The sequence below is a fragment of the Bradyrhizobium sp. genome (genome assembly GCF_030654605.1).
Lineage (GTDB): Bacteria > Pseudomonadota > Alphaproteobacteria > Rhizobiales > Xanthobacteraceae > Bradyrhizobium.
The window spans coordinates 1-53,889 of sequence record NZ_JAURXB010000051.1 but is presented as its reverse complement, the minus strand read 5'-3'; the positions used below and the strand labels follow the sequence as shown (position 1 = coordinate 53,889).

Genomic DNA, 53,889 nt, shown 5'->3' with positions numbered 1-53,889 from the left:
GCCAGGAACGTGGCCGGTATCGCCGAACTCGGCGTGGTGTTCCTGTTGTTCATTATCGGCATGGAGCTGTCCTTTGAACGCCTGAAGACCATGCGCCGGCTGGTGTTCGGGCTGGGAAGCCTGCAAATCATCCTTTCCGCTGCCGTGATCGGCGGCATCGCCAGCCTGTACGGCAGCCCGCCCACGGTATCGGTCATCCTCGGTGCGTGCCTTGCGTTGTCCTCGACCGCGATCGTCATCGAGGTGCTTTCCAACCATGGCCGGCTTGCCACCACCGCCGGCCGAGCCAGTTTCGCCGTCCTGCTGGCGCAAGACCTCGCGGTCATACCGATGCTGCTCCTGGTCTCCATCATGGGCAGCCGTTCCGGCGACTCGGTCATGACCCATCTCGGCTTTGCGCTGGTGAATGCGACGCTGGCCGTTGCCGCGATCGTGATCGTCGGCCGCCTGCTGTTGCGACCGTTGTTTCGGCTGGTGGCTTCCACCGCCTCGCATGAGTTGTTTGTGGCGGCGGCGCTGTTCGTGATCATCGGCGCCGGTGTCGCTGCAGCCGCGGCCGGACTTTCGATGGCACTGGGAGCGTTCATCGCGGGGCTGCTGCTTTCCGAAACCGAGTTCCGCAAGGCAATCGAAACCACCATCGGTCCCTTCAAGGGACTGCTGCTGGGCGTGTTCTTCTTTACCGTCGGCATGAACATCGACGTGCGCGAGCTCGCCCGCGAGCCGCTGCTGCTCTTGGCATCCGTCGCCGGACTCATCGTCATCAAGTCCGTCCTGCTGACCGGCCTCGCCCGGATCTTTCGCCTGTCCTGGTCTGCCGCGATCGAAACCGGTCTTCTGCTCGGCCCCGGCGGCGAGTTCGCCTTCGTCGGCATCGGCCTCGCCACCTCGCTCGGGCTCATCGGCGCCAACGTATCGAGCTTCACCTTGACGGTTACATCGGTCACCATGGCGCTGATCCCGGCGCTGTCGCTGGTCGCGCGGCGGCTGGCGCCGAGATTCCGGGAGCCGAGGGTGCTCGCTCCGGAACTCACCGTGGCGCCGGCCGGCGGCACCGGCCATGCCATCGTCGTCGGCCATGGCCGGGTCGGACAGGTCGTCTGCACCATGCTGGACCGGCACGGCTGTCCCTATCTTGCGGTCGACAATGACGCTGCCGCCGTGCCCGAACAGCGGCGAAGCGGCCGAGAGGTCTACTACGGCGACGCCACGCTGCCGGAATTCCTCAGGACGTGCGGGGTGATGGATGCCAAGGCCGTGATCGTTACGGTTGCCGCGGCGGACGCAATCGACGAAGTCGTGCGACAGGTGCGCGCGCTGCGAAGCGACATCGTGATCGTTTCGCGCGCCCGCGATGCCGACCACGCGCGCCACCTCTATCGAATCGGCGTCACCGACGCCGTGCCTGAAACCATCGAGGCCAGCCTGCAATTGTCGGAAGCGGCATTGATCGGCCTGGGACAGGCCACCGGACTGGTCATCGCCTCGATCCACGAGCGGCGCGACGAGTTCCGGCATGAGTTGCAGCAGGCGGCCGCGCTGACCGGGGATGAACCGACGAATGCGGTTCGGCGGAAGACACTTCGACGGCCTTAGCGCGTGACGACGGCGCCGCCCGTCACGCCGCCGCGATCAGCGAGCCCAGCGGCACGTCCAGCGCGTAGACAAAGCCGGTGGGAGCGTAGCTGAGCTGCACCTGGCCGTTCAATTGCTGGCCGAGCGACTCCATCATCCTTGTACCGAAGCTGCGGCGTTCCGGCGGCTGGACCGGCGGGCCGGCTTTTTCGGTCCAGGTCAGGCGGAGCCGCTGCTTGTCTTCGTCGATGGTCCAGGCGATTTCGACGCGGCCGGCCGGAATCGACAGTGCGCCGAATTTCGTGGTGTTGGTGCAGAGCTCGTTGAACGTCATCGCCAGCGCAATGACGGCGCCCGAGGTGATCCGGATATCCGGCCCGTTGAAATGAAAGCGCCGGGCGCCCTGGCTTTCGAACGGCTCGGTCGCGCCGCTGAACGTATGGGTCAGGCTGGCATTGGACCAGCTGATCTGCATCAGCAGATCATGGGCGCGGCCGAGCGCGGCCAGCCGGCCTTCCATGGCCTGCTGCCCGTGCTCGATGGTGGGCGCGGCGCGAAAGCTTTGCGATGCAATGGCGCTGACGGTGGCGAGCGTATTCTTGATGCGATGATGCAGTTCGCCCAGGATCAGCTTCTGCAGCTTGTCGGCGGCCTCGCGCTCCTTGGCGTCGATGCCGGCCTGCGCCAGCAGTACTTTGGCGTCGATGCCTGCCTGTTCGAGCAGCACCCGAAGGCTGTCGTTCTCGGCCGACAACACTGCCTCGTGCGCCGAGAGCGGCGGCTCGAGCGGCGCTGCCTTGTGAACTGGCGCCACCGTGTGAACGATCTCCTCCGCCGGCAGAACGACCGGTCTTGGAACGATCTTGAGCGCACCAACACCCACCATGGTCTGCAATTCGGTGATCATTTGCTGCATACCCAGCGGCTTGCCGAAGAAGCGGCTGTCTGTCGGCCTTTCCGCCTCGGATGGTTTCACCTGGCCGGAGACCAGGATGATCTTGATGCCGGGCCAGCGGTTGTGCACGGTGTGGGCCAGCTTGAGGCCGTCCATGGTTCCGGGCATCTGGATGTCGGTGAACAACAGAGAAATGTCCGAGCGGGATTCGAGGATCGACATCGCCTCGTCGGCATTGACGGCCTCGACCGAGTGGAAGCCGGCATCCTCCACGATATCGACCGCGCGCATCCGCAGCATCATTTCGTCCTCGACGATGAGGACGTTCGGCACGTCGGTTGAGTTCGCGGACATGGACAGCTTCACTCTTGCTCGATGTGCCGATGAAAGATCGACATGGGAAAGTCGATTACTGCGCGCATCGCGCGCCAATAGCGAGCTAAATCAAAGCAGGGCGTGCCTGCGCACGGAACCATAGCCGTCCCAGAAGATTATGGTCTTGGCGATAATGTTACGCCCGGCGTGACGCCGCCGGGGAACGGCGGGCAACAAGGTTTGCTTGCGCAGTTGCATTGCGGGCAGGCGCGTGAAATCCGGCTGACGGCTTGTATTCGACGGATGCGGTAGCCATTTCGTGAAGATGGCCGTATTGGGCGGACGCGATTGATCGCGCCGCCGGCTTCAAGCGACAGAGCGTGTCGGGCAAATTTCAGAAAACCATAGCATCGGGGTAATCAGTTTGAAGATCCGCGTCGGTTACGAGATAATTTACGAGTTTCCGCAACCCACGCCTGTCATCATGGTGCTGGGTGCGCATTTCACGCGGGCGTCCGACGTCATCATTCCCGATTTTCTGACCGTCAGCCCGTCGGTCGAGATCACGCCCTATCGCGACGGCTTCGGTAACTGGTGCAGCCGCATCGTCGCACCGGCTGGCCGCGTGCGGCTGGCTGCCGACGGCATGGTTCGCGACAGCGGCCAGCCCGACCCGATCGTGCGTTTGGCCCTTCAGCATGCGGTGGAAGACCTGCCGGCGGAGACCCTGGTCTATCTGCTCGGCAGCCGCTATTGCGAAACCGACCGGTTGTCCGACGTAGCCTGGCGGATGTTCGAAAAGACGCCACCGGGCTGGGCGCGGGTTCAGGCGATCTGCGATTTCGTTCACAACCACATCAAGTTCGGCTATGAGCACGCCCGCGCCACCAAGACCGCGGCGGAAGCGTTCGATGAAGGCAAGGGCGTCTGCCGCGACTATGCCCACCTCGCCATCACCTTCTGCCGCTGCATGAATATTCCGGCGCGCTATTGCACCGGCTATCTCGGCGACATCGGCACGCCAAAGCCCTGGGCAGCCGGCGATTTCGCCGGCTGGTTCGAGGCCTATCTCGGCGGCCACTGGCACACCTTCGACCCCCGGAACAACATTCCGCGGATCGGCAGGATCCTGATCGCGCAGGGCCGCGATGCCTCCGACGTGCCGATCACCCAGACGTTCGGGCCGAACACGCTGGTGAGTTTCAAGGTCTGGACCGACGAGGTCGAAGAGACTTGATGCTGCTGACGGTTGCTCGTTTGCGAGCCACAAATGATACTGTCATCGCCCGGCTTGACCGGGCGACCCGGTATCCCAGAGACCGCAGATGGGAGCACGTAGTTTCTAGGTCCATATCCTGGCCAGCCGCATCGGCGGCACGCTTTATATCGGCGTAACCAACGATCTCGTTCGCCGCGTGTACGAACACAAGTCAGGCACTGCCGAAAGCTTCACCAAAGATTACGATGTGGATCGGCTGGTCTACTTCGAGTGCTTCGAAGACATTGAAGCTGCCATTCATCGTGAGAAGCGGCTGAAGAAATGGAGGCGGGCTTGGAAGATTGCGTTGATCGAGAAGGACGATCCAAACTGGATTGATCTTTATCCTGAGGTCGCCGGAGGATGAAGACGCGTCGGCTTTAGTTCTTTAGTCTAGCCGAGAGGCCTCTGGAATACTGGGTCGCCCGGTCAAGCCGGGCGATGACAATATCATCTTGTGCGGCATCGCCGCTCTAAACCTTCCTGGTCGCGAACCAGATCAGATGGCGCGCGCCGCCGCGCCTGGTGGTGGCGCGCACCGCGACTTCATTCACCTCGAAGCCGGCACCACGCAGCCGTTTGGAAAAAGCCGGGTGCGGCCCCGACGACCAGACCGCGAGCACGCCGCCTGGCTTCAACGCCCGATGGATCGCCGTCAGCCCCTTCGCGTCGTACAGAGCGTCATTGGCCTTGCGGATCAGCCCTTCCGGGCCGTTGTCGACATCGAGCAGGATGGCGTCAAACGCCCCAGGTTTCGACGCGATCACCTCGATCACATCGGCGCTCAGGATTTTCGCTCTGGGATCGTCGAGGCTGTCGCCGAAGATCCCGGCCATCGGCCCGCGCGCCCAGGCGATCACGGCCGGCAGCAGTTCGGCCACCGTGATCCGCGCTTTCGGCCCCAGCACCGCGAGTGCTGCGCGCAGCGTAAAGCCCATGCCCAGCCCGCCGATCAACAGATGCGGCGCCCTGACCGCCTCCAGCCTCCGGCAGGCCAGCGTGGCGAGCGCCTCCTCCGATCCGGAGAGGCGGCTGCTCATCAGCTCGTTCTGGCCGAGCTTCATGGAGAATTCGTTGCCGCGCTGCATCAGACGCAGTTCGACGTCCGAGCCCGGCACGCTTGTCGTATCGATTTGCTTCCACGGAATCATCCCAAGGCTTTTACGCCGCTTTGGCTGCCCTGTGCAAAGCCGCGGGAAGCAAGCGAGGCTCAGGCGCCTCTGCTACGGACCGATCGGACAAGTGCCGGGCTTTTGGCAAGGTACAGGAGCAACCCGGGTGGTCGCAGTCGCCTCTCCGGAGGCCGGACCTTCGGTTCCATTGACGATGGTCGAGACGCGCCAGCGGTACGCGGTTTGCGGCGTCAGCCCCGAATCGGCGAAACTCGGACCAGTCGCATCGCCCACCGCCGCAAAGGGGCCGTCGGCACCGGCGCGAAAGACGCGATAGCCGGCGGTTCCCGCTTGCGGTGTCCACGCCAGGGCCGCGCTGGTGTCTGTGATGTCGACCACCGCGAGCCGGTCCGGCGCCACGGTCGGTGCCGGTGCAGCGACGATCGCGGGCGCGGCGCTTGCCGTCAGCGCGTCGAGCATCGCCTTGATCGTCCTGATTTGCGCGCCGGATTTGGTCACGTAGCTGTCGTCGTAGTCGACGTAACCCCACAGATCCCAGCACCCCTGCGGATTGTACGGCCAGGGTCCGCTCGCGGCGACCGTCTGCGGATAAAGCACGATCAGGCGATTGGTATCTGCCCAGGCATTGTACCCGGCATGATCGATGAAACGCTTCTGGATATCGTCGACCGTCTGCCTGCAACCGTGCAAGGCGATATGGACCCCGCATGCCTCGCCATCCGCACATGATTTTGGCACGAACACATAGCCGGTCTCGCCCAGGCTGATCCGGCTGAGGCTCGCGGGTTTGGCGTAGACCGACTGATCGAAGGACTTGATCGTGCCGGTCAATGGGCCCTGTCGGGGAGGATTCAACGCGCCGTAAATATGCTGCAGGATGATTCCGGCCTGATCATAGCCGCATTGGCCGATGAACGGGCCGACGTTGGCCTGGCATGCGCCAAGATCGATTCGCGGCGGATCCTGGGCGACGACCAGCGAATGACCGGCGCCGATCGTCGTCTGGTAGAACAGATTGCCGCGGTTGGCCTCTCCGAGATAGTGGCGGTAAAAGCCGGCCGCAGCGTCGGTGACGGGCCGCGCCACCTTGTCATCGTTATAGCCGTGGAACAGGTAGATCTTCTGCCGACCCAGCAACTGCAGCGAGTCGATCGCGCCGGAAGCCGATTTGGAGTCGGCCTTGGCGAAGAACTCGCTGAGATCGGACAGCGGTCCGGACAGGCAGACGCCGGTCGCGTTCGAAAGCGCCGACCAGTAGCTGAGCCAGCTTTTGGCCTTCGCGCACCAATAAGGGCCGCCGGCGACGACGCCCACGCCCCTGATCACCGACGACCAGGCAGTTCCGAACTGGACCGCCATGAACGCGCCGGACGAGACGCCCGATATCGAGCTTTCGCGGATGTCGGCGTTGTAGCCTGACAGTTTTGCGGGTTGAGCCAGCGCCGGGCCGGCCATCCACGCCACGCAGCCAAGCACGATAGCTGTCCGGCGCAACCTTGCAACGTTCACGAAACCCTCCTGGGCGTGCGAACAATCATGTGTCGATTATCCCAGCATCCCGCTGTCGCCATCAAGCGTGATCTTGAATGCCGTCATTCTCGTCGCGTGCCCGACTCGATTTCATCCAGGGGCCGGCGGAGTCAACCTCACACCCGCCGCTCGGAAATCGCCTTTCGCAGTGTCCGCGATAGCGATTCCACCGAATATGGCTTCTGGATCAGCTCAAACCCGCGATGGGCATTGTCGGCGAGAACGCTGCTGTATCCGCTGGTCAGCACCACCGGCAGGCCCGGATAGCGATCGCGAATGATGTTGGCGAGTTCGACGCCGTTCATGCCGGGCATGATGACATCCGAGAACACCAGATCGAAGGTGAGCTCATCCTCGGCCAGCGCGGCGAGAGCGTCGCCGGCATTGGCGGCCCATTTGATGGCGTAGCCGAGATCCCTCAGCAATTCGGTGGAAAAACGTCCGACCTCTTCATCGTCTTCCACCACCAGAACGCAATGCCCGCGCCCGCTCATCGCGGCTTCCGCACCGACCGCGGCGATCTCCGCGCCCTTCGCCAGACGTTCGGCCTGAGGCAGATAGATGGTGAAAGTGGCGCCCTTGCCGGGCGTACTCGTGACATTGATTTCGCCACCCGACTGCTTGGCAAAGCCGAGCGCCTGACTGAGGCCGAGGCCGGTGCCCTTGCCGACATCCTTGGTCGTGAAGAACGGCTCGAAGATGACTTCCAGCATGTCGGCCGGGATCCCGGATCCGCTATCGGTGACGGAAACGGCGACGAACCGGCCGTCGCGGCGCGCCTGACCGCGCAGCGCCGGAATGGCATCGACCACATCGGCGTGGATGACGAGACTGCCCTCTCCCGCCATGGCATCGCGGGCATTGACCGCGAGATTGACCAGCGCGGTTTCGAACTGCGCGACGTCGGCGGTGGCAAGACACGGAGGATCGCAAAGCTCGACATCGATCTGGATACGGCCGCCCATCAGCGGGCGGATCAGCTGCGCGATGGTTTCGACCTGCGAGCCGACGTCGAACACCTGTGGCGACAGCGGCTGCCGCCGGGCAAAGGCCAAAAGCTGGCCGGTCAGCTTGGACGCGCGATCGACCGTGTCCGAAATCGCATCGACGTAACGGCGGCGCCGGTCCTCGCCGAGATCGCGGCGGCGCAGGAAGTCGGTCGCCGAGCGAATGATGGTGAGCAGGTTGTTGAAATCATGGGCGACGCCGCCGGTCAGCTGGCCGATCGCATCCATCTTCTGGGAGTGGCGCAGCGCCTCCTCGGCCTGCCGCCGCTCGGTGATGTCGACGGCCTCGGGCAGGACCGCGGAGACGACGCCGTGCTGATCGAACACCGGGCGCATGGTGAAATCGAAGAAGCGTTCGCCGGCGGGAAGATCGAGCTGCATTTCCCTCCGCACGCTCTCGCCTCGCAGCACCGTTGCAAAGGCCTCCATCACGATGTCGCGCATTCCCTCCGTCGCTGCAAACCAGGGTGAATCCCAAAACGGTTTTCCGGCAACGTCCCATATGCTGGCCCGGATACCGGCCAGCGACGTCGCATTGGCGTAGAGAACGTTTCCCTGCAGGTCCAGCAGTCCCTGGTACTGATTGCTGGTTTCGAATATCGTGCGCATCTGCGCTTCGTTTGACTGAAGCTGCGAGGTGCGTTCCGCGATCCGCTGCTCCAGCGTTTCGTTGAGATTTCGAAGCTCGAATTCGGCTTCCTTGGCGACCGTCACATCGTGGGCGACGCCGATGAAGCCGATATGTTTTCCGGTCGGATCCCAGCGCGGCTGCGATTCCGATCGCATCCAGCGCCATTGCCCGTCGGCCCGGCGATACCGCCCTTCCAGCACGAATGGCTTGAGCGTTGCTTCCCCGGCAACACTCTCCTTCACAATGCGTTGCACATCGTCCGGATGCAGGATGGTCCGCCAATCGAACGCCAGCCCCTGCTCGTAAGGCACGCCGAGAAATTCGAGGTAAGCCTGGTTGGCAAAGGCACGGGTGCGATTGATCTTGGTGACCCACATCGGCACCGGCGCGCTGTTGGCGATCAGGCGGAACCTTTCCTCGCTCTCGCGCAGTGTCTCCTTGGCAATGGCCAGATCGGTGATGTCGATGTGAGCGCCCACCAGCCGCAGGGCAGCGCCGTCGGGATCGCGCTCGATCCGGGCCTCGGTGGCGATCCAGCGCACCTGTCCATCGTTAGGCCTGATGATTCGATACTGCGACGAAAACTGCTCGCCGGTGCCCTTCACCGCATCGATGAATTTCCGCACCGTTCGATCGCGGTCATCAGGATGCAGTCGCGCAATCCAGTCCTGGTGGGTGTCATCCGCGTCCGCCGACAGGCCGTGGATGGCGCGGTATTCGGGGGTCCGGCGCTCGTTTCGAAAGCCGTCCCGCAGGTCGACGGTGACGGCAGCCACCTTGACGACCGGCTCAGAACCGGCCGTTGCGGGTTCCGAAAACGAATTGCTTTCGGTCGCCCGATCCTCATTCCCTGCGCCTGCCATGCTCGCTTCGCCTCGCGACCGGTTTCGGGCACCCTACATTAGGGCTGCCCGGAATTTAAGGCGATGCGGGCTTGCCCGGGTAGTTAACCTCGCGTGACGGGAAAGATGGATTCCGTCAGTTCCTGCAAGGCAATCGCAAGGTTTTCATCCCTGCTCAAGCGGTGCTTCCAACGCGGCCCGTTCGCCGGAAAATGCAAAACTGGAAATGCTGGGTCGAGTTCCATGGCGTGGCATGATCCTGCCTGAGGGAGTCCACCAGCTCAAAACCTTCGCCCAATTCCCCAGCAAGGCTTGCCGCATCGTACCGGTTGACAGGCAGCCCGCTGCATTTTTCCGGACCGTCGAGGGCAAAGGTCCCGATGACGACATGGCCGCCGGGCCTGACCGCCTGTCGCAGACGCGCCACGTAGGCGGAGCGGTCCGCTGGATCGATCAGGAAATGAAAGGCGGCCCGGTCATGCCAGATGTCGAAGCCGTGGGTCGGCTGCCAATTGGTGACGTCGGCGGCGACCCATTCCACTTCGCCCGCGCGGTCGCCGAGTCGCGCCCGGGCGGCGTCAAGCGCGGCTTGCGAAATGTCCAGCACCGTCACGCGCTCGAACCCGCGCGCCAGAAGGCTGTCGACCAGCCGTGACGCGCCGCCGCCGATATCGATGATGGCAGACTCCGGCGCCGGCCGGGCAAGGTCAATCAGTTCCAGCGACGGCGCCGGATTTTCCTGAAACCAGCTGACTTGGTCCTCGCCCTTGGTCGTGTAGACTGTTTCCCAATGGGATTTCCGGTTCGCATCGGTCATGAGCGAATCTCCGCTGGCCGCGTCAAGGGTGAAGATGGCAGATGCTTATACCTCCCATATTGGACAACAAACACACATCTTCGCCATCCGTGTTTGCGCCTTCGGCCCTGCTGCGCGAGGCGCGACGGCAGAAGAAACTTGAAGTTGCCGACGTGCCGAGCGTCTGCATCCTGGACCCCGACGGCGATCTTGTCCGGACGCTCCGCGCCGCAGGAAAAACCCGGCGGTTTCAAAACTGGCCCTGCTACCATACCGAACTTGATTGCTTCTCGCTCGGTGGGCGGGAAGTCGGAATCGTCGGCCGTGTGGTGGGATCGTCGTTCGCCGTACTGGTGGCGGAGGAACTGTTTGCGAGCGGCTGTCGTCTGCTGGTGAGCCTTACTTCGGCCGGGCAAATCGTGCCGTCGGGACCGCCGCCCTATTTCGTGATCATTGACCGCGCATTGCGGGACGAAGGAACCAGTTATCACTATGCGCCGCCCGCCGAATTCGCTGACGCGGACCCGCGACTGGTGGCGGCGGCATGGAAGGCAATATCGGCGCACAAGCCGCGCTGCGTCGTCGGCTCCAGTTGGACCACGGACGCCCCGTTCCGAGAGACCGCGGAAGCCATCGACGCTGCAAGGAACAAGGGTGTCCTCGCGGTCGAGATGGAAGCGGCCGCGCTTTATGCCTTTGCGAGCGCGGCGGGAGCGAGGGTGCTTTGTCTGGCCCATGTGACGAATACGATGGGACAATCCGGCGACGATTTTGAGAAGGGCGAGGCCGACGGTACCAGAGACGCGCTTGCGGTGCTGGACGAGATTGTCGGCGCCATTTGCGCTGAAGCATCCGAACTGCCTGCCGCGAGGTAAGCTCCTTGGGCGCCCGCTTGACCTAAATCAAAAGGAAGAACCCATCACGGCCTAATTTTCAACCTGTCGCGCGCGGCGAAATTGATAGCGCCGATCATGAAGCAGGGATCTGCTATCCGGTTCGGGAACGGCACGTCGATGAAAGGCCTGTTTATCGTCAACGACCCGCCCTACGGCACGGAGCGCGTCTATAATGCGCTGAGGCTCGCGCACGCCCTCGTGAAGAAGGACCCGTCGATGCAGGTAACCGTATTCTTGATGGCGGATGCCGTATTGGCGGGCAAGGCTAATCAAAAGACGCCCGACGGCTACTACAATGTGGAGCGGATGTTGAAACGCGTTCTCAGCAGCCACGGAGCAGTGCTCTTGTGCGGCACCTGCATGGACGCGCGCGGCATTGGTGACGCCGAACTGATACAGGGGGCACGTCGCAGCACGATGGACGAACTCGCCGGCGCAACCATCGAGGCCGACAAGGTGCTGATATTCTAGCGAACGCCGGCTTCCCGGCGGCTGCGCTGTCATCACATCATTCCAGCGGGGCGCGTCCTACCGCAGAGGCTGGGGCAATTCCACGAACGCCAGCCGAATCTGGAAGACCTTGGCCGCCGAGCTGTGCGGAAGCGCCTCTCACTCCGGCCTCATGTTGGGGCACGGGCTGTTTGCCACTCAAGCGGGACCGGTAGCCTCGCGGGCCGTCAATCTTCTTCGATCCCCGCCTATCCCAGCATCTGGGTATCGCCGCACACCGAAATAGCCTGGCCGGAAATCGTCTTGCCGCGCGGGCTGCACATGAACAGGATCTGGTCGGCGATCTGCTCCGGCGTCACATAGTCCTTGATCGAGGTGTAGGAGAACGCCGTGCGCTCCATCTCGGCGTAGGAAATCCCGCGCTGCTGCGCTTTGGCTTCCAGCACCCGGCGCTGCCGGTCGCCGGCGACGAGGCCAGGCAGGATTGCGTTGACGCGGATGTTGTCCGGCCCGAGTTCGATCGACAGCGATTTGGTGAAGCCGATCACGCCCCATTTCGCCGCCGCATAGGGCGTGCGCATGGCAAAGCCGAGCCGGCCGGCCGCCGAGGAAATATTGACGATCGAGGCGTTCGGGCTCTTGCGCAGATGCGGCACGGCAAGGCGGGTGCAGTTGAACTGCCCGGTCAGGCAGATTTCCAGGCAGCGGTCCCAGTCTTCCGGATTCATCTCCTCGACCTTGGCCGTCGGTCCGGCGACGCCGGCATTGTTGACCAGCACGTCGAGGCCACCGAGTTTTGCCACAGCTTCCGCGAACAGTTTTTGCACGGCCGCGCGGTTGGAAACATCGCAGGGCGTCGATGTGATGGCGGGATCGCTGGAGGCCAGTTCGGACAGCGCGATTTCATCGACATCGCAGGTATGAACTCTGGCGCCTTCGGCTGCAAAACGCCGGGCAATGGCGCGCCCGATGCCGTTGGCACCGGCGGTTACCAGCACGCGCAAGCCCTTGAGTTCGAGATCCATGGTCACTCCGCGATGTCGTTGGAAGATATCAGCCGGCAAGTCCGCCGCGCGAAAGAATGAAATCCGCGGCACCGTTGCCGGCCCTGGATTTTCGAGAGGGGACTCGACAACGGTCCGGACTTTTGCGAGCCTAATTGTGATCACAGATCACGGCAAGCGAGACAACGCGCTTTTCGAGCGAACAACAGCGCGCTCGCCCGTCGCTCGGGCGATGTGCGGGTGCTGTTGCTCGACGAACCCTCCGAGGGCCCTCGGGCCTGCAATTGTTGGCGCAAGGTGCTCTGGCTGTGAGACCAAGGTTTGTGAGAGCAGAAAATGGCCAATACTGAACGCAATGTCGCCATCGTCGGCTGCGGCCTGATCGGGCGCGCCTGGGCCACGATCTTCGCCCGCGCCGGATGGAACGCGCGGCTGACCGACCCGCATGTTCCGACCCTGAAGGCGGCGCCCCGCCTGATCCGCGACGAACTGCACGCGCTGGCGCGTCACGGTCTTTGCGACGATCCCGACGGCGCGGTGGCGCGGGTCTCGATCGCGGCCAGCCTGCAGGAAGCCCTGCTCGACGTCGAATTCGTCCAGGAGAACGGGCCGGAGATCGTCGAGGACAAGAAGACCATCTTCGCCCAGCTCGACAAGCTCGCCCCGCCGAACGCGCTGCTGGTGTCATCGACCTCGGCCATCACGGCATCGCGCTTCACCGAAGCGCTGCCGGGCCGGGCGCGTTGCCTGGTCGGCCATCCCGTCAACCCGCCGCATCTGGTGCCGCTGGTCGAACTGTGCGGCGCGCCGTGGACCTCGCCCGACGCGATCGACCGTGCCCGCACCATCTATCGCGAGATCGGACAAGTACCCGTCACCATCAATCGCGAGATCAACGGCTTTGTCCTGAACCGGTTGCAGGGCGCACTGCTCGCCGAAGCATTTCGCCTGGTCGGCGAAGGCTATATCTCGGCCGAGGATCTCGATCACACCGTGAAGGATGGCCTCGGGTTGCGCTGGTCGTTTCTCGGACCGTTCGAAACCATCGAGCTCAACGCGCCCGGCGGCATCCCCGATTATTGCGCGCGCTATACCGGCTTTTATAAGGAGCTGGCTTCCGCTGCCGCCGGACCCGAAGTCTACCAAAGCCCGAACGTGGATCGGGTGATCGCGGCCTGGCCGCATCAGCCGACGCCGGAACGCATCGCCGAACTGACGCAGCGGCGCAACGAGCGCCTGGCGGCATTGGCCGCGCACAAAGCCAAACAACAAAACGTCGCTCCGGGGCGTCGCGACAGCGACGAACCCGGAGCCTAGAGAGATTCCGGGTTCGCGCTGGCGCGCGCCCCGGAATGACGATTTAGAATCTACCCACTCTAACAAAGTGAGCATCCCATGAGCCGCAAAGTCATCATCACCTGTGCCGTGACCGGCGCGATCCACACCCCCTCGATGTCGAAGGCGCTGCCGGTGACGCCGCAGGAAATCGCCGACGCCGCAGTCGATGCCGCCGAAGCCGGTGCGGCCATCGTGCATCTGCACGCCCGCAATCCGAAGACCGGCCAGCCGGACCAGAGCCCTGAAGCCTTTGCGCCGTTCCTGAAAATCATCAAGCAGCGCTCCAACTGCGTGATCAACCTCACCACCGGCGGCGCGCCGACCATGACGGTGGACGAGCGCGTCCGCCCGGCGGCGGTCTACAAGCCGGAGGTCGCCTCGCTCAACATGGGCTCGATGAACTTTGCGTTTTTCGGCATGCTGAACCGCTTCAAGAAATTCGAGCATGACTGGGAGCTCAAGCACCTGCAGAACAAGGATATCGTATTCCGCAACACCTTCCAGGACATCGAATACGTCCTGAAGACGCTGTCGGAGACCGGCACCCGTTTCGAATTCGAATGCTACGACACCGCGCATCTCTACAACCTCAACTACTTCCTCGAGCAGGGCATGGTGAAGCCGCCGCTGTTCGTGCAGACGGTGTTCGGACTGCAGGGCGGTACCGGTGCACATCCGGAGGATGTGCTGCACATGAAGCGCACCGCCGACCGGCTGTTCGGCGACAAAATGGTGTGGTCGGTGCTCGGCGCCGGGCGCAACCAACTGCCGATCGCGGCGATGGCCGCCGCCATGGGCGGCAACATTCGCGTCGGCCTCGAAGACTCGCTGTGGGCGGCGCCCGGCCGGATGGCGGCCTCGAACGCCGAGCAGGTCACGCTGGCCCGCAAAATCATCGAAGGCCTCGGCCTGCAGGTGGCGACGTCGGACGAGGCCCGCGAAATTCTCGATCTGAAGGGCGGCGACAAGCTGGAAGTCTGACGAGTTCCGGCTAGCGCATCCCGCGCTCTGTCGTCCAGGCCAAGCGAGCAACACGAGCGCAGAGCCGGGACCCATACGCCGCGTTCCAGCTGTAAGGACGCAGGCGGTAGAGACCTTTTGAAGTAACAACCGCCGCGGCGTATGGGTCCCCGCGTCCGCGGGGACGACATCGGGGTGAGGCTGGACCTTTCTCTCCCGCACCCGGCCTTGCCGGTTGCGTCGCCGCGCCGTCATGGCTAACCTCCGCGACAATCGGTCCGCTGAGACTGAATGATCGAGGGAGGGGAATATGTCGGGCGTGCGTACACTTGCGGCGGTGGCGTTGTCTTTATTTGCAGCTTCCAATGTGGCCGTGCTGGCTGCCGAACCCAAGAAGGGCGGTATCCTGAAGGTTCATCACCGCGACAGTCCAGCCAGCGCCTCGATCCATGAGGAGGCTACCTTCTCGGTCAACATTCCCTTCATGGGGATTTTCAACAATCTCGTCATGTACAAACAGGACGTGGCGCAAAACTCCCTCGATTCGATCGTGCCGGATCTCGCGGAAAGCTGGGCCTGGAGCGGTGACGGGAAAAAGCTCAGCTTCAAGCTCAGGCAAGGCGTCAAGTGGCATGACGGCAAACCGTTCACGTCCGCCGACGTCAAATGCACCTTCGACATGGTGATGGGCAAGTCGCAGCAGAAATTCCGCAAGAACCCGCGCAAATCCTGGTACAATGAGGTCGTTGACGTCACGCCGAGCGGCGATTTCGAGGTCGCGTTCAACCTGAAGCGGCCGCAGCCTTCGCTGCTGGCGCTACTCGCTTCCGGCTATACGCCGGTTTATCCCTGCCATGTTTCGCCCGGCGACATGCGCACCAAGCCGGTCGGCACCGGCCCGTTCAAGTTCGTCGAGTTCAAGGCCAACGAATCGATCAAGATCACCCGCAATCCGGACTACTGGAAAAAGGGCCTGCCGCATCTCGACGGCATCGAGTACAATATCGTTCCCAACCTGTCGACCGCCATTCTCGGCTTCATTTCCGGCCAGTTCGACATGACGTTCCCGACCGGGGTGACGATTCCGCTGCTCAAGGATGTCAAGGCGCAGGCGCCGAAGGCGGTGTGTGTCGTCGCACCCAACAACGTCAGCACCAATATCATCGTCAACTCGTCTTCGCCGCCGTTCGACAATCTGGATATTCGTCAGGCGATGGCGCTGACGCTCGACCGCAAGGCCTTTGTCTCGATCCTGTTTGAAGGTCAGGCGGATATCGGCGGTACCATGCTTCCAGCCCCGGGCGGATTGTGGTCCATGCCGAAGGAGATGCTGGAGAAGATTCCGGGTTACGGCCCTGACATCAACGCCAGTCGGGAGGAAGCCCGCAAGCTGATGGCGAAGGCGGGCTATGGACCGGACAAGCGCCTCGCGGTCAAGGTCGCAACCCGCAATATTCCGATTTACCGCGACCCCGCCATCATCCTGATCGACCAGCTCAAGGGTATCTATATCGACGGTGAACTTGAAGTGGTCGAAACCGCCAACTGGTTCTCGAAAGTCGCGCGCAAGGACTACGCGCTCGGCCTCAACCTCACCGGCAATGCCGTCGATGATCCCGACCAGTCGTTCTTCGAGAACTATTCCTGCGGCTCGGAGCGGAACTACACCAACTACTGCAACAAGGAAATCGAGAAGCTGTTCGGCGAGCAGTCGATCGAAGCCGACGTCGCCAAACGCAAAAAGCTGGTCTGGGAAATCGACAAGAAGCTTCAGGAGGACGTCGCCCGCCCGATCATCTACCATGGCCGCTCGGGCTCGTGCTGGCAGCCTCATGTCAAGGGCATCACCATCATGGTGAACAGCTCCTACAACGGCTATCGCTACGAGGATTTGTGGATGGACAAGTAGCGTCTTGAGCCGCACCTCGCGGCAGGACCCGACCGCCAGCCTCTAATATTTGCGCGTATTCCGATCGCAGGCTTGCTATCCACGCTCGCGGAATACGCGCTGACAGGAGCAGCCCGTTGTTTGCCTATATCGTGCGGCGTCTCGTGTTGATGCTCGTGACCCTGTTCGGGATCTCGGTCATCATCTTTGTGCTGCTGCGCATCGTACCCGGCAACATCGTCGACATCCTGTTCGACGCGGCCGGATTCGTCGACCAGGCCGACAAGGCCAACCTGGAGAAGGAGCTCGGGCTCGACCAGTCGATCGTCGTGCAATACATGCAATGGATCGGCGGGCTGCTGCACGGCGACCTCGGCTATTCCTACGTGTCCGAGAAGCCCGCGCTGCAGGAGATCCTGCCGCGGATTCCGATCACCGCAAAGCTGGCCGCCCTCGCATTGTTGTTTTCCGCCTCGATCGGCATTCCACTTGGAGTCATCAGCGCGGTAAAGCAAGGCACCCGGCTCGACTATGCATTGCGGGTCGTCAGCCTGAGCGGCCTGTCGCTGCCCTCGTTCTGGCTCGGCCTCTTGATCCTGATGGCGTCGGTCTCGATGTTCGGGACCATGCCGATCTTCAACCCGAACCCGGCGACCTGGACCGAGGCGTTCGCGATCTACGCCGTCCCGGCGATGGCGGTCGGCTTTCGCAGCGCCGCGCTGACCATGCGGATCACCCGCTCCTCGATGCTGGAAATATTGCGGCAGGATTATATCCGCACCGCCCGCGCCAAGGGGGCGTCCGAGGCCTCCGTCAATTATCACCATGCACTGAAGAACGCCGTGCTGCCCGTTATCACCGTGATCGGCATCGAGGCCGCGTTCCTGATCGGCGGCCTGATCGTCACCGAGACCGTGTTCAACATTCCCGGCGTCGCCCGCTTCCTGGTCGAGGCGATCCGCTGGCGCGACTATCCGATCGTCCAGAACCTGGTGATGCTGATCGCCGTGGTTGTCGTGGTCACGAACTTCACGGTCGACATGCTCTACGCCGCGATCGATCCACGCATTCGCTATACGGATTAGGAGCCAAAGCTTGGCCGTCATCAACTACGATAGCGAACTGCGACGCGCCGGCGCCCATTCGACGCATGGCTGGCGAAAGCTGACGTTCCTGGCGCGGCGCCATATGCTCGGCGCGATCGGCCTCGTCATCATGGTGCTGTTCGTGCTGGCCGCGTTGCTGGCCGATCTCATCGGCCGTTACGATCCGCTCTCCGTCGATTCCCTGCAGCGCCTGGCGCCCCCCAGTGCGCAGCATTGGCTAGGGACCGACGCGTTCGGGCGGGACGTCTGGAGCCGGATCGTCCATGGCGCCCGCATCTCGCTCGCCGTCGGCGTCGGCTCCACCCTGCTCGGCTCCTCGATCGGCGTGATGGTCGGCCTCGCCTCGGGTTATTTGTCCGGCTGGGTCGATCTGGTGTTCCAGCGCATTACCGATATCTTGCAGGCCCTGCCGCTGTTGGTGCTGGCGCTGGTCATGACCGCGGCGCTGGGGCCGTCGCTGCCGAACGTGATCATCGCGATCGCGATCCCGCTGATCCCCACGGTCGCCCGCGTGATCCGCGCCAATACGCTGGCGCTGCGCGAGCTGCCGTTCATCGAGGCCGCAAAATCGATCGGCATGAGCGAAACCCGCATCGCGCTGCGCCACGTGCTGCCCAACACGCTGGCGCCGCTGATCGTGCTGGCGACGGCGCAGCTCGGTTCGACGATTCTCACCGAGGCCTCGCTGTCGTTTCTCGGCCTCGGCATTCCCGAACCCTATCCGTCATGGGGCCGCATGCTGTCGGAATCGGCCGCGGAATATGTCCGTGTCGCGCCGTGGCTGGTGATCTTCCCCGGGATTGCGATCAGCCTTGCGGTATTCGGCACCAATTTGTTCGGCGACGCGCTGCGCGACATCCTCGACCCGAGGCAGCGCGGCTGATGAACGAGGTTCTGGCAGACGATATGGTTCTCGACGTGAAGAACCTGCAAACGGTGTTCTTCACCAATTCCGGGCTGTTCAAGGCGGTCGACGACATCTCGTTCAGCATTCGCCGCGGCGAGACGCTGGCGATCGTCGGCGAATCCGGCTGCGGCAAGAGCGTCACCGCATTGTCGATCATGCGGCTGGTGCCGGATCCGCCGGGCCGGATCGTCGGCGGCTCGGTGGCGCTCGAAGGCACCGACCTGCTCGGCCTCGACGAGGCCGAGATGCGCGCGATCCGCGGCAACCGCATCTCGATGATTTTTCAGGAACCGATGACCTCGCTCAACCCGGTGATCCGGATCGGCGACCAGATTACCGAAGCGGTTCGCTTGCATCGCTCCATCACCCGTAAGGAAGCCTGGGCAAAGGCCGTCGAAATGCTGCGCCTCGTCCGCATCCCGGAACCGGAGCGAAGGGCCACCGAATATCCGCATCAGCTCTCCGGCGGCATGCGCCAGCGCGCCATGATCGCGATGGCGCTGGCGTGCCGGCCGGCGCTACTGATCGCGGACGAGCCGACCACCGCGCTCGATGTTACCATCCAGGCCCAGATCCTGGCGCTGATCGTCGAGTTGCAGAAGGAACTCGGCACCGGGCTGATCCTGATCACCCACGATCTCGGCGTCGTCGCGCAGACCGCGCAGCGCGTCATCGTGATGTATGCCGGCAAGAAGGTCGAGGAAGCCGGCGTCGAGGCGCTGTTCGAAAATCCGAGGCATCCCTACACCCGCGGCCTGATGGCATCGATGCCCGCGGTGGCGACGTTCGGCTCCAACTCCGATGCGCGGCTGGTCGAAATTCCCGGCATGGTCCCGTCGCTGACCAACCTGCCGCCGGGCTGCGCGTTCGCGCCGCGCTGCGCGCTCGCGATCGAACGCTGCCATGCCGAATATCCGCCGTTGCAGGACTGGGGCGACCATCACTTGGCGGCGTGCTGGCGCGCCGCAGAAACGGCGGTGACGCCATGACCGACGCAACGCCGCTGCTCGAGGTCACCGACCTCGTCAAGCATTATGCGGTGCGGGGCGGCGTGCTGCGCCGCCGCGTCGGCACGGTGCATGCCGTGGATGGCATCAGCTTCACGGTCGGCGTCGGCGAAACGCTCGGGATGGTCGGGGAATCCGGCTGCGGCAAATCGACGGTGGCGCGCGCCATCCTGCGGCTGGTCGAGCCGACCAGCGGCAGCATCCGGATCAACGGCCTCGACATCACCCATCTCGGCAAGGCGGATCTGCGCGAGCACCGGCGCTCGATGCAGATCATCTTCCAGGACCCGTTCGCCTCGCTGAATCCGCGCATGACGGCGGGCGATATCGTCGGCGAACCGCTCAGCGTCCATGACCTGGCCAAGGGAGAAAAAAGGCGCGAACGGGTCGCGGAACTGTTCGATCAGGTCGGGCTGCGGGCCGATCAAATGCAGAACTATCCGCACCAGTTCTCCGGCGGCCAGCGCCAGCGCATCTGCATCGCTCGCGCGCTGTCGCTCGGCCCCGATTTGATCGTGTGCGACGAGCCGGTCTCGGCGCTCGACGTCTCGATCCAGGCCCAGGTGATCAACCTCCTGATCGACCTGCAGCGCCGGCACGGCTTTTCCTATCTGTTCATCGCCCACGACCTCGCCGTCGTCGCCCATATCAGCCACCGCGTCGCCGTGATGTATCTCGGCCGCATCGTCGAGATCGCGGAGAAGGCCGAACTGTTCGCCAACCCGAGGCATCCCTATACGCAGGCCCTCCTGGCCTCGGTGCCGGTGGCGGATCCGAAAAAGAAGACGCTGAAGCCGATGATCGACGGCGACGTGCCGAGCCCGATCAATCCGCCCTCCGGCTGCGCATTCCACACTCGCTGCCGCTATGTGATGGACAGGTGCAAGGTGGATACGCCGGTGCTGGCGGAAGCGGGCACAAAACATCAGGTGGCGTGCTGGCTCAATGAGGGAACGGGGCGGAGCCTCTAACTACGTCGTCGTCCCTGCGAACGCAGGGACCCATAACCACAGGTGGTTGTGGTTGTGATTGGTCGTCGAACAGTTTGCTGCATTCGATGGATCACGCGGTATGGGTCCCGGCTCGGCGCTCGCTGGGCCGGGACGACGGGGATTTCTATTTTGCCGCCTCGATCTCCACCACGATCTTCCCCGTCGTCACCTGCTCGCCTTCCGCGACATTGATCGCCGAAATCGTGCCCGCGATCCCTGCCGTATGCACATGCTCCATCTTCATCGCTTCCAGCGTCATCACGGGCTGGCCCGCTTCGACCTTGTCGCCAGGCTTGACCAGCAACGCCACGACGCGGCCGTTCATCGCGGCGCGGACCTTGCCGTCGCCGCCGTTTGCCGCTGCCGTGGCAGGCGCTGCCCGGGTCAGGTCGCGGACTGCGATCGTTATGCCGCGGTGCAGGACAAACAGCCGGTCGCCGTCGCGCAGGAATCTGGCGGATTCCATCAGGCCATTGCTGCTGAAACGAATGCTGTCGCCGTCGAGCGCGTGGATTTCGATCCGGTAGGCCGTATTTTCGACGGTGGCGAGATAGCCGCCGTCGCGCTCGCGGCCGACTTCGAGCTCATGGATGCCGTGATCGAGTTCGACGCGGGCCGGCACCGGAAAGGTCGACGCCAGCGTCCGGCCACTGCGCCACGGCGGCGCAAAGGGATCGGTGACATAGAGCAGCACCGCCGCCAGCGCCGCCTCCGAAGCCGCATCCGCGCGCGGCGCCAGCAGCGCATCGCGGTGCTGGCCGATGAACGCCGTGGTCGCTTCGCCCGCTGCAAAGGCCGGATGCGCCAGACAGGCGGCGAGGAACGCCTGATTGGTGGTGACGCCGAATGCGGCGGTCTGTTCGAGGCCGTGAATGAGCTGGCGTCGCGCCGCATCGCGGCTTTCGCCATGGCTGATCAGTTTGGCAATCATCGAATCGTAGAATGGCGGAATCCCGGAGCCCGATTGCAGCGCGTGCTCGACGCGGATCTCGCCGGGCATCTGCCACAGCGCCATCCGGCCGGACTGCGGCATGAAGTCCTGGCCGGCATCTTCCGAACATAGCCGCACCTCGATGGCATGGCCGGAGAATTCTATCGCGTCCTGCTTCAGCCCGAGCGGCTCGCCGCCGGCCACCCGCAGCTGCAGTTCGACCAGATCGAGCCCGGTGATCGCCTCGGTGACGGGATGCTCGACCTGCAGCCGCGTGTTCATCTCCATGAAGTAGAATTCGCCGCTACGATCGAGCAGGAACTCGAGCGTGCCGGCGCCCTCGTACCCGATCGATTTGACGGCAGCGACCGCGACCGCGCCCATCCGCGCCCGCAACTCCGGCGACACCGCCGGTGACGGCGCTTCCTCGATCAGTTTCTGGTGCCGGCGCTGCACCGAGCAGTCGCGCTCGCCGAGATGGATGGCGTTGCCGTGGCGGTCGCCGAACACCTGGATTTCGAGGTGGCGGGGATCGGCAATGGCGCGCTCCAGGATCACCGTGGGATCGCCGAACGCGCCCTGCGCCTCGGATCGCGCGCTGCGCAGCGCATCCGGAAACGCCGCCGCATCCACGACCAGCCGCATGCCGCGTCCGCCGCCGCCGGCGACCGCCTTGATCATCACGGGAAAGCCTGTTCTGCCGGCCTCGGCCAGCATGACGGCATCGCTCTGGTCGGCGCCCTGATAGCCGGGCACGCAGGGCACGCCGGCCGCCAGCATGATTTCCTTGGCACCGGCCTTGTTGCCCATCGCCTTGATGGATTCGGGCGACGGCCCGATGAACACCAGGCCGGCATCGCGGCACGCCTGCGCGAAATCCTCGTTCTCGGCGAGAAAGCCGTAGCCGGGATGCACGGCATCGGCGCCACTGGCCTCGGCCGCCGCGATGATGGCTTCGATATTCAGGTAGGATTGCGAGGGCAGCGCCTCGCCGAGGCGGATGGCTTCGTCGGCTTCCCGCACATGCAAGGCATCGCGGTCGGCGTCGGAATAGACCGCGACCACGCCGTAGCCGAGGCGGCGCGCGGTGCGCATGATCCGCAATGCGATCTCGCCGCGATTGGCGATCAGGATTTTCGAGAACGGCGTCGGCTTCATCTGCACCTTCATGGCCGCGCCACCGAGAACTGCATGGCTTGCGGACTGCGCGCCTCGGCCTCCCGGCAGATCGCCAGCACTTCCGCCAGCACGCTGCGGGTATCGCGCGGGTCGATCACGCCGTCGTCGAGCACGCGCGCACTGGTCGAGAACACGTCCATCTGGCCGTCGAACACGCCGGTGATCTGCGCCTTCATGGCGTCGATCTTTTCTTTCTCGATCGGCTTGCCGCGTCTGGCGGCGGCGGCTTCGGTAACGATGGCCATGGTTTCGGCGGCCTGCTCGCCGCCCATCACGGCGGTCCTGGCATTGGGCCAGGAGAAGCAGAAGCGCGGATGGAAGCCGCGGCCGCACATGCCGTAATTGCCGGCGCCGAACGAGGCGCCGCAATAGATCGTGATCTGCGGCACGGTGGCGCTGGTGACGGCCTGGATCATTTTCGAGCCGTGCTTGATCATGCCGGCTTCTTCATAGGCTCGACCTACCATGTAGCCTGTGGTGTTGTTGAGATAGAGCAGCGGCGTGCGCGACTGGCAGCAGGCCTGGATGAAATGCGTCGCCTTGTTGGCGCCGGGAACGTCGAGCGGGCCGTTGTTGGTGATGATGCCGATCGCATGGCCTTCGATGCGGGCGTGGCCGCACACCGTGGCCGGGCCATAATTGGCGCCGAATTCGGTGAAATCGGAATCGTCGATGAAGCGGGCGATGGCCTGGCGCATGTCGACCGGCCGCTTGTGATCCATCGGCATGATGCCGAGCAGCTCCTCGGGATCATGCCGCGGTGGGCGGTGCGAAGCCTTGTCGGCTTCCGGCCGGTCCCACTGCAGATTGCCCATGATATCGCGCGCGATCCGCAGCGCGTCGCGGTCGTCCTCGGCGAGATAGTCGCCGAGGCCGGAAATGCTGGTGTGCATCTCGGCGCCGCCGAGTTCCTCTTCGGTGGCGATTTCCCCGGTCGCGGCCTTCAAGAGCGGCGGCCCGGCCAGGAAGGCGCGGGTGCGGCCCCGCACCATCACGATGTAGTCGGACAATCCGGTCTGGTAGGCGCCGCCGGCGGTGGACGAGCCGTGCGTCACCGTCACCACCGGAAGGCCGGCGGCCGACAAGCGCGCCAAATTTCGAAAAATGTTGCCGCCGCGGATAAAATCCTCGACGCGGTAGCGCAGCAGATTGGCGCCGGCGCTTTCGACCAGCTGCACATAGGGCAGCTTGTTCTCCAGCGCCATTTCCTGCACCCGCAGCGTCTTGTCGAGGCCGTAAGGCTGCAGCGCGCCGGCGTCGATGCCGGAATCATTGGCCGAGACCATGCAGCGGATGCCGGCCACGAAACCGATGCCGGCGATCAGCCCGCCGCCGGGAACGCTCTTGCCGGCGTCGGGCACGTCGAACATGTAGCCGGCCAGGGTCGAGAGCTCGATGAACGGCGTGCCGGGATCCAGCACCAGCGCCACCCGTTCGCGCGGCAGCAATTGCCCGCGCTTGTGAAACCGGTCCTTGGCGGCGGCCGATGCGGCGCGCGCCCGCTCCTCCAGGCCACGCATGCGCGCAATCAGCGCCAGCATGCCGTCGCGGTTGGCCTGAAAGGCCGCGCTACCAGGGGCGATGGTCGATTCAATGACAGCCACTACGCGTGCTCTTTCGTAAAATGCCCGGCAAAGGCCTGGCGCAGTTCGACCTTGCGCAGCTTGCCGGTCGCCGTCATCGGCATTTCGTCGACGATCCTGACGAATTTCGGCACCTGGAAGCCGCCGAGATGTTTTCGGCAATGCTCCGATATTTCGGCCTCGTCGGCGACCGCGCCCGGCTTCAATTTGACGAAGGCCGACACTGCCTCGCCCCATTGCGGATGCGGCAGGCCGACCACGGCGGCGTTCTGCACGGAGGGATGCGCCAGCAGCGTCTCCTCGATCTTGACGGAGGCGACATTCTCGCCGCCGGACTTGATCATGTCCTTCTTGCGGTCGAGGAACAGCACTTCGCCATGCTCGTCGATCAAGGCGAGATCGCCGGTATGGTGCCAGCCGAATTTTCTGGCCTCTTCGGTCGCCTTCGGATCCTTGTAATAGCCCATCATGACGTTGGGGCCGCGATGCACCAGCTCGCCGGCCTGCCCGCGTGGCAGCAGCTTGCCGTCGTCGTCCATGATCGCGGTCTCGTTGACGATCAGCGACTCGCCCCAGTAATTGCCGAAGCGTTCAAGCTGCCGGTCCGGCTGCGACATCGTGGTGGCCGGATACATTTCGGTCTGGCCGCTCGTCAGCACGAAATTGGGACACATGTCGGCCATCGCCCGCTCCAGCAGCGGGCGGCTCATCGGCGCCATGGTGTAGATGCAGGCCTTCAGGCCGGAGAGGTCGTACTCCCGCCGGCGGGGGTGATCGAGGATCGCCTGGTACATCAGCGACAGCCCGACGAACACGGTGAGCTTGTCGCGCACGATCGCTTCCATGCAGACCACGGGGTCGAAGCCGCGCATCAACGCCATGCGGCCGCCGACCGAGAGATAGCTCAGCAGCAGCACATGGCCGGCGCAGTGGAACAGCGGAAACTGCCCGGTGATGCCGTCATTGCGGTCGAGATGCATCTCGATGGCGTTGCTCATGACCGCCATGACGACGGCGAGATGGCAATGCATCGCGCCCTTCGGGCGCGAGGTGGTGCCCGAGGTATAGATAATCATCGCGAGATCGCGATCGTCGAAATCGATATCGGGCTCAATCCCGGACTGGCCCTTGATCAGATCGTTGAATTCTTCAAGTCCGGCCGCAGCTGCCTTGCCGGTGAGATCGACCGCGATCAGGTCGATGCCGCGCTTTTGCAGCGCCGCGCGGCGATCCGGCTGGGCATGCAGATTGTCGTCGATCAACGCGAAGCGCACCTCGGCGTGATCCAGGATGTAGTCCATGTCGGCGGGGCCGAGCATGGTGTTGATGGGCACCCAGACGAGGCCCGCGCGATGAATGCCGAACAGCGCTTTGACGAACTCGACCGAATTGTTGCAGATGGTCGAAATCTTCTCGCCGGGCTTCAGGCCGCGCGCGACCAGGTAATTGGCAAACCGGTTGGCGTCGCGCTCGAGCTCGGTAAACGTCACGCGCCGCGCGCCATCGGTGACGGCGACCCGGTCCGGAAACCGCGCCGCCGCTTTCTTCAGGAGATCGCCGATCGCCACCCGGCCGATGCGACCGGGGCCGGGTACGCCGCCGGTAGCTGCAAGATTGGTCATTCGGTTTACTCCCTCATTTCGTCATTGCGAGGAGCGCTCTTGTCCGCCGAAGCCCGCCTTCGAGCGAAGGCGGATGCGACGAAGCAATCCATTCTTCTTTTGCGTGGCGAGATGGATTGCTTCGCTTCGCTCGCAATGATGGCTAGACGTAGTCTAGCCTAACGCCCGATCCCGAAAATCTGCCGCGCTTCCGCGGGGCTCGCGATCTCGCGGCCGGCGTTGCGCGCGCAGGTCGCGATGCCTTCGATCAATTGTCCGTTCGACGTCACCTTGGTGCCATCGCCGAGATAAAAGGTATCCTCCAGCCCGGTGCGTAAATGTCCTCCGAGATCGGCGCAGCGCTGGTGCAGCGGCCAGATTTCGGCGCGCCCGATCGCAGTGACCTGCCAGTTCGCGTCCGGCAATTTCAGCTTCAGCAGGATCGGCAGCAATTCCGGATCGGCCGGCATGCCCGACGCCACGCCCATCACGAAGTTGTATTCCAGCGGTCCGGCATACATTCCGGTCTGCCGGTACATCCCGACGCAGCGCACGATGCCGACGTCGAAGCATTCGAACTCGGGAATCGTGTTGGCGACCTTCATGACATCGAGATAATCCTGCACCTTCTCGACCGCGTTATCGAACATCATCGGCGGCCAGGCCCAGGTATTGTCGGCCTTCACTTTCAGATAATTCAGCGAGCCGGCATTGCAGGCCGCCATCTCGGGTTTGGTCTCGCGCACGCAATCGAGCGCGCCCTGATAATTTGGCCCGGAGGTTCCGGTCGTGTGGTTGATGATGACGCCGGGGCAGGCCTCGCGGATCGCCTGCTGGATCTCGCGCGACACGGCGACTTCCCAGGACGGCAGATGTCCCTTGCCCGGCGCCTGCTGGCGCAGATGGATATGCATCACGCTGGCGCCGGCGTTGAACGCGGCCCTGGCTTCGCGCGCCATTTCCTCCGGGGTGACCGGCACGTGATGCTGCTTCGGGTCGGTCAACACGCCGTTCAGCGCGCAGGTGATGACAGCCTTGTCGCTCATGGAATAGCCTTTGGATCAGCCTTCGATCGGTTCGGGTCGCTGGGACGCGCGCGCCCAATGTTCGCGGCGGATCATGCGGCCCGCTTCATCCGGCTTCTTGCGTCAATGCGCTATTGCAGGTTCCGTCAGGCCCGCCCCTGGCGCAAGCCGGCGGAGGGCATGCCGGGTTCGCTGCGGTAGATCGCGAGATCCCGCGAGCCTGAGAAAATCGCGCGCGGCTTCAGTCCATAGAACCGGCGGATCGAATGGCTGAAATGGGTGGAGTCGGGATAGCCGATATCCTGCGCCAGATGCGCGAGGTTGAGGTCCTGGTTGGCGAAGTGCAGCAGATGCCGTGCGCGTTTCCAGGCCCGGAAGGCCCGGAACGAGATGCCGGTCTCCTGCTTGAACAGATGCAGGAAGCGCGACGAGGAAAGCCCGGCCTCCGCAGCACAGCTCGCGGCCGTCACCGGATCGCCGCAGAACCGGCCGATCTGCGCAATCGATTTGATGACGCGCGGATCGAGCGAACGCGGCGGCAGCGCTTCGCCGAAGCACATGGCGTCGAATTCGGCGTTGCTGATGTCGTCGCCATGCTGCCGCTGCTGCAACGCACGATAGGCGGCGCGGATGCGTTGCGCAAAGAACGGAGCATCGGCTCCCGCAAGCCGCGCGGCGAGTTGTTCGAAGGCGCCTTCGCGGACGCTTTCCGGCTCGATGACGAGGCAGATCGCCGAGCGATGGTCGCTGGCGATGGTATGACGCACATCGGGCGCCACCACGGCCAATTCGCCGTAGCTTTCGTAACCCGTGGCGGTGGTCAGCCAGAGGCCCGCCTCGACCGAGACATAGACATGAAACGCACCCGGGCAGCGTTGCCGCGGACGGCCGAGCAGGCCGGCGTAAAACACCCGCTCCGGCGTAATCAGCATCAGGTGGCCGGATTCCCGGCGCGCGCTGTCATTCATTTCCGTCCCCTCCCGGGAGCAGGTCTGCTTCTTGCCGCCTGTGCGGGCTCTCTGGCGGAGCAGGCGGCAGAATACAGAAATCGCGGCGGATGTCACCGCGATAAAGTTCGGAAAATGCTCGGGATTCAACCCAAGCTCGTCATGCCCGGGCTTGACCCGGGCATCCACGACTTTGGCGCTGCGAGAAAGAAAGACGTGGATGGCCGGGTCAAGCCCGGCCATCACGAATTTCGCTAGAGGGGGCTATTCAGCTCCGCCGCGCGACCTTCTGCTGGTCGCCCGCCAGCGTTTCGGCGGCGACCGCCCGCTGGTAGCCGTCGCGGGCCTGCAGGCGTTGCCAATAGGCTGCGACGTTGGGCCCAAAATCCCTGGAAAGCCCGATGTTTTCCGCCAGCCGCAGCGCGTAGCCGATCGCGATATCGGCGGCGGTGAAGCGCCCGGCAACCAGCGTCTCCGCGTTGGCGGTGGCGGCCTCGACCGCCCGCAGCCGGCCCAAAAACCATTTGGCGTAATCGCCAGCCACCTGCGGATTGCGCCGTTCCTCGGGCTCGAGCTGGGCGTAGCGGAGCACCAGCGTTTGCGGAAAGGTCAGCGTCGCGTCACTAAAGTACATCCAGTTCAGGAACGCGCCATAGGCCGGCTCATCGACGGCGACCACCAGCGGCGTCGGCCCGTGCCTGGTGCCGAGATAGTGACAGATGCCCGTGGACTCCGTCATTTTGGTATCGCCGTCGATCATGAACGGAATGGTGCCGAGCGGGTTGATCGCGAGGTATTCCTTGGCGAACACCCGCGGCGGGAACGGCAGCATTTTCAGCTCGTAGGGCAGCCCCATCTCTTCCAGCATCCACACCGGCCGGAACGAGCGCGCGGCGTGGCAATGATAGAGCGTGATCATCCGGCGCTTCCTTTTCCTGATTCAACCCAGTTTGGAGCGCCGGTGCGCCATTCGCAACGATATCTTTGTGCTTCGGACTGCGCGATCAGAGATTCGCGCCCTCGATGATGCTGCCGAAGCGGGCATAGCCCTTGCCGTCCCAGCGCTGCAGCTGCATCTGGCGCAGCGGATGATGGTTGGTCGGGCTGGTGTTGACGCGGACGCCCGGCAACAGCGTCGGGACCTCGAGGTTTTTCAGGTTGTTGGCCTGCGCCATGATGCTGGCGCGGGAGAAATTGCCGTTGCACTGCTCCAGCAATTTACGCAGCACCGAGGTGACCGTGTAGCCATAGGCATTGAGGAACTCCTTCGGATTCCCGTCGCCATAATATTTCGCCATGAAGGCAAAATAGTCCTTCATCCCGGCGTCGTCAGCCCATGCCGGGTCCGAGGGGTCCTTGATGTAGGTCGAGGTGATCAGGCCGAGCGCGCGTTCCGGCCCGACCGGCATGATCGTCGAGGACACCGACGAGGCGCCGCTGGTGACGAAATGCATTGGCTTCCAGTCCAGCTCGAACACCTTGCGGATCGCTTGTGCCGCGAACCGCGCGGTGACGCCGGAAATCAGCACGTCGGCGCCGCTGGCGCGCAGGGTGACGATCTGCGAATCGACCGTGGGATCGGTGACTTCGTAGGACACCGCCTTGACCCGGGCTTCGTATTGCGCGCCGAGCACGTCCTTCAGGCCGGCGACAAAATCCTTGCCGAGATCGTCGTTCTGGTACAGCAGCGCGAATTTCGCATCGGCCTTCTGGCTGAGCGCATATTTGGCGAAGACCTGGGCTTCGGTGCGCGAACTCGGCGCAAACCCCATGGTCCAGGGATAGGTCTGGTAGTCGCCCCATTTGTCGCCGTTCACCGACAGGAACAGATGCGGCACCTTGTTCGCATTGATGTATTTGACCACGGCCGAATTCGGCGACGTCCCCAGCATCGAGAACAGGAAAGCGACATTGTCGCTTTCGATCAGCTTGCGGGTTTGCTCGACGGTCTTGGCCGGATTGAAGGCGTCGTCATAAAAGATGAAATTGATCCTGCGGCCGGCGATGCCGCCCTGCTCGTTGATCATCTTGAAATAGGCATCGGAGCAGCGCGCGATGGTGCCCAATGCCGAGACCGGGCCGCTCAGCGACGTGGTGCATCCGATCTTGATCTCGGTGGCGGTGACGCCGGGGGTCTCCTGGGCGCGGGCGGGGCCGGCAAGTGCTGCAACACCGGCCGCGGCGGAGCCGGCCAGCAGGGAACGGCGGTTGAGCGATGTCATGTTTTTCTCCAGGTTACGTCGAACCCTTGGCGTGCGAACTTGCGCAGGCGTTGGATTCAATCTGGAAGAAACGAGCGCCGGCATCTTGCGTTTACGCGCTGATCAGCTAGTCGACACAAGACGGTGCGCCGGCAAGACGCAAGCTCACCGCAACGGGGAAAGGCCAGGCCGATGGATTTTGAACACAGTGCGAGAGCGATCGAGCTGCAGGGAAAACTGTCGGCGTTCATGGCGAGCCACGTCTATCCGGTCGAAGGCCTCTATCAGGAGCAGGTCGAGAACGGCCATCGCCATCACCGGCCGCCGATCCTGGAAGAGCTGAAGCGCCGCGCCCGCGCCGAGGGCCTTTGGAATCTGTTCCTGCCCGGCGATCATGGCGCAGGGATCGGCAATCTCGACTACGCGCCGCTGGCCGAGATCATGGGACGCGTCTCGTGGTCGTCTGAAATCTTCAATTGTTCGGCGCCCGATACCGGCAACATGGAAGTGCTCACGCTGTACGGCACGCCGGAACAGAAGAAGCGCTGGCTCGAACCGCTGCTGGCGGGCGAAATCCGCTCCGCCTTCTCGATGACCGAGCCCGAAGTGGCCTCCAGCGACGCCACCAACATCCAGTGCAGCATCCACCGCGACGGCGGCGACTATGTCATCAACGGCCGCAAATGGTTCACCTCGGGCGCGATGAGCGAGGATTGCAGGATCCTGATCGTGATGGGCAAGACCGACCCTGATAATCCCAACAAGCATTTGCAGCAATCGATGGTGCTGGTGCCCCGGGAAACGCCGGGGGTTCGCATCGTGCGCGACATGCGCGTGTTCGGTTATGACGACGCGCCGGTCGGCCATCCCGAGATTGTCTATGACAGCGTCCGGGTGCCCGCGGAAAACATCCTGCTCGGCGAAGGCCGCGGCTTTGAAATCGCGCAGGGCCGGCTCGGGCCCGGCCGCATTCATCACTGCATGCGTCTGATCGGCTGCGCGCAGCGCGCGCTGGAACTGATGTGCGCCCGCGCGCAATCCCGCGTCGCCTTCGGCAAGGCGCTCGGCGAACAGGGATCGGTGCGCGAGGATATCGCAAATTCCTGGTGCGAGATCGAACAGGCGCGGCTGTTGACACTGCGCGCCGCCGAAAAGATGGACCGCGAGGGCAACAAGTCCGCGCGCGACATGATTGCCGCCGCGAAAGTCGTGGTGCCCAGCATGGCCGCCCGCGTCATCGACCGCGCCATCCAGATCCACGGCGCCGCCGGCGTCTCGCAGGATACTTTTTTGGCCGAAGCCTACATGTACGCCCGCTTCATGCGGCTCGGCGACGGGCCGGACCAGGTGCACCTGGCGCAGCTCGGGCGGGGGCTGCTGAGGCGATATGGGACGGCGGGGTAAGCCGCGAAAGCGACCAACTCTATCGTCGTCCCTGCGAACGCAGGGACCCATACGCCGTGGCTTCACGATGAAGCTCGGTGTGAGAGACCTTCTGCGACAACGAGCGCCGGTGGTTATGGGTCCCTGCGTTCGCAGGGACGCCGTTGAGAGAGGACGGCCACACTCGTGCAGCGTATGTCCTACACCTGCTTCACATTATTATGCTTCCGCAATTCCAGCCGCGCGATCTGGTTGCGATGAACTTCGTCCGGCCCATCCGCCAGACGCAACAGCCGCGCCGTGGCATAGGCCGCGGCAAGGCCAAAATCGTTGCTGGTGCCAGCGCCGCCATGGGCCTGGATCGCCCAGTCGATCACCTGGCAGGCCATGTTCGGCACCGCGACCTTGATCATGGCGATTTCGGCCTTGGCCTCGCGGTTGCCGACGGTGTCCATCATGTGCGCGGCATGCAGGGTCAGCAGCCGCGACTGTTCGATCATGATGCGGGATTCCGCGATGCGCTCCTGCGTCACGGTCTGCTCCGACACCGGCTTGCCGAAGGCGACGCGGCTTCGGGTCCGCACGCACATCTTCTCCAGCGTCCGTTCGGCGAGACCAATCAGCCGCATGCAGTGATGGATGCGGCCGGGGCCGAGCCGGCCCTGCGCGATCTCGAAACCGCGGCCCTCGCCGAGCAGCATGTTGGTGGCGGGCACCCGGACATTGTCGAACACCACTTCCGAGGCGCGGTCCGGCACGCCGTAAAACCCGAACACCGGAATCGGCCTCAAGACCTTGACGCCCGGCGTGTCCATCGGCACCAGGATCATCGATTGCTGGCGATGCCGGTCCGGATTATCCGGATCGGTCTTGCCCATGAAGATGCAGATCCTGCAGCGCGGGTCGGTGGCATTGGTGGTGTACCATTTGCGGCCGTTGATGACGTAGTCGTCGCCGTCGCGCCGAATCGAGCTCTCGATATTGGTGGCATCGCTGGAGGCCACCGCCGGTTCGGTCATGGCGAAGCAGGAGCGGATCTCGCCCGCCAGCAACGGCTTCAGCCAGCGCTCCTGATGCGCCCGCGTGCCGTAGCGCGCCAGCACTTCCATGTTGCCGGTGTCGGGCGCCGAGCAGTTGAACAGCTCGGGCGCCAGATGCGCCCGTCCCATCACCTCGCAGAGCGGCGCATATTCGAGGTTGGTGAGGCCGGCGCCGTGTTCGCTCTGCGGCAGGAACAGGTTCCAGAGCCCCGCCTCCCGCGCCTTCGGCTTCAGTTCCTCGACCACGGGATAGACCTTCCACGGCCCGAGCTCCTCGGCTTCCCTGTAGAAGCGGTCTTCGTTCGGATAGACGTGACGGTCCATGAACGATTGCAGGCGATGTTTCAGTTCGCTAACCTTCGGGCTTTGCTCATAGAACATGATCGGTTTCCATTCATGGCTCGGGAATGTCTTTCACCCTCCCCTGGAGGGGGAGGGTCGACGCGCGTGTAACGCGCGGCGGGGTGGGGTGAAAGTCTATCGTTTCGAACGGTGCGCGAGTTGATAGACCGTCACCCCACCCCGTCTCGCATCTGACGATGCGAGACGACCCTCCCCCTCCAGGGGAGGGTAAGAAGTTATCTACTTCTTCGCGCCGGGCAGCGTGCCCATCATCTTGCACAGCACCGACAGCATCACCTCGTCGGCGCCGCCGCCGATCGAGGTCAGGCGGCTGTCGCGATAGGCGCGGCTGACATGGGTCTCGTTCATGAAGCCCATGCCGCCCCAGAACTGCAGGCAGGCGTCGGTCAATTCCCGGCCGAGCCGGCCGGCTTTCAGCTTGGCCATGGTGGCGAGCCTGGTGACGTCCTCGCCGGCGATCAGGGCTTCGGCCGCGCGATAGGTCAGCGCGCGCAATAGTTCGACCTCGGTCTGCATTTCCGCCAGCTTGAAATGAACGGTCTGGTTGTCGAGAATGCTCTGGCCGAAGGCCTTGCGGCTTCGGGTATATTCGATGGTCTCGGCGATGATGAGTTCATGCGCCTTGAGGCAGGCCGCCGCGGCCCACAGCCGCTCCTCCTGGAACTGGACCATCTGGTAGGTGAAGCCCATGCCTTCCTCGCCGATGCGGTTGCGCTTCGGCACCCGGACATTGTCGAAAAAAATCTGTGCGGTGTCGGACGAACGCATGCCCATCTTGTCGAGCTTGCGGGCGACCTGGACGCCCTTGCTCTTCATCGGTACGCAGATCAGCGACTTGTTGCGGTGGACCGGCCCGTCGCCGGTGTTGGCCAAAAGGCATATCCAGTCGGCCTTGACGCCGTTGGTGATCCACATCTTGCCGCCATTGATGACGTAGTCGTCGCCGTCGGAACGCGCGCTGGTCTTGATCGACGCCACGTCGGAGCCGGCGCCGGGTTCTGACACGCCGATGCAGGCCACTGCATCTCCCGATATCGCCGGCGCCAGGAATTCGCGGCGTACCTCATCCGAGCCGAACCGCGCCAGCGCCGGCGTTGCCATGTCGGTCTGTACCCCGATCGCCATCGGCACCCCGCCGCAATGGATCGCGCCGAGTTCTTCTGCCATCATCAGGGCATAGCTGTAATCGAGCCCCTGGCCGCCGAACTCGACGGGCTTGTTGAGCCCGAGAAAGCCGAGGCTGCCGAGCTTCTTGAACAACTCATGCGACGGGAACTGCTCGGCCTTCTCCCATTCATCGACGAAGGGATTGATTTCGGTCGCGATGAACTTTTGCAGCGTGCTGCGGGCGTCGTCGTGTTCTGCGGTGAATAGCATTTTTCCAATCCATTCTCGTCATTCCGGACGCTCGTCTTCTTCACCCCTTCCCCCGCGAGCGCAGCGAGTGGTGGGGAGGGGTCGGGGATGGGGGGCGCTTCCGCAAATTCACTGGCAATCGTGTGCGCTGATAGACCCCCCACCCCCGACCCCTCCCCGCCACGCGCAAGGGCGCGTGGGAGGAGGGGAGAAGATTCACAACCCCATCTGCCTGCTCGCCAGATCCTTCATGATTTCCTCGCTGCCGCCGCCGATGGCGTTGACCTTGACCTCGCGGTAGATGCGCTCGACCTTGATGCCGCGCATGAAGCCGGCGCCGCCGAAAATCTGTACCGCCTCGGAGGCGCAGAACGCCATGGTCTGCGTGGCCTGGTTCTTCCGCATGCAGAGCTCGGCGACCGGGCTTTCGCCATGATCGAGCCGCCACGCCAGCATTTCCAGCATCGCCTGGGACGCTGCCACCTTCTGCGCCATGTCGACCAGCTTGTGCCGGATCACCTGATGCTGCGCCAGCGGCTTTCCAAACGTGTGGCGCTGCTTGGCGTAGGCGGTCGCCTCGTCGAGGCAGACCCGCGCCGCCGCGGTGCAGCCGGCCGCCATGGTCAGCCGTTCGCTGTTGAAATTATGCATGATGATCTTGAAGCCCGCGCCCTCCTCGCCGAGCAGGTTGCCGGCTGGAACGCGGCATTCGTCGAAATGCAGCGTCGCGGTATCCGAGGCCCACCAGCCCATCTTCTTGAGACTCGTTCGCGACAGCCCGGGCGTGTCGCCTTCGATCACCAGCAGGCTGACGCCGCCGGGGCCGGCACCGCCGGTCCGCACCGCCGTGGTGATGTAATCCGCGCGCATGCCCGACGTGATAAACGTCTTCTCGCCGTTGACGACATAATGGTCACCGTCGCGCCGCGCGGTGGTGCGCAGGTTGGCGACGTCGGAGCCGCCGCTCGGCTCGGTGATCGCCAGCGCCGAAATCTTCCTGCCCGAGAGAATTTCCGGCAGCACCCGCGCCTTGAATTCCGGCGTGCCGGCGCGCGCGATCGGCGGCGCGCCGATCGAATTGCTCTTCAGGCTGGCGGAAACCCCGCCGGCGCCGGCCCGCGCCAGTTCCTGGACCGCGACGATCCACATGAAATTGTCGACCTGGGTGCCGCCATATTCCTCGGGAAAGCCGAGGCCCAACAGCCCGATCGCGGCGGCCTTCTCGTAAAGCTCGCGCGGAAACCCGCCCGCCTCGTCCCATTCGTGGGCGAAGGGTTCGATTTCCTTCTCGACAAAGCGGCGCACCACGTCGCGATAGGCTTCGTGTTCGGCGGTGTAGAATGGGCTCGCCATCCGCTTCGCTCCTGATTCTTGTTGCGGCGCAGGATGCGCCGGAAACCGGCAGGCTAACTTGCGTCGAGTGGCTGGCTGTCCGCTGCACGCCGACACTGATGTTGAAGTAAACTCTCTCATCCGTCGTCCCTGCGAACGCAGGGACCCATAATCCCGGTCGTCTGTTGTTGCAGAAGGTGTCTCACACCTGCTGTTCCACGACGGGCCGCGGCGTATGGGTCCCTGCGTTCGCAGGGACGACGTTGAGAGAGTGGTGGCCACACCCTACCCCAGCCACTCGACGCAAGACAACAATGCGATACGCTCGCCAATTCATCACGCGGCCCAAGACCGCGATAGCCCTGGAGGAAGCCTTGCCGGTTCGCCATTACGACTGGATCGCCCATTTCGGCCGCCGCACGCCGGACAAGCCGGCGGTGGTCGATCTCGGCAGCGGGCGCACCTTCACTTACGCGCAATTCGACCGCCGGATTTCGCGGCTGGCCGCGCATCTGCGCGACCGGCTGAACGTCAAGCGCGGCGACCGGGTCGCGGTGCTGGCGTTGAACACGACGGATACGCTGGAGGTGCAGTTCGCCTGCGGCCGGATCGGCGCGGTGTTCCTGCCGCTCAACACCCGCCTCACGGTGCCCGAACTGCACTACATCGTCGGCGACGCAGCCCCCGTGCTGATGATCCACGATTCCGAGCTGGCCGATGTCGCGCTATCCGTTGCCAAACTGTGCGGCGTGCCATCCACCCTGCTGCTGGGCCCGGCCGGTTCCTACGAGGCCGCTATCGCGGCGGCGCCGCCGCTCGACCGGGCAGAAATCGTCACGCTCGATGACATGTCGACGATCATGTACACCTCGGGCACCACGGGCCAGCCCAAGGGCGCCATCATCACCCACGGCATGACGTTCTGGAATTGCGTCAATCTCGGCGGACCCTCCTATATCTCGCCATCGACGGTGCTGCTCACCGTGCTGCCGCTGTTCCATACCGGCGGACTCAATTGCTACACCAATCCGGTGCTGCATGCCGGTGGCACCGTGCTGATCATGCGCGCGTTCGACCCGGGCGCGGCGCTGCAGCTGATCAGCGATCCCGCGCGCGGCATCAACCAGTTCTTCGGCGTGCCGTCGATCTACCAGTTCATGGCGCAGCATCCGGCCTTCGCGGGCGCGGACTTCAGCCGCCTCGCGATCGGCGGCGTCGGCGGCGCGCCGATGCCGGTGCCGCTGCTGAAGGTATGGGAGGCACGCGGCGTCGCGCTGCAGCAGGGCTATGGCATGACCGAGACCAGCCCCGCGGTACTGACGCTCGACAAGGAAGACGCGGTGCGCAAGGCCGGCTCGTCCGGCAAGCCGGTGCTGCATACCGAGGTGCGGATCGTGCGGCCCGACGGGTCGGACGCCGGCGTCTGCGAACTCGGCGAATTATGGGTCAAGGGGCCGAACATCACGCCGGGCTACTGGAACCGGCCGGACGCCAACGCGTCGTCATTCACCGACGGCTGGCTGCATACCGGCGACGCCGCGCGGATCGACGACGAGGGGTTCTACTACATCGTCGACCGCTGGAAGGACATGTACATTTCAGGCGGCGAGAACGTCTACCCGGCCGAGGTCGAGAACGTGCTGCACCAGCTCACCGCGATCGCCGAAGCCGCCGTGATCGGCATTCCCAGCGAGCAATGGGGCGAGACCGGCATGGCGATCGTCGCGATCAAGCCGGGCCAAGCCGTCACCGAGGCGGAGATTCACGCGCATTGCGAGGCCAACCTCGCGCGCTTCAAGCGTCCGCGCCTGATCAAATTCGTCGACGCGCTGCCGCGCAACGCCACCGGCAAGATCCACAAGCCGACGCTGCGGAAGGATTTTGGCGCGGAGAAGGTGACGGATGGGGTCGGGACGTAAGGAACAAGCGAAAATACCTCACTCCGTCGTCCCGGCCTTGAGCCGGGACCCATACGCCGCGGCTTATCGTTTAAGCGCCGGAGGAGAGACCTGCATTTCACAACAGGCGACCGGGGTTATGGGTCCCGGCTCAAGGCCGGGACGACGACCGGTGTTGCTATCGCTCAATTGTACACGAACGCCGGATCGTCTAGGTCGATCGCCGGAAACTGGTCCTTCTCGGCCCAGTAGTCCTGGCTGTGCTGCCATTCCGGCTTGTCGCCGCGCTTGGGCAACAGATGCATATTGCGCATCATGTAGCCGGGATTGAAATTCTCCGGATCAATCCAGGCCTGCAGCGGCATGTTGCCTTCCTGCGGCCGCAGCGCGGGCACGACCTTCCGGACGCCCTTCTTCTTCATATGGCCGAGCAGGCGGCAGACGAAGTCGGCGACCAGATCGGTACGCAGCGTCCAGCTGGCGCGGAAATAGCCGAACACCCAGGCCATGTTCGGAACGCCGGTGAACATCACGCCGCGATAGGTCACGGTGTCGGCGAAATCGAGCGGCTTGCCGTCGATTTCGAAGGCGATATCGCCGAGTACATTGAGGTTGAAGCCGGTCGCGGTGATGATGATGTCGGCTTTCAGCGTCTCGCCGGACTTCAAGAGAATGCCGTCTTTCGTGAAGCGGTCGATCTCGTCGGTGACGACGGAGGCCTTGCCGCTCTTGACCGCCTCGAACAGGTCGGCGTCGGGTACGAAGGCGATACGCTGCCGCCACGGCCGGTAGCTCGGGGTGAAATGCTTCTCGACGATCTCCTCATTGCCGGGACCGAGTGCTGCGCGAATGCCGCCGAGCAATTCCTGCTTCACCTTCTCCGGCTCGGTGAACGAGCGGCGGGTGAACAGGTCCTGCTCGAACAGGATCTTGCGCCGCACGATCTCGTGGATCCACTCCTCCTTGACCTGCAGCCGCCGTAGTTCCTCGGCCAGCTCGATGGCATTGCGGCCGGTGCGGAAATAGGTCGGCGACCGCTGCAGCATGGTGACATGCTCGCATTGGTTGGCGATGTTCGGGATCAGCGTCGCCGCGGTGGCACCCGAGCCGATCACGACGACCTGCTTGCCGGTGAGGTCGATATCCTCGGGCCAGCGTTGCGGGTGGACGATGCGGCCCTTGAAGTCTGCCGTCCCCTGCCATTCCGGGGTGTAGCCCTCGGAATGGCGATAATAGCCCTGACACATCCAGAGGAAGTTCGCGGTGAAGGTGCGGGTCTCACCGCTGTCCTTGTCGACGGATTCGACGGTCCACAGATTGGTCTCGCTCGACCATTTCGCCGAATTGATCCGATGGCGGTAGCGGATGTGTCGTGCGAGATCGTTCTCGTCGATCACCTCGCCCATATAGGCGCGGATTTCATCAGCCGTCGCGATCGGCGGCCCGACCCACGGCTTGAAGCTGTAGCCGAAAGTGTGCAGGTCGCTGTCGGAACGGATGCCGGGATATTTGTGGGTCCACCAGGTCCCGCCGAACGTCTCCTGCTCTTCCAGCACGACGAACGTGGTGTCCGGGAGTTGCTTGGTCAGCTGATAGGCGCTGCCTATGCCCGAGATGCCGGCGCCAACGATCAGGACGTCGAAATGTTCGACCGCCTGTGCGGCGGAAATAGTACGGGAGGGGGCGGTGACGTTCATGCGTTTAAAACTTTGTTTGAACCAATGATCGGTTGCCTGAAATTTTCTAGCGGCCAATCATCGAACAAACAAGGCGGCGCCGTCCTTGAGCTGCATCAAACTCACAACGCTGCCCCCCACTGCCGCGCGGTCTGCAGGATCCAGTCGCGGTACAGCGTCAACGGCGTCACGCCGGTCATGCCACCGCAACCGGCGGTGCCGTTCGGCCCGGTCGACCAGCTGACGACGCCGACGATAACAGGACCACCTTGCTTGTCCTCGAAGGCCGGACCGCCGGAATCGCCGGTGCAGGCGCCGAGCCCATCGCGCTTCCCCTGCCCCACGGGATCGACGAGGCGAATTTGCAGCGTGCCGGGCTTGCCGGTCGCGATGAGACCCGCGACACGATTGGTGCCGCCGCTCTTGCCGTCGCCGCGGACGGTGACGCCGATGCCGGCGATGGTGAAGCGGCTGCCGACAAGGATTGGAATCTGCGGCGCGCCGACAACCGATGCCGTCTTGCCCTTGAGCGGGATGTCGAGCCGCAGCAACGCGACGTCGGCGGTGGCGCGGTGCGCCGTCATCGCCTGCGTGCTGAAGCCGGGGTGAATCGCAACGTTCCTGACGTCCTGCAATCGCGGCTGCCGGTCCGCGCCATATTCAACGATCTTGTAGGCCGCACCGGGCGGCACGCAATGGGCCGCCGTCAGCACCAGCTTCGGCGCGATCAGCGCGCCGGTGCAGAAATTGCCGCGCGAACCGACGATGGTGACGACGGATCGGCCGACGCCCTCCGCCGAGGGCACGCCGCCGCCGACGATCGCATGAGCGGGCGCGGCGGCGAGCAGCGCCAGGCCTGTAAGCACGGGGAGCAGGATTTTCATTGAACAGAGATAGCCCGTACCCCACGCATCGCCAAGCCGCGATCGAGGCTGGCCCCGGCTGGCCCATCATGTTAGCCGTTTTTCAAATCGAGCCAATATGGCGGGGAACCATGATCGAAGCAGTCATCTGGGATTTTGGCGGCGTGCTTACCACCTCGCCGTTCGAAGCGTTTGCGCGGTTCGAGACCGAGCGCGGGCTGCCGGCCGACATCATCCGGCGCACCAACGCCACCAATCATCTGGAAAACGCCTGGGCGAAGTTCGAGCGCGCCGAAGTGGACATCGAGGCGTTCGATCAGCTGTTCGCCACGGAATCGCTGGCGTTGGGCGCCGAGGTACGCGGCAAGGAGGTGTTGCCGCTGCTGTCGGGCGACCTGCGGCCCGAAATGGTCGAGGCGCTGACGCGGGTGAAAGCCCGGTTCAAGACCGGCTGCATCACCAACAACCTGCCCGCCAATGCCATCGGCAGCCACAGCGGCCGCTCGCTCTACGTCGCCGAGGTGATGGCGCTGTTCGATCACATCATCGAGTCCGCGAAGATCGGCCTGCGCAAGCCGGATCCGCGCATCTACCGGATGATGGTGGAAACGCTCGGCGTCGATCCCAGCCGATGCGTCTATCTCGACGATCTCGGCGTCAACCTGAAGCCGGCGCGCGACATGGGCATGACCACGATCAAGGTGCTCAATGCGCCGCAGGCGATTGCCGAGCTGGAAGCCGCGACCGGGTTGTCGCTGCGCAGCTAGCCGTCATCGCAGCGCGGCGGCGATATTGCCGCCGTCGACGGTGGTGACGTCCGCAGTGGTTTTCAGCGCCAGCGCCTGCGCCAGAAAGGCCTGCGCGACATCCTCGGCCGTCACTTCGCGGCCGAGCAAATTGCCGCGCATGTAATCCTGCTCGCTGACGCCGCGGCGTTTCGAGCGCGATGCGATCATCTCCTCGGTGAGCAGACCGGAGCGGATCCGGTCGGCATTGACCGCATTGGCGCGAATGCCTTCGCTGCCGTAATCGAGCGCGTACTGCCTTACCAGAAACAGGGTTGCCGCCTTGGGCAGGCCGTAGGGGCCGAAATCGGGTCCGGGATTGACCGCCTGCTTGGAAACATTGAACAGCAGGCAGCCGCCGGTGCCCTGCATCAGCATGATCTTCACCGCCGCCTGCGCCACGCGCTGGTGGCCGTAGAAATTGAGTTCGAAACTTTCGCGCAGCACCGCCTCGTCGACCTCGCCGATCCTGCCCTGCCAGGCAGCGCCGGCATTCGATATCGATATGTCGACTCCGCCGAAGAAAGACGCCACCTGCGCAAATGCATCGCGCACCGATGCGGCGTCGGTGACGTCGCATTTGAGCCCAAGTGCCGCTCCGCCGATCGCCTTGGCCTTCGCCCTGGCCGCGGCCTCGTCGACGTCGAGCAAGGCTACTTCGGCGCCCGCCGCCGCGAACGCCTTGGCCGTTGCGAATCCGATCGAGCCCGCGGCGCCGGTGATGGCGACGACCTGCCCCGCCAGCGGCAGCTCCCTGGCGCCGCCGAGCTTCGCCTGCTCCAGCGACCAGTATTCGACATCGAACAGATCGGCCTCCGGCAGCGGCTCGAAACGGCCGACCGCTTCCGCATCGGTGATGGTGGCAATCGCCGCCTCGGCGAGGTCGGCGGCGACGCGCGCGTCCTTCTTGCTGCGGCCGAGTCCGAACAGGCCTACGCCCGGCACCAGCACCACGCGGGGCGAGGGATCGAGCATGGTCTTGATCCCGCCGACGCGGGTATTGTTGCGGGAAAAATAGTCCTTGTAGGTTTCGCCATAGGCCGCAACGGCATCGCGGACCGCGTTTCTGAACCCTGCGAGGTCGCCATCCTCGGGCGCGGCGACGACCATCGGCTTGTTCTTGATGCGGATGTTGTGATCCGGCGTCACCACGCCGGCCTGGCCGTATCGCGCGACCTCCGTGCCGTTGACGAAATTCATCACCGCGTCGCCACCGCGAAAATCCAGCACGAAGCGCTTCCAGGCGCCGTCGCTTTTGCTGTCCGGCAGGCTGCAGGCGCCGCGGATGATCGGCGCGACTTCCGCGAGGCGCGCCGGCCGCGCCGGCAACCTTGCGCCCGGAAATGCCGGCTTGCGATTTTTCGCCAGCCGTTGTTCCGCCAAACTCACCAACGCGATCATGCGCTCATAGGCCTCTCGGGCGTCGGCGCCGAAACTGAAGATGCCATGCTTGACCAGGACCAGGCCTTCGACCGAGGGATCTGCGTCGAACACCTGCGCCGCGGCTTTGGCGAGGCCAAAACCCGGCATGATGTAGGGGACATAGCCCACCCGCGTGCCGTAGACCTCGCGGCACAGGGCTTCGCCATCGGGCTGATCGGTGAGGGCGAGCACCGCCGTCGAATGGGTGTGGTCGACGAATTTGTGCGGGATGAACGCATGCAGCAGCGCCTCCACGGAAGGGTTCGGCGCCATCGGGTCGATCAGATTGGCGCGCTGCAACTGCACCATTTCCTCGTCCGACAGTTTTTCGCGGTCGCGGAGTTTGATCAGCGGCGCGAGCCGCACCGCCGGCAGGCCCGCAGGCTCGATCGAGCCCATATCCCAGCCGGAGCCCTTGACGCACAGCACGTCGACGGTCTCGCCATTGAGATCGACAAGCTGCGTCTTCACCGAGGTATTGCCGCCGCCATGCAGCACCAGGCGCGGATCCCGGCCCAGCAGGCGCGTGGTATAGACCCTGAGCGCCACATCGCGGCCGAGCTTGGCATAGCGGGCCAGCGCCGCATCGGCATCACGATCGATCCAGGCACTCTGCATAGGCTTGTTTCCTTGGCTATTCGGCTGCGGTCGCTATCCGTTCGGGAAATGCCGCCGCTAGCGCGGCTCGATCGGGCTTGAGCACGCCGCGCTCGGTAATCAACCCCGTCACCAGCCGCGCCGGCGTGACATCGAAGGCATAATTCGCCACCGGCGATCCCTCGGGCACGATGCGCACGGTCTCGATCCTGCCGTCGGCGGTCCGCCCGGTCATGTGCGTGACTTCCTCGGGCCCGCGCTGTTCGATCGGAATTTCCCTTAACCCGTCATCGACAGCGAAATCGATGGTCGGCGAAGGCAGTGCCACATAGAACGGCACGCCATTGTCGTGGGCGGCGAGCGCCTTGAGATACGTACCGATCTTGTTGCAGACGTCGCCATTCGCGGTGACGCGGTCGGTGCCCGTGATCACGAGATCGACCATGCTGTGCTGCATCAGGTGACCGCCGGTATTATCGGGAATGACGGTGTGCGGCACGCCGTGATGGCCGAGTTCCCAGGCCGTGAGCGAGGCGCCCTGATTGCGCGGGCGGGTCTCATCGACCCAGACATGCACGGCGACGCCGCGGTCATGCGCCAGATAGATCGGCGCGGTGGCGGTGCCCCAATCGACCGTCGCCAGCCAGCCGGCGTTGCAATGGGTCAGCAGGTTGACCCGCTCGCCCGGCTTCTTGCGCGCCGCGATCGCCTCGATCAGGCCAAGGCCATGCCGGCCGATGCCCTTGTTGATGGCGATGTCTTGCTCGGCAATTTCACCGGCGAAGGAATAGGCCGCCGCCGTTCGTTCGGATACCGGCAACGGCCGCAAGGTCGAGCGCATGGCGTCGAGCGCCCATTTCAGGTTGATCGCGGTCGGCCGCGTCGCCACCAGCGTCTTGCAGGCCTGATCGAGTGCGGCGTCGGAAGCGTCTGCCCGCATCGCCAGCGCCATGCCATAGGCGGCGGTCGCGCCGATCAGTGGCGCGCCGCGCACCAGCATCGAGCGGATGGCATCGGCGGCGGCATCGCAGGTCGTCAGCCGGACCACGACGAAATCATGCGGCAACCGCCGCTGGTCGATCGCGCTGACCGACCAGCCGTCGCTCTCGAGCCAGATGCTCCTGACGTGCCTGTTTCCGACCTTCATGGCGCGCCCATCGTCAGGATGAACCTCATACCCGCAAAATCCGTCCCGCCACCGCATCGAGCTTTTTCAGAAGCTCCGGATCGCGCGCTTCCGGCGCGGTGATCAAGGCCGTATCGAGCGCACGGTCCGAACCGACGGGACAGGGCTCGTGCTCCCGCGGAAATTCGCCGGCAAGCCGCGCCACCAGCGACTTCGCCTTGTCGGCATTGGTGCTCAACACCCGGATGATGTCCTGGACCGACACCGCATCATGGTCGGGATGCCAGCAATCGAAATCGGTCACCATGGCGACCGTCGCGTAACAGATCTCGGCCTCGCGGGCGAGCTTGGCCTCCGGCATGTTGGTCATGCCGATCACGGCATAGCCCAGATTCTTGTAGGTCATGCTCTCCGCATAGCTGGAGAATTGCGGACCCTCCATGCAGACATAGGTACCGCCGCGCGCGACCGTGATGCCCTCGGCCTCGGCGGCGGCGGCCAGATGGATGCGCAGCCGTGGCGAGGTCGGGTGCGCCATCGACACATGGGCGACGCAACCTCTGCCGAAAAACGAACTCTCGCGCTTGTGGGTACGGTCGACGAACTGGTCGACCAGCACGAAGGTACCGGGCGGCAGATCCTCCCTGAAGGAGCCGCAGGCCGACAGCGAGATCAGGTCGGTGACCCCGGCCCGCTTCAATACGTCGATATTGGCGCGGTAGTTGATGTCGGATGGCGACAGCCGGTGGCCCTTGTCGTGGCGCGGCAGGAACACGATCGGAAGGCCGGCGATGCTGCCGCGGCGCACCGGCGCCGACGGCTCGCCCCACGGGCTCTGGATCGCCTCCTCGCGCGCGTTCTCCAGTCCCGGCAGATCATAGATGCCGGAACCGCCGATAATGCCCAGAATCGCCTTCGTCATGATTTCCCTTCGCCTCGTTGATCGCGCCAATCGGCGCGCCGGCGAAGCGCTCACAACCGTATGGCATCCGCAATATCGAGCATTTTGAGGAGCTTGTCGACCATTCGCCCCGATGGGATGTGGCGGCATGACCAGGCGGCATTCGGAGCTACGGTTGCGCGACACTTGGTGCTAACTTGCCGGCAACACGGGAACCGCCATGAACCGGATTTGCCTCGCTCTCTTGATGATCGGCGCCTGGAGCGAGGCCGGTCATGCCCTCGATCGCGAACAGCGACACGGCAAGGCGCTGCTCGAAACAGAGTGCGCGCGCTGCCATGCCGTCGGCAAAACGGGCCGAAGCCCTCTCGACGAGGCACCACCGTTTCGGACTTTTGGCGAAAAGCTCTACGACACCGACTTCGAACAACGATTGCAGGACGGTTTGACCACCCTTCATCGGGGGATGCCGACCTTCCGCTTTAGCCGGGACGATGCCGCAGCCGCGGTCAACTATCTCAAGGCCATTCAGTCACGCAAAAAGCCCAAATAGCTGGATTGCCGCAGCTTGCCCACGACTTTTCCATTTACCACCTTGAGAGGGAACGACCTTGACAACCAACGAGGAAATCGTACGGAATTTCATCGCAGCGTGGTCGCGGCTGGACGCCGACGAGATCGTCGCATTCTTCACCCCCGACGGCACCTATCACAACATGATGAACAAGCCGGTCAGCGGTCACGACAACCTGCGCAGGTTCATCGGCGGATTCATCAAGGATTGGACGGAGACCAATTGGGATGTCCTGAACATCGTTTCTCGAGGCGACATCGTCATCGCCGAGCGTCTCGACAGAACCCGCCTCGGGGCCAAAAGTGTCGATCTGCCCTGCTGTGGCGTGTTCGAATTGGCCGGCGGAAAAATCAGGATCTGGCGCGACTACTTCGATCTGGCTACCTACACTCGCGCGATCGCAGCACCGACATAGCGCCGCAAAGTCAGACTTTTTGACCGCCTTTGTCCGATATTTCCTCGCAGCCGGCGTGGAAGTAAATATGGGCGGCGGCGCGAATCAAATAGACTTTGGTTTCCTCGGTGGAGATCGTCATTTCGGCACACCGTCCCCGAAATCCGGTCTTCGCAAGCCCTCCATCGGACCACCTGCCCCGTATGCCCGTTCCCGCCATGACTACTGCCCGTAGTGCCGAGTCCGACGTCACCGGCGACGCGCTCTCGGTACTGAACCACGTGTTCGGCCTGCCCGGCTTTCGCGGCGCGCAGGAAGAAATCGTGCGGCACGTCACCGACGGCGGCAATTGCCTGGTGCTGATGCCGACCGGCGGCGGTAAGTCGCTGTGCTATCAATTGCCGGCGCTGCTGCGCAAAGGCTGCGGTATCGTGGTCTCACCGCTGATCGCGCTGATGCGCGACCAGGTCGCCGGCCTGCTCGAGGCCGGCGTCAAGGCGGCGGTGCTGAATTCGACGCTGTCCTATGAGGAGGCGGACGCGGTCGAGGCGCGACTGCTGGCCGGCGATCTCGATTTGCTCTATGTCGCGCCGGAGCGGCTGGTGACGCCCCGATGCCTTAATCTGCTCAGCCGTGCCGACGTCGCCTTGTTCGCGATCGACGAGGCGCATTGCGTGTCGCAATGGGGGCATGACTTTCGCCCGGAATATATCGGCCTGTCCGTCATTGCCGAACGCTTTCCGAACGTGCCGCGCATCGCGCTGACCGCCACCGCCGACGACCTCACCCGCAAGGAGATCGTCGACCGGCTCGGGTTGAACGATGCGCCGAGCTTTGTCGCGAGCTTCGACCGCCCCAACATACGCTACGAAATCGTCGACAAGCAGAACGCGCAGACCCAGCTGAAAGCCTTCATCGCCGAGCGCCATGCCGGTGACGCCGGCATCGTCTACTGCCTGTCGCGCGCCAAGGTCGAGGACACCGCGGCTGCACTCAACAGAGCCGGCGTCGTGGCGTTGCCCTATCACGCGGGGCTCGATGCGGCCACGCGCGCGGGCAACCAGGACCGCTTCATCAACGAGGACGGCATCGTGATCGTCGCCACGGTGGCGTTCGGCATGGGCATCGACAAGCCCGACGTGCGCTTCGTCGCCCATCTCGACCTGCCGAAGAGCATCGAGGCCTATTATCAGGAGACCGGGCGCGCCGGGCGCGACGGCAAGCCGTCCAGCGCCTGGATGGCCTATGGCCTGTCGGATATCGTGCAGCAGCGCCGCATGATCGACGAATCCACCGGCGCCGAAGCGTTCAAACGAGTGTCGATCGGCAAACTGGATGCGCTGGTCAGCCTGGCCGAAACCGCGAACTGCCGGCGCAGCCGCCTGCTCGGCTATTTCGGCGAGACACCGGCGGCGGCCAAATGCGGCAATTGCGACAACTGCCTGTCGCCGCCGCTGGTGCGCGACGGCAAGGTGGCCGCGCAAAAGCTGCTGTCCTGCGCCTATCGCACCGGACAGCGTTTCGGCGCCATGCACCTGATCGATATCCTGGTCGGCCGCCTGACCGAACGCGTCACCCAGTTCGGCCACGACAAACTGTCGGTGTTCGGGATCGGCGCCGACCTCAACGAAAAGAAGTGGCGCGGCGTGATCCGCCAGCTGGTGGCGATGGGCCATCTGGCGCCTGATACCGAGGCCTTTGGCGCATTGAAACTGACGGAATCCGCGCGCGGCGTGTTGAAGGGCGAGACCGAGGTGATGCTGCGCGAGCAGGTCGCCGGCGCCCGCGTCCGCGCCGTCAGGACGAAATCAAGACGCGGCGATATCGCGCCGCAAATCGCCGGCTCCGGCGGAGCCGCCAATCCGGATCTGGTCGGCGCGCTCCGGGCATGGCGTTCCGACGTCGCGCGCACCCGCGGCGTGCCGGCCTATGTCGTGCTGCACGACGCTACCATCGACGGCATCGCGACCTCGCGCCCGACCTCGCTTGCCGGGCTTCGCAACATCCCCGGCATCGGCGACAAGAAGCTCGAACATTACGGCGACGAACTGATCGCGCTGGTGCAGGCGGCAGGCTGACGCGTCAGCGCGCTTTTCTTCTCCCCTCCCCCCGCCACGCGCAAAGGGCGCGTGGAGGGAGGGGAGCGAAGCATCACCAATGCGTGCGTCTTCACCTTGCTACTCTCGTGGGCTCGGCGCTGGCCGGAGTCGCCGAGCCTGACGAGGCCAGAATACTCAGCGCGACATCCCCTACGGGGAGCGGATCCGCCTTGCGGCCGGAGCCCAGCGCCAGCTCCATGGTGAACGCCCCTAATTCGCACATCACCTGCGACGCGACGTCGCCGTTCCCGGTGAACTCATTGGCGAGATATTCGAACTGGGAGCGGGCCTGGCGCAGCGTCGCCCTCGGCACCACCACGTCGGCTTCTCCGACGACGGGATTTCGGCCGCCCGGCTGCGCCAGGTTCGATCGCGCTTCCCCCTCCGACCGGCCTGCTGCGAGAGTCGAACCTCCGGTGCCGTCCTGCGGCTCGTTGGTCTGGTTCTTGAGATCGGCAATGCGATCGAATGCCGAACGAAGCTCGGCGCGCTTGGCTTCGAGGGCCGAAACCTTTGCCAGCAGCGCATCGCGCTCGCGCTCGGAGACAAGGCGAAGCGCCGCGAGCTCATCGCCGCTCACCTTGAGCCGGGCCGCGAGGTCGTGACGTTCGCCGGCAAAACCGAGACGCAGCTCGGACAACGCCAGTGCATGCGCCTTCGACTGCTCCGCCAGTTGCTGGCGAAGCTGGTCGAGCTCCTCGCCGCGCCGCTCGACCACCGCCGCGAACCCCGCGCGCTCGCCGTCGAAGGCCGCGGCCTGCGTCTCGCGCTCGCGTTCAAATTCCGCGCGAAGCTCAGCCAGAGCCTGTTGATGCAACTGCGATGCCGCGGCGAGCTCATTTCGTTCGCGCTCCAGATCACCCTGAAGCTCGGATATTTCGGTTTCCCGCGCCTGCAGCGTCGCCCTCAGCGCTTCGCGTTCCCCTGATATCGAGGATATGACATTGAGGTGCCCATCGAGGTCATGCTTGAGCGTTTCGCATTCGGCTTCCAGCGCGTCGGTATGCTGGGCGATGGTTTCGTACTTGTACCGCCAGAGCTGTTCTTCATCCTGCGCCGCGGCCAGGCGGGCCGACAGGGTTTCGAGCCAAACCGCCGCATGGTGCAGAAAGTTCGCATTGTGCCCGACCGACATCATGTCGGCAAAGCGCCGGAGAAAATGCGCCGTCTCCGCGACATTGGGCGTCTCAGGCGTCATGGAGGTGTCGGTCATGAAGCGTGCTTTCCTGAAGCGCCGGAGCGCCATCGCTAAAGCGTTCGGGATCGCGACCCCGGAACTTGATCGGGCGGCAATACTCGCGAGTGTTCTCTAGATCGGCAGCGGCAAAAATAGGGCGTCGGCATCGAATCCGTTAGCTCTCTAAACGCCGGTGTACGATTCGGCGAGAGCCGATGGCAGAGAAGCGGCCGTGTGGTCGACGGCCTGATCGCGCCATTGCGAACAAAGCGGGAATCAGTGACGGTCGAATCATCAGAAGGACGATTCGGACGTGCCAGCGGCGGCGAGCTACCTCGAAAGCCTCAATCCGGAACAGCGCCGGGCCGTCGAGCACGGCGTTGTGCCCGGACGTAACGGCGGGCCGGCTTCGCCGCTGCTGGTAATTGCAGGTGCCGGGTCCGGCAAGACCAACACGCTGGCGCACCGGGTCGCCCATCTCATCGTCAACGGCGCCGATCCCAGGCGCATTCTGTTGATGACATTTTCGCGACGGGCTGCCGCCGAAATGAGCCAACGCGTCGAACGCATCGCCCGAAAGGTGCTGGGCGACAAGGCCGGAATCATGACCGACGCGCTGCAATGGGCCGGCACCTTCCACGGCATCGGCGCGCGGCTGCTGCGCGACTATTCGGATCAGATCGGCCTCGATCCCGCCTTCACCATCCACGATCGCGACGATTCCGCCGACCTTATCAACCTGATCCGGCACGACCTCGGCTTCTCCAAAACCGCGAGCCGGTTTCCGACCAAGGGCACCTGTCTTTCGATCTATTCGCGCTGCGTCAACGCCGAGGCGCCGATCGAACAGGTGTTGGGCGGCTCATTCCCCTGGTGCTCCGGATGGGCGGCCGAGCTGAAGCAGCTGTTCGCGGCCTATGTCGAGGCCAAGCAGAAGCAGAACGTGCTCGATTATGACGATCTGTTGCTCTACTGGGCGCAAACCATGAACGATCCCGGCTTGGCCGGCGATATCGGCGGCCGGTTCGACCACGTGCTGGTCGACGAGTACCAGGACACCAACCGGCTGCAATCCTCGATCCTGCTGGCGCTGAAGCCCGGCGGTCACGGGCTGACGGTGGTCGGCGACGACGCCCAGTCGATCTATTCGTTTCGCGCCGCTACCGTTCGCAACATTCTCGACTTCCCCGGCCAGTTCAGCCCGCCGGCCGACATCATCACGCTGGACCGCAATTACCGCTCGACCCGGACCATCCTCGCCGCCGCCAATGGCGTCATCGAGCTCGCGCGCGAGCGATTCACCAAGAACCTGTGGACCGACCGCACCTCTGATATCAAGCCGCAGCTGGTCACGACGCGGGACGAAGCCGACCAGGCCCGCGGCATCGTCGAACGGGTGCTGGAGAACCGCGAATCCGGCACGCTGCTGAAGCAGCAGGCGGTGCTGTTTCGGACCTCCAGCCACAGCGGCCCGCTGGAAGTCGAACTGACCCGGCGCAACATCCCTTTCGTCAAGTTCGGCGGCCTGAAATTCCTCGATGCCGCCCACATCAAGGACATGCTGGCGCTGTTGCGATTCGCTCAGAATCCGCGCGACCGCGTCGCCGGCTTCCGGTTGATGCATTTGATCCCGGGCGTCGGCCCCGCCTCGGCGCAGAAGATTCTCGATATCATGGCCGGCAGCGCCGATCCGATCGCGGCGCTCAGGCTGGCGCCCGCCCCTCCCCGCGCCGGCGACGACTGGACCAACTTCATCGGCGCCATCGCCGACATCAGCCGTTCCGGGTGGCCGGCCGACATCGAGCGGGCGCGGCTGTGGTATGAGCCGCATCTCGATCGCATCCACGAGGATGCCGAGACCCGCCGCGCCGACCTGATCCAGCTCGAGCAGATCGCCGGCGGCTATCCGTCGCGCGAGCGCTTCCTCACCGAGCTGACGCTCGATCCGCCCGACGCGACCAGCGACCAGGCCGGCGTGCCCTTGCTCGACGAGGACTATCTTGTTCTCTCGACCATCCATTCCGCCAAGGGCCAGGAATGGAAATCGGTCTACGTGCTCAACGTGGTCGACGGCTGCATGCCGTCCGACCTCGGCGCCGGGACGAGCGCGGAGCTGGAGGAGGAGCGACGGCTGCTCTATGTCGCGATGACCCGGGCCAAAGACGACCTGCATCTGATGGTGCCGCAGCGCTTCTTCACCCACGGCCAGAGCGCGCAAGGCGACCGCCATGTCTATGCGTCGCGGACCCGCTTCATTCCGGACCGGCTGCTCCCTCTGTTCGAAAAGACGATCTGGCCAAAGGCTGCGACCGAAGCCGCGGCGCGTTCCGCCACTGGCGGTCCGCGCATCGACGTCGGCGCCCGCATGCGCGGCATGTGGCGCTGACGCAAAGTTTTTGGCCTACGCACCCCGTTCCAGCATGGCCTTGAAATCGGCGCGGGCACGCTGCGCCTCGCCCCGCGCTGTTTCCGAGGCATCGCCGAGACCGAAATAGCCGTGGATCAGGCCCGGACCATGATGATATTTCGTGGTAACGCCGGCGGCGGCCAGCGCATCGGCATAGGCCTTTCCTTCATCGCGGAGGGGATCGAACCACGCAGTGGTGACCACCGCCGGCGCAAGTCCGGCATGACTCTTTGCGCGCAGCGGCGAAGCCCGCCAGTCCGCGCCATGGCTGGCGTCTTCGAGATAATGGCCGCAGAACCACTCCATCACCGCGCGCGATAAAAAGTAGCCTTCCGCGTTTTCCGCGCGTGAGGGAAAACGCGCGTTCTCCGTTGCATCCGCGAAACCTCCGGCGACGTCGGTGACGGGATAGGCCAGCAATTGCGCGGCAAGCCCGATCCCGGCATCGCGGCAGGCGATCGCGACCGTCGCCGCCAGATTGCCGCCGGCACTGTCGCCGGCCACGCCGACGCGCGCGCTGTCTCCACCGAACTCGGCCACGCGCGCGAACACGTCGCGCACGGCGGCGAAGGCGTCCTCGAACGCGGCGGGAAAGCGCATTTCCGGCGGGCGCCGGTAATCGACCGAAACCACCACGGCGCCGGTCTCGATCGCGAGCAGCCGGGCCTGCCGGTCATGGGTTTCGAGATCGCCGGCGACCCAGCCGCCGCCGTGAAAAAACACCACGGTCGGCGCTTTCGCATCCGACATACGATAGACCCGCGCGGCAAGCGACCCGGCGGGACCCTTCACCACCGCATCGGCGGCGCTCGCGACCGGCGGCGGCGGCACCGCGGCGCGTGCGGCAGCCAGCGCACGGAGCGCATCGCGGGCGCTTTGCGGCGTCATCGTCTCGGGATCGCGCAGCGGCAGTTTTGGAATGATCTCGGCAATGACGGGATCGAGCGGTGTGATCATGATGTCCCCCCGGGGCAGAAATTTTGCAGCCAGCATAGGTTCCACTCGCCGCTGTCGCAACGCGCCGTCGTATCCACCGCCGCATGGGAGGCCACCGAAAACGACGAATTGAAAAAGCGGCAGGAGAATGCTGGGGTAATGCTTCGCAAGGCCGCAACAAGCGGCCGGCAGGGAGGCGACGCGCATCATGACGGCCGACAGCACAGTCCGGGCTCAACAGGCTCGCACGCCCGAAACCGAAGCGGTTTTCGACGCCGTCGTCGTCGGCGCGGGTTTTGCCGGGATGTACATGCTGCATCGGCTGCGCGGTCTCGGCTTTTCGGCGCGGGTGTTCGAGGCCGGCAGCGGCGTCGGCGGCACCTGGTACTGGAACCGGTATCCGGGCGCACGCTGCGACGTCGAGAGCATGCAGTACTCGTTTTCCTTCTCGGAGGAACTGGACCAGGAGTGGAACTGGTCGGAGAAATATTCGCCGCAGCCTGAAATCCTCTCCTACGCCAACCATGTCGCCGACCGCTTCGATCTGCGTCGCGACATCGTGTTCGACACCCGCGTCATCGCGGCGACCTTCGACGAGGGCGAAAAATGCTGGCGCATCGAGACCGATCGCGGCGACAAGGTCCTGGCAAAATTCTGCATCATGGCAGTCGGCTGCCTGTCGGCGCCGAACCGTCCGGCATTCCCGGGCATGGTGGATTTCCGCGGGCCGATCTACCACACCGGCGAATGGCCGCATGACGGCGTCGACTTCCGGGGCCAGCGCGTCGGCGTGATCGGCACCGGCTCCTCGGCGATCCAGTCGATTCCGATCATCGCGCAGCAGGCCGCTCACCTCACGGTATTTCAGCGCACCGCTACATGGTCGGTGCCGGCCCGCAACGAACACCTCACGCCGGAATACCTGCAGGCGGCCAAGGCCGAGTATCCGGCACTGCGGGTCAAGGCGCGCGGACGCCCGACCGGCTTCTATTTTCCCTTCAACATGAAGCCGGCGCTGGAGGCCGCCCCCGAAGAGCGTGAACGGCAATACGAGGAAGCCTGGCAACGCGGCGGCCTGCCGTTCCTCGGCGCCTTCGGTGATCTCTTGTTCGAGAAGGCCGCCAACGACACCATCGCCGACTTCGCCCGCCGCAAGATCCGCCAGTTGGTGAAGGATCCGGCCACTGCCGACCTGCTGTGTCCGGACAACGTCTTCGGCTGCAAGCGGCTCTGCGTCGATACCGCGTATTTCGAGACCTACAACCTGCCGCACGTCAATCTGGTCGATGTGTCGAAGACACCGATCGAGCGCTTCACCGCCGACGGCATCGAGGTCAATGGCGTCGCATATCCGCTGGATGCCGTGGTCTGCGCCACCGGCTTTGCCGCGATGACCGGATCGTTCGACAAGATTGTGATCACCGGCCGCGACGGTCTGACACTGGCCGAGAAATGGCGCGCCGGCCCCCGCGCCTATCTCGGGATCGCCTCGGCGGGTTTCCCCAACCTGTTCACCATCACCGGCCCCGGCAGTCCTTCGGTGCTGGCCAGCATGATCCAGGC

43 protein-coding genes are annotated in these 53,889 nt (G+C 64.2%); 20 read left to right on the top strand and 23 right to left on the bottom strand.

The annotated features are described in order from the left end of the window. The coding region (locus Q7U29_RS04545; protein WP_304738980.1) for a cation:proton antiporter at positions 1-1,596 on the top strand (1,596 nt) is incomplete at its 5' end. 22 nt (positions 1,597-1,618) lie between these two features. On the opposite strand, the gene Q7U29_RS04540 is transcribed toward Q7U29_RS04545, so the two are convergent. Then, positions 1,619-2,824, bottom strand: a complete 1,206-nt coding sequence (locus Q7U29_RS04540; RefSeq protein WP_304738978.1) for an HWE histidine kinase domain-containing protein — start codon at positions 2,822-2,824, stop codon at positions 1,619-1,621. Positions 2,825-3,209: 385 nt separating this feature from the next. On the opposite strand from Q7U29_RS04540, the gene Q7U29_RS04535 reads away from it, so the two are divergent. Together Q7U29_RS04535 and Q7U29_RS04530 are read left to right on the top strand one after the other, a co-directional pair. Continuing rightward, a complete protein-coding gene (locus Q7U29_RS04535; RefSeq protein WP_304738976.1) occupies positions 3,210-4,022 on the top strand; it encodes a transglutaminase family protein in 813 nt (270 codons plus the stop codon). Positions 4,023-4,137: 115 nt separating this feature from the next. Continuing rightward, a complete protein-coding gene (locus tag Q7U29_RS04530) occupies positions 4,138-4,410 on the top strand; it encodes a GIY-YIG nuclease family protein (protein ID WP_304738987.1) in 273 nt (90 codons plus the stop codon). Positions 4,411-4,516: 106 nt separating this feature from the next. On the opposite strand, the gene Q7U29_RS04525 is transcribed toward Q7U29_RS04530, so the two are convergent. From Q7U29_RS04525 to Q7U29_RS04510, 4 genes are all read right to left on the bottom strand, one after another. Then, the gene (locus tag Q7U29_RS04525; protein WP_304738974.1) at positions 4,517-5,194 is read right to left on the bottom strand and encodes a spermidine synthase; all 678 of its coding nucleotides are present in this window, start codon (positions 5,192-5,194) and stop codon (positions 4,517-4,519) included. 72 nt (positions 5,195-5,266) lie between these two features. Then, on the bottom strand, positions 5,267-6,685 hold the full coding sequence (locus Q7U29_RS04520; RefSeq protein WP_304738972.1) for a hypothetical protein: 1,419 nt from the start codon (positions 6,683-6,685) through the stop codon (positions 5,267-5,269). 137 nt (positions 6,686-6,822) lie between these two features. After that, on the bottom strand, positions 6,823-9,207 hold the full coding sequence (locus Q7U29_RS04515) for a PAS domain S-box protein (RefSeq protein ID WP_304738970.1): 2,385 nt from the start codon (positions 9,205-9,207) through the stop codon (positions 6,823-6,825). Between the two features lie 154 nt (positions 9,208-9,361). Then, a complete protein-coding gene (locus tag Q7U29_RS04510) occupies positions 9,362-10,003 on the bottom strand; it encodes a trans-aconitate 2-methyltransferase (protein WP_304738968.1) in 642 nt (213 codons plus the stop codon). A gap of 41 nt (positions 10,004-10,044) precedes the next feature. On the opposite strand from Q7U29_RS04510, the gene Q7U29_RS04505 reads away from it, so the two are divergent. Then, positions 10,045-10,857, top strand: a complete 813-nt coding sequence (locus Q7U29_RS04505; RefSeq protein WP_304738966.1) for a nucleoside phosphorylase — start codon at positions 10,045-10,047, stop codon at positions 10,855-10,857. A 138-nt stretch (positions 10,858-10,995) separates the two neighbouring features. Next, positions 10,996-11,349, top strand: a complete 354-nt coding sequence (locus Q7U29_RS04500; protein WP_304738964.1) for a DsrE/DsrF/TusD sulfur relay family protein — start codon at positions 10,996-10,998, stop codon at positions 11,347-11,349. 227 nt (positions 11,350-11,576) lie between these two features. Here the strand turns inward: Q7U29_RS04500 and Q7U29_RS04495 are convergent, their stop codons facing one another. Continuing rightward, positions 11,577-12,353, bottom strand: coding sequence for an SDR family oxidoreductase (locus tag Q7U29_RS04495; RefSeq protein ID WP_304738962.1), 777 nt, complete (start codon positions 12,351-12,353; stop codon positions 11,577-11,579). 315 nt (positions 12,354-12,668) lie between these two features. Between Q7U29_RS04495 and Q7U29_RS04490 the strand changes: the two genes are divergently transcribed. From Q7U29_RS04490 to Q7U29_RS04460, 7 genes are all read left to right on the top strand, one after another. Beyond that, a complete protein-coding gene (locus Q7U29_RS04490; RefSeq protein ID WP_304738960.1) occupies positions 12,669-13,649 on the top strand; it encodes a 3-hydroxyacyl-CoA dehydrogenase in 981 nt (326 codons plus the stop codon). Between the two features lie 78 nt (positions 13,650-13,727). Further along, positions 13,728-14,651 (top strand): 3-keto-5-aminohexanoate cleavage protein, encoded by a 924-nt coding sequence (locus Q7U29_RS04485; protein WP_304738958.1) that lies wholly within the window; start codon positions 13,728-13,730, stop codon positions 14,649-14,651. A gap of 289 nt (positions 14,652-14,940) precedes the next feature. Continuing rightward, entirely contained in the window at positions 14,941-16,539 is a 1,599-nt protein-coding gene (locus Q7U29_RS04480; RefSeq protein WP_304738956.1) for an ABC transporter substrate-binding protein, read from the top strand. A gap of 116 nt (positions 16,540-16,655) precedes the next feature. After that, entirely contained in the window at positions 16,656-17,603 is a 948-nt protein-coding gene (locus Q7U29_RS04475; protein WP_304738954.1) for an ABC transporter permease, read from the top strand. 10 nt (positions 17,604-17,613) lie between these two features. Continuing rightward, positions 17,614-18,507: an ABC transporter permease gene (locus tag Q7U29_RS04470; protein ID WP_304738952.1), complete on the top strand. Its 894-nt coding sequence runs from the start codon at positions 17,614-17,616 to the stop codon at positions 18,505-18,507. Further along, a complete protein-coding gene (locus Q7U29_RS04465; protein WP_370691696.1) occupies positions 18,507-19,520 on the top strand; it encodes an ABC transporter ATP-binding protein in 1,014 nt (337 codons plus the stop codon). Before Q7U29_RS04470 ends, Q7U29_RS04465 begins: the two co-directional genes overlap by 1 nt. Continuing rightward, positions 19,517-20,509, top strand: coding sequence for an ABC transporter ATP-binding protein (locus tag Q7U29_RS04460; protein WP_304738950.1), 993 nt, complete (start codon positions 19,517-19,519; stop codon positions 20,507-20,509). Before Q7U29_RS04465 ends, Q7U29_RS04460 begins: the two co-directional genes overlap by 4 nt. Positions 20,510-20,654: 145 nt before the next feature. On the opposite strand, the gene Q7U29_RS04455 is transcribed toward Q7U29_RS04460, so the two are convergent. The 7 genes from Q7U29_RS04455 to Q7U29_RS04425 all read right to left on the bottom strand — a co-directional run bounded on the left by Q7U29_RS04455 (position 20,655) and on the right by Q7U29_RS04425 (position 30,018). After that, the gene (locus Q7U29_RS04455; RefSeq protein ID WP_370691695.1) at positions 20,655-22,631 is read right to left on the bottom strand and encodes an acetyl-CoA carboxylase biotin carboxylase subunit; all 1,977 of its coding nucleotides are present in this window, start codon (positions 22,629-22,631) and stop codon (positions 20,655-20,657) included. After that, positions 22,628-24,244 carry an acyl-CoA carboxylase subunit beta gene (locus Q7U29_RS04450; RefSeq protein WP_304738949.1) on the bottom strand — a complete coding sequence of 539 codons (1,617 nt, stop codon included), beginning with the start codon at positions 24,242-24,244 and terminating at the stop codon, positions 22,628-22,630. The genes Q7U29_RS04455 and Q7U29_RS04450 overlap by 4 nt, the downstream gene beginning before the upstream one ends. After that, a complete protein-coding gene (locus tag Q7U29_RS04445) occupies positions 24,244-25,845 on the bottom strand; it encodes an AMP-binding protein (protein WP_304738947.1) in 1,602 nt (533 codons plus the stop codon). The genes Q7U29_RS04450 and Q7U29_RS04445 overlap by 1 nt, the downstream gene beginning before the upstream one ends. Before the next feature lie 158 nt (positions 25,846-26,003). Continuing rightward, positions 26,004-26,870, bottom strand: coding sequence for a 3-keto-5-aminohexanoate cleavage protein (locus Q7U29_RS04440; RefSeq protein ID WP_304738945.1), 867 nt, complete (start codon positions 26,868-26,870; stop codon positions 26,004-26,006). A 125-nt stretch (positions 26,871-26,995) separates the two neighbouring features. Next, positions 26,996-27,817 (bottom strand): AraC family transcriptional regulator, encoded by an 822-nt coding sequence (locus tag Q7U29_RS04435; protein ID WP_304738943.1) that lies wholly within the window; start codon positions 27,815-27,817, stop codon positions 26,996-26,998. Positions 27,818-28,064: 247 nt separating this feature from the next. Next, positions 28,065-28,715 (bottom strand): glutathione S-transferase family protein, encoded by a 651-nt coding sequence (locus Q7U29_RS04430; RefSeq protein ID WP_304738942.1) that lies wholly within the window; start codon positions 28,713-28,715, stop codon positions 28,065-28,067. 85 nt (positions 28,716-28,800) lie between these two features. Then, a complete protein-coding gene (locus tag Q7U29_RS04425) occupies positions 28,801-30,018 on the bottom strand; it encodes an ABC transporter substrate-binding protein (protein ID WP_304738941.1) in 1,218 nt (405 codons plus the stop codon). 171 nt (positions 30,019-30,189) lie between these two features. On the opposite strand from Q7U29_RS04425, the gene Q7U29_RS04420 reads away from it, so the two are divergent. Next, the gene (locus Q7U29_RS04420; RefSeq protein WP_304738940.1) at positions 30,190-31,401 is read left to right on the top strand and encodes an acyl-CoA dehydrogenase family protein; all 1,212 of its coding nucleotides are present in this window, start codon (positions 30,190-30,192) and stop codon (positions 31,399-31,401) included. A gap of 179 nt (positions 31,402-31,580) precedes the next feature. Here Q7U29_RS04420 and Q7U29_RS04415 read toward each other — a convergent pair whose 3' ends face one another. The 3 genes from Q7U29_RS04415 to Q7U29_RS04405 all read right to left on the bottom strand — a co-directional run bounded on the left by Q7U29_RS04415 (position 31,581) and on the right by Q7U29_RS04405 (position 35,492). Then, the gene (locus tag Q7U29_RS04415) at positions 31,581-32,801 is read right to left on the bottom strand and encodes an acyl-CoA dehydrogenase family protein (protein WP_304738938.1); all 1,221 of its coding nucleotides are present in this window, start codon (positions 32,799-32,801) and stop codon (positions 31,581-31,583) included. Between the two features lie 201 nt (positions 32,802-33,002). Next, positions 33,003-34,160, bottom strand: coding sequence for an acyl-CoA dehydrogenase family protein (locus Q7U29_RS04410; RefSeq protein WP_304738935.1), 1,158 nt, complete (start codon positions 34,158-34,160; stop codon positions 33,003-33,005). A gap of 195 nt (positions 34,161-34,355) precedes the next feature. Beyond that, the gene (locus tag Q7U29_RS04405) at positions 34,356-35,492 is read right to left on the bottom strand and encodes an acyl-CoA dehydrogenase family protein (protein WP_304738932.1); all 1,137 of its coding nucleotides are present in this window, start codon (positions 35,490-35,492) and stop codon (positions 34,356-34,358) included. Positions 35,493-35,845: 353 nt separating this feature from the next. Here Q7U29_RS04405 and Q7U29_RS04400 point away from each other — a divergent pair, with 353 nt between their 5' ends. Then, positions 35,846-37,390, top strand: coding sequence for a long-chain fatty acid--CoA ligase (locus tag Q7U29_RS04400; RefSeq protein ID WP_304738982.1), 1,545 nt, complete (start codon positions 35,846-35,848; stop codon positions 37,388-37,390). A gap of 164 nt (positions 37,391-37,554) precedes the next feature. On the opposite strand, the gene Q7U29_RS04395 is transcribed toward Q7U29_RS04400, so the two are convergent. Continuing rightward, positions 37,555-39,066 carry an NAD(P)/FAD-dependent oxidoreductase gene (locus Q7U29_RS04395; protein ID WP_304738929.1) on the bottom strand — a complete coding sequence of 504 codons (1,512 nt, stop codon included), beginning with the start codon at positions 39,064-39,066 and terminating at the stop codon, positions 37,555-37,557. Positions 39,067-39,167: 101 nt separating this feature from the next. After that, on the bottom strand, positions 39,168-39,929 hold the full coding sequence (locus tag Q7U29_RS04390) for a trypsin-like serine protease (RefSeq protein ID WP_304738926.1): 762 nt from the start codon (positions 39,927-39,929) through the stop codon (positions 39,168-39,170). Between the two features lie 110 nt (positions 39,930-40,039). Here Q7U29_RS04390 and Q7U29_RS04385 point away from each other — a divergent pair, with 110 nt between their 5' ends. Continuing rightward, on the top strand, positions 40,040-40,675 hold the full coding sequence (locus Q7U29_RS04385; protein ID WP_304738923.1) for an HAD-IA family hydrolase: 636 nt from the start codon (positions 40,040-40,042) through the stop codon (positions 40,673-40,675). Between the two features lie 3 nt (positions 40,676-40,678). Here Q7U29_RS04385 and Q7U29_RS04380 read toward each other — a convergent pair whose 3' ends face one another. From Q7U29_RS04380 to Q7U29_RS04370, 3 genes are read right to left on the bottom strand one after another with little or no spacing between them, the layout of a single operon-like run. Continuing rightward, complete coding sequence (locus tag Q7U29_RS04380; RefSeq protein ID WP_304738921.1) at positions 40,679-42,733, bottom strand: bifunctional aldolase/short-chain dehydrogenase; 2,055 nt, start codon at positions 42,731-42,733, stop codon at positions 40,679-40,681. A 16-nt stretch (positions 42,734-42,749) separates the two neighbouring features. Continuing rightward, positions 42,750-43,859 (bottom strand): S-methyl-5-thioribose-1-phosphate isomerase, encoded by a 1,110-nt coding sequence (gene mtnA, locus Q7U29_RS04375; protein ID WP_304738919.1) that lies wholly within the window; start codon positions 43,857-43,859, stop codon positions 42,750-42,752. Between the two features lie 25 nt (positions 43,860-43,884). Next, positions 43,885-44,760, bottom strand: a complete 876-nt coding sequence (locus Q7U29_RS04370) for an S-methyl-5'-thioadenosine phosphorylase (RefSeq protein WP_304738916.1) — start codon at positions 44,758-44,760, stop codon at positions 43,885-43,887. A gap of 199 nt (positions 44,761-44,959) precedes the next feature. On the opposite strand from Q7U29_RS04370, the gene Q7U29_RS04365 reads away from it, so the two are divergent. The 3 genes from Q7U29_RS04365 to recQ all read left to right on the top strand — a co-directional run bounded on the left by Q7U29_RS04365 (position 44,960) and on the right by recQ (position 47,785). Next, positions 44,960-45,292 (top strand): c-type cytochrome, encoded by a 333-nt coding sequence (locus Q7U29_RS04365; protein WP_304738914.1) that lies wholly within the window; start codon positions 44,960-44,962, stop codon positions 45,290-45,292. Between the two features lie 58 nt (positions 45,293-45,350). Then, positions 45,351-45,728, top strand: coding sequence for a limonene-1,2-epoxide hydrolase family protein (locus Q7U29_RS04360; RefSeq protein WP_304738910.1), 378 nt, complete (start codon positions 45,351-45,353; stop codon positions 45,726-45,728). Between the two features lie 197 nt (positions 45,729-45,925). Continuing rightward, positions 45,926-47,785 (top strand): DNA helicase RecQ, encoded by a 1,860-nt coding sequence (gene recQ / locus Q7U29_RS04355; RefSeq protein ID WP_304738907.1) that lies wholly within the window; start codon positions 45,926-45,928, stop codon positions 47,783-47,785. Between the two features lie 91 nt (positions 47,786-47,876). Here the strand turns inward: recQ and Q7U29_RS04350 are convergent, their stop codons facing one another. Next, positions 47,877-49,019 (bottom strand): hypothetical protein, encoded by a 1,143-nt coding sequence (locus Q7U29_RS04350; RefSeq protein WP_304738904.1) that lies wholly within the window; start codon positions 49,017-49,019, stop codon positions 47,877-47,879. A 277-nt stretch (positions 49,020-49,296) separates the two neighbouring features. Between Q7U29_RS04350 and Q7U29_RS04345 the strand changes: the two genes are divergently transcribed. Continuing rightward, positions 49,297-51,369, top strand: coding sequence for an ATP-dependent helicase (locus Q7U29_RS04345; protein ID WP_304738902.1), 2,073 nt, complete (start codon positions 49,297-49,299; stop codon positions 51,367-51,369). Positions 51,370-51,384: 15 nt separating this feature from the next. Here the strand turns inward: Q7U29_RS04345 and Q7U29_RS04340 are convergent, their stop codons facing one another. After that, positions 51,385-52,347, bottom strand: coding sequence for an alpha/beta hydrolase (locus tag Q7U29_RS04340; RefSeq protein ID WP_304738899.1), 963 nt, complete (start codon positions 52,345-52,347; stop codon positions 51,385-51,387). Positions 52,348-52,534: 187 nt separating this feature from the next. Between Q7U29_RS04340 and Q7U29_RS04335 the strand changes: the two genes are divergently transcribed. Then, on the top strand, positions 52,535-53,889 hold a 1,355-nt coding region (locus Q7U29_RS04335), incomplete at its 3' end, for an NAD(P)/FAD-dependent oxidoreductase (RefSeq protein WP_304738896.1).

Excerpts from the sequence above, each read along its gene's own strand:
- Q7U29_RS04445 (WP_304738947.1), bottom strand. The coding sequence starts at position 25,845 with ATGACCAATCTTGCAGCTACCGGCGGCGTACCCGGCCCCGGTCGCATC.
- Q7U29_RS04380 (WP_304738921.1), bottom strand. The coding sequence starts at position 42,733 with ATGCAGAGTGCCTGGATCGATCGTGATGCCGATGCGGCGCTGGCCCGC.
- Q7U29_RS04370 (WP_304738916.1), bottom strand. The coding sequence starts at position 44,760 with ATGACGAAGGCGATTCTGGGCATTATCGGCGGTTCCGGCATCTATGAT.
- Q7U29_RS04525 (WP_304738974.1), bottom strand. The coding sequence starts at position 5,194 with ATGATTCCGTGGAAGCAAATCGATACGACAAGCGTGCCGGGCTCGGAC.
- Q7U29_RS04395 (WP_304738929.1), bottom strand. The coding sequence starts at position 39,066 with ATGAACGTCACCGCCCCCTCCCGTACTATTTCCGCCGCACAGGCGGTC.
- Q7U29_RS04540 (WP_304738978.1), bottom strand. The coding sequence starts at position 2,824 with ATGTCCGCGAACTCAACCGACGTGCCGAACGTCCTCATCGTCGAGGAC.
- Q7U29_RS04455 (WP_370691695.1), bottom strand. The coding sequence starts at position 22,631 with ATGAAGGTGCAGATGAAGCCGACGCCGTTCTCGAAAATCCTGATCGCC.
- mtnA (WP_304738919.1), bottom strand. The coding sequence starts at position 43,859 with ATGAAGGTCGGAAACAGGCACGTCAGGAGCATCTGGCTCGAGAGCGAC.
- Q7U29_RS04405 (WP_304738932.1), bottom strand. The coding sequence starts at position 35,492 with ATGGCGAGCCCATTCTACACCGCCGAACACGAAGCCTATCGCGACGTG.
- Q7U29_RS04515 (WP_304738970.1), bottom strand. The coding sequence starts at position 9,207 with ATGGCAGGCGCAGGGAATGAGGATCGGGCGACCGAAAGCAATTCGTTT.
- Q7U29_RS04350 (WP_304738904.1), bottom strand. The coding sequence starts at position 49,019 with ATGACCGACACCTCCATGACGCCTGAGACGCCCAATGTCGCGGAGACG.
- Q7U29_RS04430 (WP_304738942.1), bottom strand. The coding sequence starts at position 28,715 with ATGATCACGCTCTATCATTGCCACGCCGCGCGCTCGTTCCGGCCGGTG.
- Q7U29_RS04505 (WP_304738966.1), top strand. The coding sequence starts at position 10,045 with ATGCTTATACCTCCCATATTGGACAACAAACACACATCTTCGCCATCC.
- Q7U29_RS04465 (WP_370691696.1), top strand. The coding sequence starts at position 18,507 with ATGAACGAGGTTCTGGCAGACGATATGGTTCTCGACGTGAAGAACCTG.
- Q7U29_RS04490 (WP_304738960.1), top strand. The coding sequence starts at position 12,669 with ATGGCCAATACTGAACGCAATGTCGCCATCGTCGGCTGCGGCCTGATC.
- Q7U29_RS04390 (WP_304738926.1), bottom strand. The coding sequence starts at position 39,929 with ATGAAAATCCTGCTCCCCGTGCTTACAGGCCTGGCGCTGCTCGCCGCC.
- Q7U29_RS04385 (WP_304738923.1), top strand. The coding sequence starts at position 40,040 with ATGATCGAAGCAGTCATCTGGGATTTTGGCGGCGTGCTTACCACCTCG.
- Q7U29_RS04460 (WP_304738950.1), top strand. The coding sequence starts at position 19,517 with ATGACCGACGCAACGCCGCTGCTCGAGGTCACCGACCTCGTCAAGCAT.
- Q7U29_RS04365 (WP_304738914.1), top strand. The coding sequence starts at position 44,960 with ATGAACCGGATTTGCCTCGCTCTCTTGATGATCGGCGCCTGGAGCGAG.
- Q7U29_RS04440 (WP_304738945.1), bottom strand. The coding sequence starts at position 26,870 with ATGAGCGACAAGGCTGTCATCACCTGCGCGCTGAACGGCGTGTTGACC.
- Q7U29_RS04500 (WP_304738964.1), top strand. The coding sequence starts at position 10,996 with ATGAAAGGCCTGTTTATCGTCAACGACCCGCCCTACGGCACGGAGCGC.
- Q7U29_RS04485 (WP_304738958.1), top strand. The coding sequence starts at position 13,728 with ATGAGCCGCAAAGTCATCATCACCTGTGCCGTGACCGGCGCGATCCAC.
- Q7U29_RS04480 (WP_304738956.1), top strand. The coding sequence starts at position 14,941 with ATGTCGGGCGTGCGTACACTTGCGGCGGTGGCGTTGTCTTTATTTGCA.
- Q7U29_RS04435 (WP_304738943.1), bottom strand. The coding sequence starts at position 27,817 with ATGAATGACAGCGCGCGCCGGGAATCCGGCCACCTGATGCTGATTACG.
- Q7U29_RS04420 (WP_304738940.1), top strand. The coding sequence starts at position 30,190 with ATGGATTTTGAACACAGTGCGAGAGCGATCGAGCTGCAGGGAAAACTG.
- Q7U29_RS04415 (WP_304738938.1), bottom strand. The coding sequence starts at position 32,801 with ATGTTCTATGAGCAAAGCCCGAAGGTTAGCGAACTGAAACATCGCCTG.
- recQ (WP_304738907.1), top strand. The coding sequence starts at position 45,926 with ATGACTACTGCCCGTAGTGCCGAGTCCGACGTCACCGGCGACGCGCTC.
- Q7U29_RS04510 (WP_304738968.1), bottom strand. The coding sequence starts at position 10,003 with ATGACCGATGCGAACCGGAAATCCCATTGGGAAACAGTCTACACGACC.
- Q7U29_RS04495 (WP_304738962.1), bottom strand. The coding sequence starts at position 12,353 with ATGGATCTCGAACTCAAGGGCTTGCGCGTGCTGGTAACCGCCGGTGCC.
- Q7U29_RS04340 (WP_304738899.1), bottom strand. The coding sequence starts at position 52,347 with ATGATCACACCGCTCGATCCCGTCATTGCCGAGATCATTCCAAAACTG.
- Q7U29_RS04410 (WP_304738935.1), bottom strand. The coding sequence starts at position 34,160 with ATGCTATTCACCGCAGAACACGACGACGCCCGCAGCACGCTGCAAAAG.
- Q7U29_RS04425 (WP_304738941.1), bottom strand. The coding sequence starts at position 30,018 with ATGACATCGCTCAACCGCCGTTCCCTGCTGGCCGGCTCCGCCGCGGCC.